This window comes from Cyanobium sp. Aljojuca 7A6 (assembly GCF_024346455.1).
In the GTDB taxonomy this organism is placed as follows: Bacteria; Cyanobacteriota; Cyanobacteriia; order PCC-6307; family Cyanobiaceae; genus Cyanobium.
The window spans coordinates 1-53641 of record NZ_JAGQCY010000013.1; the positions used below are offsets into that span (position 1 = coordinate 1).

Below are 53641 nucleotides of genomic sequence, written 5' to 3' on the forward strand. Positions count from 1 at the left end.
AGGAGAGGGAAAGGAGCTCGAAAAGCGGAGCCAATCAGGCTGTCCATGCCTCAACCAGTCGTGCAGGTTCAAGCCGAACAATTTGCCGCCCAAGGCGCTGTTCGTAGCCTTGTTGCCCAGAGTTTCCCTAAGGACACGGACGCTATTGAAATCTCTAGCGTGCAGTTTGGCCGGTCATCAAGCAAATTGGGGAAACGCCAGTTTCACTTGTTCAGCGGGTGCAACTGCAGCAGGCCTCGAGCTCATACTCCTCGCTTCGCACCCGAGCGGGTCTGCCCCATGCCCTTCCGCTTCCGCCGCAGCGCCCGCCTCGGCCCGCTGCGCTTCAACTTCGCCAGCAGCGGCCTCAGCTCCATCTCGGTGGGTGGCCGCGGGGCGTCCTTCAACATCCCGGTGGCCCGCGCCGGCGGCCCTCGCAGCACCGTGGGGCTGCCGGGATCCGGTCTGAGCTGGAGCGTCGAGCACGGCCCCGCCGCGGGCCTGCCCAACAGCCGCCGCCTGCGGCCCGGCCAGCTGGATGCCTTCCAGCAGGAGTGCCTGGGCCTGTTGCAAAAGAAGCTGTTCGCTGCCGGTTCCCAGGGCCAGCTGCTGTGGGACCTGAATCTGATCACCCGCCTGCTGGCCGATCCCGCCATCGGCGTTCGCACCCAGGGGCTGCTGGCCGTGATCGAAACCCCGGAAGCGCTGCAGGCCTACCTGCTCCGCGCCCGCAGCCAGGACGACGTGAAACGCCGGGCCCATCGCTGCGTGGAGGCGGTGCAGGAAGTGCTGCGGCTGGCGAAGGCCCGGGGCTGGCTCAGGGCGTAGGTCGCCAGGGTGCTCCTCCAGGCGTGTGATCCTGCTGTTGCGCCGCATGCGGCGGCATTTACAGAGACTTATGGCTCGGCCATAATTATTTCCCTTCCATAAACCTCCATAGCCTTGGCCGCCGTCTTCCGCCGTCCCCGGCTGGCCGCTGAGTTGGCCGGCCGTCTGCTCCATCCCGGCGTCCTTGACGAGGGCCTGCGGTCGGGGCTGTTCCTGTCGGGGCTGCGTCGTACGGGCAAAACCACCTTCCTCCTGACGGATCTTGTGCCCGAACTGGAGGCCCAGGGGGCGGTGGTGATCTACGTGGACCTATGGAGCGACATCAAGGTCAGCCCGGCGACGCTGGTCTATGCCGCCGTTCGCCGGATGCTGACGGATCTGGTCACGCCAGCTTCGACGCCCCTGGCCCGGTTGGGCCGGCTAAGGGGACTGGATCTCGGTGGGATGGGCTTTCGTTTCGGGTTCCAGTTGGAGCTGCTGGGGGAAACCGGTGGGGCAACCCTGGCTCAGGCCCTCACAGAGGTGGTCGATCAGGCCAGGGGCGATGTGGTGCTGATCGTGGATGAGGTCCAACAGGCCATCACCACCGAGGAGGGCCATCAACTGTTGCTGGCCCTCAAAGCCGCCCGGGACGCCATCAACCCCAGACCAGGCACGCCGGGGCACTTTCTGTTTCTCGGCACCGGCTCCCACAGGGCCCTGGTGGGTGAACTGACGGCCCGGCGCAATCAGGCCTTCACCGGGGCCACGTCGCTGCCCTACCCCTTGCTGGATCTGGAGTACGTGCGCCATGTGCTGCAGCGTCTCGCCCAGGAGGATGGGGCGTCGCTGCCGTCGGAGCCGGTGGCCTGGGACGCGTTTCAGACCCTGGGCCATCGACCTGAGGAGTTTCTGCGGGCCCTGGCTCAACTCAGGTTCAGCAGCCGCAGTGGCGCGGGGCTGGAGCCGGATCAGCTGTTGCCCGTGATTGCCGCCACCCTGCGCGGCACGGCCGCTGACCTGGAGCTCCAGAAGGTGGAACAACTGGGCGGGCTGGCCATGGCGATCTTCGAGCGGGTGGCCCGGGAGGAGGGCCCTGCCAAGGGCCTGTTCTCAGCGGAGGCCGCGTCGGCCTATGCCGCTGCGATCGGCCGGGAGGTACGGGTGGAGGAGATTCAGCCGGTGGTCAACGAACTTCTTGCCGACAACCTGCTGATGCGGCTGGGCCACGGCCTGTACGGCGTCGCCGATCCGCTGGTGCAGGAGATCTGGCGGGAACGGCGGCGCTGATGGCAGGACATCGATCTCAGGGTTCCGTCTGGATCGTGACGTCCAGATCGGCGTCTCGGTTTGAGAAATGTGAATGGATCTGTGGCCTTCCCTCCATCTCCGGTGCTGTGCTGGTGGTCGCGTCACTGATCCGATGACCAACAGCGAGCAAGGGGAGCTGAGCCTCCTCCTGCCAGATCCTGAAGCGATGCCGGTGGCGTCCGATCCAGCCCAAGCCGCGCTGGCCTGCAAGGGCATTCGCTCCACCAGCGATTTCCCCGCCGATCTCAGCGCCCTGAGCCGTGAGCAGATCGAGCACCACTACCAGGCGATGCGCAACAGCCACGCCTCGCTCACCCGTTCGAGGGCCCAGCTGCAACGCCGCTCCAGGGAGCTCACGGTGGCTCGCGAGCGTTTTCTGGAGACCCTGCGCAGCTACGAGGGCCGATTGATGGCCCTGGGCCAGGAGAAGGCGGAGGCCCTCCGCATCGCCCAGGACATGCACCGGGAGCTGGAGGCCTTCGAAGACAAACAACAGGCCCTCGATGGGCTGCTGCAAGAACTCGATGCCGCCAAGGAGGAGTCCGGCTACTGGAGCATCTTCAGCATCACACGGCTGATCGAGCGCATGCGCCGGCTGCTGCGCGGAGGGAGTGAGGGCTGATGGGGGAACTGAGCGATCGCTTCGGCGAGCTGATGGCGCGCATGGCCAAGGGCGACGCCGATCTGTTCCGCACCGTGGGCCAACAGAACGCCGCGATTCGCCAGCTGGTGGAGGAAATGGCACCGGCGGAGGCCATCGCTGCATTGAGTGAGTCCCCCCAGCCCTTGCTGCCGAAGGACCAATGCCATCCGGCAGCGCTCAAGGCCCGCTTCCGCACGGCCGCAGCGGCCCATGCCCATCTGGAGGCCGCCCTGGGCCCAGCGCCCACCAAGAAGAAAACCTGGGACCATCTGAGCTCCGTGTTCGCCAATGGCGCCTGGCCCGTCCCTGCACGCTCGCTGGCACGATCGGGAGGTGGCCACGTTGGCATCAGTGAGGAAGCTCTTGGCCAACTGGAAGCGCGGCTGATGCGGCGTATCGATCAGCTGGAAGAACGCGTGATTGGTTTGATCGAAACGCTGCTGTCAGATAAGCCCTGATGACAGCGCAGACAGAGCCCAGTTCTCAACCACCACGACCAAGGCGAGCGATCGGGCAGATCAGGATCTGCCGAACAAGCTGAGACGGGAGACCGTTCTTCCTGGCCGAAAGGCTCACCCCCCCAGCACCCCCCGCAGAAACCGATCACTCCAAGCCACCGCCGTCGCCCAGTTCTCCGCCTCGCTGAGCCCCGAACTCCGCGTGGGCTTGAAGCTGTGGTCCCCACTGGGGATCCAGCCCAGCTGCACCGCCGCCGAGAGGCTGTAGCCCTCCACCTCCTCCCGCCGCCCGAACGTGTCCCGCTCCCCCTGCAGGATCAGGGTGGGTGTGCGCAGGGCGGCCAGGTGCTCGGTGCGCAGCTGCAGCGGCTTGCCGGGCGGATGGAAGGGATAGCCCAGGCACAGGCAGCCGCGCACCCCATCGCTGGCGGCCAGCTCATCCACCAGCAGGCTGGCCACCCGCCCGCCCATCGACTTGCCGCCGATGAACAGCGGCCGCTGCGGGCTCTCGCTCGTCTCCTGCCGCACCTGCTGGCGGAACGCCTCCTGCAGCACCGGCATCCGCTCGGGCCCCTGGCGGCGGCCCGTTTCCCGCATCCGGGCCATGTAGCCGAACTCGAAGCGCACCACCCGCCAGCCCGCCGCGGCCAGTCCACAGGCGATCGCCGCCATGAACGGGCTGTCCATCGGCGCCCCGGCCCCATGGGCCAGCAGCACCGTGGCCGGGGCGTCGTCGGCGCCGTCGATCAGGCGGGGGGAGGAACTGGTGCCCATACAGTCAGACCATGACACGCCGGATCGGCATGGGCCGAGCCGAAGCCGTCGCCACCGGCTGGCTCTCCGATTCGGGCATCGGTTGTGAGCTCGGCGGGCCGCCGCTGCCTGTCGTCTACAGGCTCAAAGGGCCCAAGGCGCCGGCCGGCATCGTCGGCACGGCCCAGTTCGAACGGGGTACGTTGCGGGTCTTCGCCTTCTCGGCCGGGGTGCGGACGACGTTCGGCGTCGCCGGACTCACCGCCACCTCGGTCTACGACGAGACCATCGCCGGGCGGTTCGTCACGGTGAACCGGGGCGGCCAGCAGGTGCTCGGTGCCTTTGCCAATTCGAGCGCGATCGCCACGCTCGCGGTGCCCTACGTGCCCGTCTGCGAATAGGGGCGTACCAGGCGGTTCAGACGCAGCTCGCTCACCGAGGCGATGGCATCGAAATCGGCATCGAAGCTCACCAGCACGGCGTCATGGTGCAGCGCCACGGCGGCCACGAGCAGATCAAGGCTCAGCACCGTGCGGCCAATCTGGCGGCAGGCCTGGCCCAGGCCGATCGCCTGCTGCCAGAGAGCCACTGGCGTGGGCAGTGAGGGCAGGGTGGCGAACTGCGCCTCCAGCAGCCGGGCCTCTTCTGGTCGGGCTGAACGCAACACCTCAAAGCGCACCGGCTCGGCCAGGTGGGCCTGGGGGTCGAGGACAAAGGGGGCGATGAACTGCTTCAGGTGGCTCGGGCTGCGCGACCGGGTGAAGTCGATCCACAGGCTGGTGTCGAGCAGCAGCGTCATGGATCGATCGTCTGCGCCTGGCGGCGATCGCGCTCCTGGTCGGACTCGAAGCTCTCCAGCTCCACGCCCCATTCGCCGCTGAGGAAGCGCTGGGCCACGTCGGAGCGCCGCCGCTGCTGCAGGGCCTCCTCCATCAGCCGGCGGATGGCAGGACCTTTCTTGCGCTCACCGGTGAACGCAAGGATTTCGCCCATCTCTTTGTCTGAGAGCTCGACGGTGACTTTCATGCTTTGAGCGCCCCCGCGTCAGACTCTCGGCCAGCATGGCAGACCTGGCCGGCTGTGGCCCCAGCGGCTGGCTGGCGCACCAGAATCCAAGAGCCTGCCTTCCTGCCATGGGCGCGATCCTGCTCACCGTTCTGACCGTGCTGCTGGGCTATGGCCTGGGCAAGGGCGTGCCCCGCCTGGTGCAGGGCTCAGGCCGCCTGGCGCGCCGCTCCCGCTTCAGCCAGCTGGCCTTCGGCAGCCTGCTGCTGCTGCCCTGGCTGGTGGGTATCGCCCTGGTGGTGCAGATCCCCCTGAACCTCGGGTTGCTGCTGCCGGCGATCGGTTACGCGGCGGGCATGGCCTGGGGCCGCCGCAAGGTGGGGCTGTAGCCCGACCCACCACTCACCGCGGCAACTGCGATTCCAGCTCCCGCAGCCGCCCCTCGAGGGCCTCGATGCGCTCCAGGTAGGTGAGGGCCAGGGCCATCCCGGAGACGTTGAGGCCGAAGTCGTCGCGGAGGCGGGCGGCGCGGCAGGCCAGGCTCAGCGTATGGACGTGGAAGGTCCACACCGGCGCGTGCTGGGCGCAGCGGAAGACCCCGAACTGCACCAGTTCGATCACCTCCTCGTGGCCCAGCCCGGAGGCGGCCAGCAGTTCCTCGAGGGCCACGGTGCACCCTTCGTTGTCGTCGGGAATCAGCAGGTCGTCATCCATCGGTCGTGGGTCCTTCGAGGTGGTGGCGGGGGCTGAAGGAGGAAGCTTCGGCGAGTTCGCGGTAGAGCGCCTGCTCCCGCTCACCGATCCGCTCGGGCAGCATGATCTGAATCACACCGTAGAGATCGCCCGCCCCGTCGCGCCGGTGGGGCAGGCCCTTGCCGGCCAGCCGCAGCTTCTGGCCGCTGCGCATCCCTGGCTTGAGGCTCACCGCCACAGGCCCATCGAGGCTGGGCACGGTGATGTCGGCCCCCAGGGCCGCCTCCCAGGGGGCGATCGGCAGCTCCAGGTAGAGGTCGTGGCCCACGGCCTTGAAGCGGGGATGGGGCGCCAGCCGCACCTCCAGATAGAGATCGCCGGGGGCACCGCCGGCGATGCCGTCGCCCCCCTTGCCCGGCACCCGCAGCCGCTCCCCTTCCACCACGCCGCGGGGGACCCGGATGCGGCCGCTGCGGGTCTGCGTCTCGACCCGGCCATCGGCCCGCAGGGCGGGGACGCTGAGCGAGAACGACACCTCGGTGCCGCGGGCCGCCTGCTCCAGGCTGAGTTCGGTGGCCACCTCCACGTCCTGGCCGCGGATCGGGAAATCGGCCGCCTGGCGCCTGGATCCGCCGCCGGTGGCAAAACCCATCCGCTCGAACAGATCGGCCAGGTCGACCTCCTGCTGGCCGCCGCCGCGTGAGAAGCGGGTCTCCCATTCCGGGGAGGGGTGGAACTCCTCGCCCGGGCCGTGGCGGCCGAGGTCGTCATAGGCCTGGCGCTTTTCCTGATCAGAAAGGGTCTGATAGGCCTCGCTGATCTCCTTGAATCGCTCCTCGGCCCCCTCCTGTTTGGCGACGTCGGGGTGATACTGGCGCGCCAGTTTTCGGTAGGCCTTTTTGATCTCCTCGCCCGTGGCGTCGCGCTCAACTCCCAGGCTGGCGTAGTAGTCCTTGAACTTCATCCCAGCATCCCCGCCCGGCTCCCGAGATCCGCGGCCATCCTCCTATGCCCCTGCTGATCGCCCTGGCGGCGGTGGCCTTTCTCTATGCCTCGGTGGGCCACGCCGGTGCCTCCGGCTACATCGCCGTGCTGGCCCTGGCGGGTCTGCCGGCCCCGGAGATCCGCGCGATCGCCCTGGTGCTCAACGTGCTGGTGGCGAGCGTCGGCACGCTGCAGTTCGTCTCCGCCGGCCACTTCCGCCGGGATGTCTTTGTGCCGCTGGCCCTGGTGTCGGTGCCCGCGGCCCTGGTCGGCGGCACCATCACCCTGCCGGCCGTTCTGCTGCGCCAGCTGATCGGGGTGGTGTTGCTGTTCTCCGCCTGGCGGCTGGCCGCCCATAGGACGCCGAGCGATCCGGAGGCGATGCGCGTGCCGCGCCGCCGGGTCGTGGCCCTCACCGGCGCCACCCTGGGGCTGCTGGCCGGGCTCACCGGCACCGGGGGCGGTATCTTCCTGACCCCCTGGATGATCCTTCGCTCCTGGCTGCTGCCGAAACAGGCCGCCGCCGTCTCGGTGGCCTTCATCCTGGTCAACTCGATCGCCGGCCTGGCCGGCCTGGTGCTGCGCCAAGGCCTCACCGCCCTGCCGGATCCTGGGGCTCTCGCACCGCTGCTGGTGGTGGTGCTGATCGGCGGCACCTTGGGGGCCTACGGGGGCAGCCGGCGCTTCCCGTCGCCCTGGATCCGCCGGCTGCTGGCGGTGGTGCTGCTGATCGCCGCCTGGAAACTGCTCAGCGTCGGCGCCTGAAGCGGCTGCCCTGGTGCAGCCAGCTCGGCCTGCCAGGGGTGCCTCAGCCGGCCTCCGCCACGCGCTGCAGCCGCTGCACGGCATCGGCGACGGGCCGCAACGAGACGTTCTCCACCGACAGCGCCTGGGCGGCCCCGAAAGGGTTATCGAGATCAGTGATCAGCAGCAGCAGCTTGATCAGCAGGAAGCAGATCACGCCGATGAAAAAGAGGGATTCGGCGAAGGGCTCAATCCGGGAAAACACAAGCCCGATGGTGAGAACCCCAGTTCCGATGTAGGCCATCCCATAGACAGAGGGCACGAACGTGGTGCTGCGAATCACGTCGATGCGCTGCACCCCTCGGCGGATCTGGGCCAGCTCGAGCAGCAGGCGGGCCTGCAGCGGTGCCGGATACAGGCAGCCGAGCTGCTCAATCGCTAACTGCAGTTCGTTGAGCCGCTCCAGCAGCGCCAGGGTCGGCCCGGCCTCCTGCATCCAGGCCAGGAGGGCTCCGCTGAAACCCGCCAGCAGCGCCAGGCTCCCCTTCACCTCGGCATCCGGCTGCAGCAACGGCAGGCCTTTCACCTCCAGGGCGATGCACTCCAGGGCAGCGGCCAGCTCACCGGGGAGCTTCTCCCCTTCCTTGTAATCGGTCAGAACCCCATTGAGCAGGAAGCCCAGCAGAAACACCTCGGAGGCCACCAGGGCCGAGAAGAGGGGATTGGGGGTCAGCACCTCCCAGTGCTGCCGGTGCACCAGAACCCTGCAGGCTTCAATCCCCAGCAGAACCAGGCACACCCGGCCGAAGAACCAGACGCGCCTCAGCTGAGGCATGGCACTGGAGTACATCGACGCGGGGCGAACCGCTGGCAGTCTGGGCGTTCACGCTGGCGGCTGGATCAGCCCTTGATCTTGGCCACCTCTTCGCGGGCCCGCTTGAGCACGTTGCCGGTGAGGGGAACGAAGCCCAGTTCGGCGGCCTGCTGCTGGGGACCTTCCTCCAGTGCCCAGAGCAGGAAGGTGCGCATCGCTTCGGCCTTTTCCTCCCCCTGCCCGCCCTGGTAGGCCAGGATCCAGGTGAAGGCCACGATCGGGAAGCTTTCGGCTCCTGCGGGGTTGCAGTCTTCCCCACCCAGGCGCTCATCGAGGGTGATGTTGTTCAGCGCCGCCGCTCCCGTCTTGGAATCGGCCAGCACGAACTGCCCGTCTTTGTTCTGCACGGCCGCCGGCTTCACGGCGCCCCGCAGGAAGGCCTGGTTCACGTAGCCGAGCGAGCCGGGGGTGTTCTGGATCAGACCGGCCACGCCTTCGTTCCCCCTGGCGCCCAGCCCCACAGGCCACTGCACCGCCTTACCAACGCCCACCCTCTTCTTCCATTCCGGCGAGAAGCAGGCGAGGGAATTGGTGAAGTTGAAGGTGGTGCCGGAGCCATCGGAGCGGTGCGCCACCGTGATCTTCTTGGACGGACAGCCCAGGGCGCTCCAGTTGGTGATCTTGCCGAGGAAGATGTCGGCCAGCTGGGTCTGGGTCAGCTTGAGATCGGGGCAGTCGGGATTGTTGTAGGCCGGGCTGATCGTGCCGCCCAGCATCGGGATCTGCACGGCGCCTCTCTGGCCGGCCATGCCCTCTTTGAAATTCGCGTCGCTGAGCTGTTCGTCGGTGGCGCCGAAATCAACCGAGCCGGCCAGGAACGAGCGCACGCCCTGCCCGGAACCCACCGACTGGTAGTTCACCAGGTAGCCCTTGTCGGCCTTGTAGTCGGCCGCCCAGCGTTGGTAGGCCGGAGCGGGGAAGGAGGCTCCGGCGCCGTTGAGCGACGGCAGCCGGCGACCACCGCCGCAGGCGCTGATGCTGAGCGTCAGGGCGACCAGCCCAACCGGCAGGGACGCTCGACGCAGATGGGCAATGGTCAGCTGGGGGGGAAGGGACAAGGGATTCACAACCTCTATATGGGTTCATCTAACCCGACGTTGAGGGGGCTTTTGGTTAAGACATGGCGCAGAGGTGCCGAAAGCGACAGCGAGATGGCCTGAGGTGCCCCTGCTAAGGCGTCACGTCCTCGTCCTCCTCGTCCTGCTCACGCGGCAGGGGCGGCAGGGGCGGGGGCGGCAGCGGCAGCACCTCCAGCTCGGGGGGATTGGGTGGGGTGTCCGGTCCGATCAGGTCCACGGCGGTGCGTTGCACCACCAGCCGGAAGCGCAAGGGAGCCTGGCTTGTGTTGATGAACTCCTGCACGCTGGCCACCTGCCAGGCCGTGGGCAGGGCCGGATCGGTCACCCGCACCCGGGCCCGGATCAGCGGCGGGTTCTGCTGCCAGTTGATGGAAATGCCCACCAGATCGATGGCGGGATCGCCACCGAGGGTGATCGTGCTGCTGCGCAGCCGTTGCTCGATCACCGACTCCAGCTTCTGGGCCTGGGTTTCCCGCTGGGATCGGCTCACCAGGGCGAAGAAACTGCTGCCCAGGGGGATCACCAGCAAGGCGGTGAGGGCCACGCTGGTGAGGCCCAGCCGGCTGCGGAACAGCCGGCGGCGGTACACCTTCTCAAGAATCCCCAGGGCCGCCATCGCCCCCACCATGATCCCCAGCAGGTTGGTGGCGAACAGCAGCAGCGCTCCGTAGGCCTGCGCCCAGAACGAGGAGGCCAGCAGGATCCCCACCACGCACATCGGCGGCACCAGGGCCACGGCGATGGCCAGACCGGCCAGGGCCGAGATGGCCTCCTTGCGCAGCTTGGCGTACATCGCCACGGCTCCGGCCACCAGCGCCACCCCCAGATCCAGCAGGTTGGGACTGGTGCGGTTCATCACCTCGCTGCCGAAGCTGGAGAAGGCCACCAGATGGCCCACCGCCATCGCCAGCAGCACGCAGATCGCCACCCCCAGCATCAAGGTGCGCAGAGCCCGCAGGAACATCGGCAGCCGCCCCCGCAGGATCTCGAAGGCCATCGCCTGCAGCGGCATGATCCAGGGGGCCACCACCATGGCGCCGATCACCACCCCAGGGCTGTTGGCCAGCAGGCCCAGGGTGGCGATCAAGGTGGCCCCCACGGTGAGCACCACGAACACCTGGTTGAACGTGGCGTCGTGCTCGAACTCATGCCTCAGCGCGACAAGCCGTCCCTCTTCGGAGATGGTGGTGGGGGAGTTCATGGCCGGAGTGCTGGTAACAGGTCACTCAGCCTGCTGCTTCTCGGGGATACCTTCAAGACTCTGCCCAGCCCATCACCGTCTCCATGGCACGGCTGAATCCTGCGGTGGCGAGCTTGGTGCTGGCGGCCCTCGTACCCCTCGCCGCCCGGGCGGAGACCTGGTCGTACCAGCGGCTGGTGGACGCCTTCGAGCAGCGGGGCTTCCGTGTGCTGGGCAGCCACCCCCGGTGCGTCGAGCGCGGTCTGTACGGGCTCTACCTGCGTGAGAGCCGGCGGATCGTCGTCTGCCCCCGTGGCAACCTCAACGACACGCTGCTGCATGAGGGGTGGCACGCGGTGCAGTCGCGGTGTCTGCGGGGGACGCCGCTGCTGGGCGCGGACGAATTGCGCCGGGGCCTGAGCCGCCGCGACCAGCAAGACCTGGCCCGGCTCTACGGCGGTGAACGCTGGCAGCGGGAGGCCGAGGCCCGGGTCATGGCCCGCCGGGACCCGGTGTCCTACTTCCGCGTTGTGGACGAGCTTTGCGTTTCACCAACTGCCCCACCAATCCCCGCGCCGCCCGTGAGCGCGCCTCAGGGCCAGGGACTGAAACGCACCGGCTCATAGCGGGCGATCGACACACTCCAGCCCCGGATCGCCAGGGCGTCCAGCTCGGCATGGAAGTCGGCGGTCCTTCCTCCGCCGACCCAGCGGGCCTTGAGACGGGGCAACTGCTCCTGCAGCGCCTCCAGGGGCAGCTCCACCAGCAGCAGGCTGGGTTCCCCGGCGGCCCGTCGCAGGGCGCCGGCCTCGCTGCGCTGCCAGAGGCGTAGCAGCAGTTCCAGCACCAGGGTGCGGCCGTCGTCGCCTGGATCCGTCGCTTCAGCCGCCGCTGGGGGCACCGACTTGCCATTCAACGGCAGGGCTCGCGTCCCCTCCTGTTCCAGCAAGGCCAGCGCCAACAGATAGGGAGCATCCGCCATGACCATCGCCTGCAAAGAGTCCCCAGCCTGCAGGATCGGCAGGGGGCCTGCGCCGGTGCTTGAGGAGGCTTCGGGGTGACGTGACCCGACAACCTCCGGCGATCTGGTGCAAAAATGGCGCAACTTACCGATGGTTATGACTCAGGCCAACGTCACCGTGGTGGTCGTCCCACGCGAACGCTTCAGCTACGCCCTTGCATCGCTCGATTCCATTTTTCGGAACACCGATGAGCCTTTCGAGCTGATTTACATTGATGGGAACTCTCCGCCAGATATTGCCAGCGCGCTTCAGGAGCAATCCGTAGCAAAGAACTTTCAGCTGATTCGCTCCGACCACTATCTCTCGCCCAATGCCGCCCGCAACCTTGCACTTCCCTTCATCAAAACAGAATATCTGGTCTTCGTTGATAATGATGTGATCGCCAGCCGGGGCTGGCTTCAGGCTCTGGTCGCCTGCGCGCAACAACATGGCTGCACCGCCGTCTGCCCCCTCACGTTTGAAGACGAAGCCTTCAGCGTTGTTCATCATGCCGGCGGCGAGCTCCTCTGGAGGTCCATGGGCCAGGGCCGTCGCTGGCTGACCGAGCGGCGGCCTTGGAACCATCTGCCCCTGGTCAAGGTGAACAAGCCCCTGGTGGCTGGACCCACCGAATTAAACGAATTCCATTGTGTCCTGGTTCGGAAAGACTTCTTCGCCCATAACGGACCCCTCGACGAAAAGCTGCTGAGCATGGCAGAAGAGACAGATTTCTCAATTTCCGTCTCCAGTAACGGCGGCTCCATGTTTTTCGAACCTGCCAGCAAGGTGAGTTACATCCCCCCTTCCCCCGAGCAGCTGCTCCCCTCCGATATGCCGTTCTTCTCTCTGCGTTGGTCCACCGAGTGGGTGAGAAGAAGCGTTGAGTACATGGTGGATAAACACAACCTGGACCCCACGTCGCCCGTGGTCAAGCACTGGCCGCGATTTGTGTTCCAGCACCGCTATTCCTGTTCCACGGGATCAAAGAAAATGCCGGCGCTCAACCTTCTGTTCGGCGACTACAGCACAACCCTTGACATGCGGGAGAAATTTGATCATCTCCGCCGTCAGCTTTCCCCAGATCTGGTCCGCGATCGCTGAACTCTCCCTCGGCCTCCTGTCGACAACGGCCTGGCGAGTGGCGAGCATGGCGGTTCGTGGGCTCGCCCTACGCCACCCGAGCCGGATCCATGGACAGCTTCGACGGCAAGATCATTGTGGGCAGCGAGGAGTGGTGCAGCTTCCCGGACGCCGGGCTGCCGGCGATCAAGGCGCGGGTCGATTCCGGTGCGGCCACCTCCGCCCTCCATGCCACCAACATCGTTCCCTTCGACCGCGATGGGAAGCCCTGGGTGAGCTTCGAGGTGCACCCGCTCCAGGGCGATCGGGTCGTGGTGGTGCGCCATGAGGCCCCCGTGGTGGCCAAGCGGGAGGTGCGCAACACCAGCGGCGTCCCGGAGAGCCGCTACGTGATCCGGGAGCGCCTGGTGCTGGGGGAGCAGAGCTGGGACGTGGAGCTGACCCTCGCCAACCGGGATGCCATGGGCTACCGGATGCTGCTTGGCCGCCAGGCCATGGTGGGCCGGATCCTGGTGGACCCGGAGGGCAGCCACCACCTGCGCAGCCTCAGCGCCGAGGAGAGCCGGGCCCTCTATTCCCATGTCCGCAAGCGTGACGACGGCCTGCGGATCGTGCTGCTGGCCAGCAACCCTGATCTTTACAGCAACCGCCGCCTGATCGAGGCCGGCGAGGAACGGGGCCATCACATGCAGTTCCTCAACATCCGGCAGTGCTACATCCGCCTGGATCCCCGCAACCCCGAAGTTCACTACCGCGGCGGCGACGTGCTCGGCACGGTGGACGCCGTCATCCCGCGCATCCGCCCCAGCGTCACCTTCTACGGCTGCGCCGTCACGCGGCAGTTCGAATCGATGGGGGTGCCGTCCCTCAACAGCGCCCAGGCGATCACCGTCTCCCGCGACAAGCTCTTCGCCTCCCAGGAGTTCGTCCGCGCCGGGCTCAACACCCCCGTCACCGGATTCGCCGATTCCCCCCTCGACACCGTGGACCTGATCCGCATGGTGGGCGGCGCCCCCCTGATCGTGAAGCTGCTGGAGGGGGCCCAGGGCAAGGGCGTCGTGCTGGCTGAAACCCAGAAGGCGGCGGAAAGTGTCATCAATGCGCTCCAGAGTCTCGACGCCAACCTGCTGGTGCAGGAGTTCATCAAGGAGGCCGGGGGCACGGATCTGCGCTGCTTCGTGGTCGGCGGCAAGGTGGTGGCCGCCATCGAACGCCGGGCTGCCGAGGGGGAGTTCCGGGCCAACCTGCACCAGGGGGGAACGGCCCGGATGGTTCAGCTCGATGCCCCCGAAAAGCAGATGGCGATCAAGGCCTGCAAGGCCCTCGGGCTTGATGTGGCCGGCGTCGACATCCTCCGCTCCCACCGCGGGCCCCTGCTGCTGGAGGTGAACTCCAGCCCCGGGCTTGAGGGGATCGAAGCGGCCACCGGTCTGGATCTGGCCGGCAAGATGATCCAGAAGCTGGAGCGCAAGCTCGGCTGGGGCCGTCCGGCGGCCCAGGAGGCCGCCGTCGACGTGAGGTCGTGATCGAAGCTGCGGGTGCCATTCCCTACCTGGAGCTGCAGGCCGTTGAGGCCTGGCTCGGCCCCCGCCGCGTCTTCGAGGATCTCTCCCTGCGGCTGCACCGCGGCGAGCACACGGTGGTGCTCGGCCCCAACGGCTCGGGCAAGAGCTCGCTGGTGAAGCTGCTCAGCCGTGAGCTCTACCCCGTGGTGAAGCCCGGGTCCTCCCTGCGGATCTTCGGCAGCGAAACGGTGAATCTCTGGCAGCTTCGCGGCCGCATCGGCCTGGTGTCCCAGGACCTGAACGCCGCCTACGTCGGCCGTGTTCCCGCCGAGGACGTGGTGCTCTCGGGCTTCTTCGGTTCCGTGGGCATCGGCCGCAGCCAGGTGGCCAGCACGGCCCAGCGGGAGCGCGTGGTGGCGCTGATGGAGCAGCTGGGGCTGGCCGATCTGGCGGAGCGCCCCTACGGCCAGCTCTCCGAGGGCCAGCGGCGGCGCCTGCTCCTGGCCCGGGCCCTGGTGCATGGCCCCGAAGTGCTGGTGCTGGATGAACCCACCAACGGCCTCGACCTGAAGGCCAGACACCAGCTGCTGGCGATCCTGCGCGATCTGGCCCGCGCCGGCACCACCCTGCTGCTGGTGACCCACCAGATCGAGGCGATCCTGCCCGAGATCCGCCGTTGCGTGCTGCTGCGTGAGGGGAAAGTGGTGGGCGACGGCCCCAGCGACGCCTTGCTGCAGGACGCCCCCCTCAGCGCCCTGTTCGCCACCCCGCTGCGGGTGTGCGAGGCGAACGGCTATCGCCAGGTGCTGCCGGCGGCTTGAGCCGTCATCATTCGGACATGTGCCGTGGCTTCCGGGTGCCCCGTCCGATCCGTCTGCTGCTGGCCTTCCTGATCGCCTGTCTGCTGCCGCTGATGGGTCTCTCCACGGCGGCGCTCTGGGCTGCGCCGGCGGCCGCTCCCCCCGCCTCCGCCACGGGCCGGCCGTCCTATGTGCCCCTGGAGAGCCAGCCGTTCCACGGCCAGCTGCTGGAACTGCAGCAGCAATGGATCGATGCTCCCCTCAACCAGGTGGTGGGGGACAGTCCGCGGGCGACCCTGCTCAACTTCTATGTGGTGATGGCCCAGGTGAACCGCGACATCACGCGGATTGAAGCCAAGGCCATGGCGACACCCGGGCTGTTCTGGTCGAGCGCGGTGCAGAGCGAACTGGAGCTCATCACCAGCTATTTCGATGAGGCGGTGAAAGCCCTGGATGTGTCGGAGATCCCCCAGAGCATCCGGGCGGATTTCGCCGATGAGTATGCCCTCAAGCTCAAGGTGATTCTCGATTACGTCTTCACCCACAGCCGCAAGCCTTTCGAGATTCCTGATGCGGCCGGGATGAAGGCCTTGAACGAGGGGCGGGTGAATCCGAGTGCCAGCTGGACCATCCCTGGCACCTCCATCACCCTGACGGATGTGGGGACGGAAGGAGGGCGCGATCGCGGCTTTCTGTTCTCTGCCTACACAGTGGCCCAGATCCCCAGCCTCTATGAGGAGATCAAGGATCAGCTGAGGCCATCCGACAGCCGCTCCACGTTGCTGACGCCGGCGATCTACGACGCCTTCAGCCTCAGGCCCGGCTACCTCCTGCCGCCCAAGTGGTACCTGATGCTGCCCCGGGGCTTCCGGCAACAGGTGCTGGAAGCCCATCTCTGGGACCAGACCCTGTTCCAGATCGTGGTGGGGCTGGTGGTGATAGCGGCCTTCGCCTTGGTTCAGTTCCGGCTGGTGCTGGCCCTTCTGGCCACCTATCGGATGACCAAAAAGGCCGCCAGGCAGCAGCTCACACCCCTGGAGGTCTGGAAACTCGACAACATCGCCTGGCACCGGGTGCTGCTGGCGGTGGTGGCCCTGCCCATCACCCGGCTGGTGGAACTGCTGCTGGACCACTACGTCAACGTCACCGGCCTGCCCCTGCAGGTGCTGATGTACCTGCTCTACACGCTCTATTTCTGCTGGGCGGGATTATTCAGCTTCTTCCTGATGGAGGCCCTCGGCCGCAGCCTGGCGGAATGGGTCACGATCCTGCGGGGCCGCCGCAATGCCCTGCAATTGAGCCGTGTCAGCAATCTGGTGATGCCCGTGTGTCGGGTGCTGGGGGCCATCATCGGCATCTCCCTGATGTACCGGCTGCTGATCCTGCTGGGCCTGCCAGGCTCCACCGTGCTGGCCTTCTCCGCCGTGCCCGGCCTGGCCATCGGCCTCGGGGCTTCCAAGCTGCTGGGCAACCTGTTCGCCGGTCTGTCGATCCAGACCGACCGTCCGCTGCGGGTGGGGGAGTTCTGCCGCATCGGCAGCAATCTGGGCTATGTCACCAAGATCGGCCTGCGCTCCCTGGAGCTGCAGACCCATGAAAGTCGCGTCACGATCCCCAATTCGGTCGTCGATGAGGAGACGATCGTCAACTATTCCCTGCGCTCGGATCAGGCGCATGATGCGGTGCAGCATGTCTTCGAGCTGCACCTGCCCCTGCCGGCCGAGCTCACCCCCGACCAGCTGGACGACCTGGTGCATTACGGCCGCCTGCACCTCACCGAGCTGCCGGGTCTGTCCGCCGCCCAGGTGTTCCTCGACCAGGCCCCTGGGGATGGGGAGTTGCTGCTGCGCTGTTGCGGCCAGATTCATGCCCCCAGCTGGACCGATTACCTCACCCTGCGGGAAGCGATCCTGCTGCGGTTGCGGCAGCTCCTGGATCAGGTGATCCGCTCCCGCATGGTGATCGGCGTGGCCTACGACACCACCCAGGAGCAACTGCAACGCATCCCGGACCTGATCGCCTCCCTGTTCGAAGCCGAACCCCTGGCCACCTTCCGGGCCTGTCGCCTCCTGGCCATCAGCGACTTCAGCTACGACTTCACCTACGACTACCGCTCCTCCCAGCCCACCTACGCGGCGTTCAAGGATGAGGTGGCCCGCCTCAACCGGGCCCTGCTGGCCCTGTTCGCCGCGGAAGCTATCGAGATCCCCTACCCCACCCAGGCGGAGGTCCAGCGCGATGGCTGAACTGGCGCTCCAGACCCTGGCGGCCTGCGGTCTGGTGATCGGTGCCTATCCCCGCTTTCGCTACGACGCCCGTGGCGGCGGCGGTGTGGGGCGGCTCAGCGAGGGGGACAGCACCGGTTCGCAGCGGCTCCTCTTCGACCCCGATGCTTTGAACATCCCCCCGCTCCACTGGCGCACCACCCGGTTCCTGGGCCTGCCGTTGCCCCCGGGGCTGGTGATCACGATCCACCCCCAACGATTCGACGGCAGCCTCGATGGCGCCACCGGCGCGATGGCGCTGCGGTTCTGCGCCCGCTTCCGTTTCGCCATCGGCTCGCTCTATCGGGCACCGGATCTGATCGTCGACACCATGCTCAGCACTGGCCCTGTGCGGGGTCGCCGCCACCAGGCCATGGGCCAGCCCCTCGATGGCGATGGCCTGGCACAGCTGGTGGGGGTGGCCACCATCGCCCCCAGTGGTGATCCCTTTCTCGACCGGTTCCTGGGCCTGCCCGATGAGGCCCTGGCGCTGCTGCGCTGCCGGTTCGGGCCGCTGGCGCCGGACGCTCGGGACTTACCTTGACCCCCTTGATGCCCGATCCCGCCATGCATCCCCTGCCGTTGCATCTCGGAGCGGGCAGTGATCTGCGAGCCAGCCTCGAGCAGCTGGGGACCCAGGCCGGCGCCTCCGGGTTCGTGCTCGGGGTGGTGGGCGACCTCTCCCAGGCAGCCTTCCAGTGCCCCGGCCAGGCCGAGCCCACCTTGCTTCAGGGGCACCTGGAGATCATCACCCTGCAGGGCACGGTGGCGCCCCAGGGGGTGCACCTGCACCTGAGCCTGTCCGATGGCGAGTGCCAGGTCTGGGGCGGCCACCTCGAGCACGGCAGCCTGGTGCTCAGGGGCGCCGACCTGCTGGTGGGCTTCCTGCCCACGGCCGCAGCCCAGGAGCCAGCTGCCGCGGCGGCCAGCCCCGCCCAACCACGGGTGGAGATCGCCGTGCTCAGCGGCTGCCCCTTTTCGGCCCGGGCCCTGCGCATGCTGCGCACCCTCGGCATCCCCCATCGGGTGCAGCTGGCCGACGACGCGCACGTCCGTCAGCAGGTCGCCGAACGCAGCGGCAGCGGTTCGATGCCCCAGGTGTTCATCGATGGCCAGCCCATCGGCGGCTACGACGCCCTGGCCGATCTGCACGGCCGGGGCGCCCTCGACCATCTGCGCTGAGGGCCCGCCGCCTAGCGGGCCAGCTCCGGAAACTGCGCCTTTAGCTGGGCCACCTTGGGTTGGTCATGGATCACGACGTAGGGGTGGGTCGGGTTGCGGGCGACGAAGTTCTGGTGGTAGGCCTCGGCGGGGGTGAAGCCACGCCACTCCTCCACCGTCGTGGCGATCGGCCGGGGCAGGGCGCCGGAGCGGTTCAGCTGGCTGATGTAGGCCGCAGCCACCCGGCGCTGCTCCGGGTCGGTGGGGAAGATCGCCGAGCGGTACTGGGAGCCCACGTCCGGACCCTGGCGGTTCAGCTCGGTGGGGTCGTGGGCGACGGAGAAGAAGACCTTCAGCAGCTGGCCGTAGCTCACCCGGGCCGGGTCGTAGGTGATGCGGATGCCCTCGGCGTGGCCGGTGTCGCCGCCACTCACCCGCTCGTAGGCGGCGGTGGCCGGATTGCCGCCGGTGTAGCCGTTCACCACCTCGGTGACGCCTTTGACGTGCTCGAACACCGCCTCCATGCCCCAGAAGCAACCCCCGGCCAGCACCGCCGTGGCGCGTGGGCCGGCCGCCAGGGTGAGCCCGGTGTCCGGATCGGGCAGGCTGGCGGCTGCGGCGCTGGAGCCTCCATGGCGGGGCAGAAGGCCCGCCGCGATCAGCGGCAACGCCAGCAGGCCGGCAGCCAACGCCGAGAGGGCGGCGGCTGTGGTGAGGCGTGGCGACAGTCGCATCGGAGGGGAAGCGGGTGCTGCAGGAACTACCGGCCAGGGCCCCCGGCGGATTCCCCCGTAAGGTCAATCCAAGAGATGGAACCTCCATGGCAGCCCGCCTCGCCATCGGCCCGGTGGACGTGAGTCCCGAAGTGCGCGAGTGGGTGGATGGCGAAACCCTGCAGCGTCTGGTGGCCCGCCACCGCCGCGGCGACTGGGGGGTGGTCGATGCCCGCGATGCCCGCGACAACACCATCGCCGCCTATCGCCAGCAGGGCTCCCTGCGCAGCGTCTTCGATCTCGGCCAGGGCCTGCAGGTCTGGATCCTCACCCATGACCTTGGCACCGACCGGCTGCACACGCTGGTGTTGCTGCCGAGTGACGAATAGAGGCTTGAGGCTTGGTTGGGTGCTTTTGCTCCTGCATGATCGGGACCATTCGTCAGTTCTAATCACATTGAGCGGGCCTGACTTGTCAGGTTGCTGATAACAGTCAGGACTCACTACCGTCTGCATTCACAGCTTGATTATCGCCTGCACTGGAGCCTCAACCACACCCATCCCCGGCGTCAGGTCTGGGGAGTCTTGGCTGTTCCCCAGAGCCCCTTATGTCCACGATGGCACCGTCTTCATGATTTCTTCCGTCAGCATGTGTTGCCTCGCCCCTGGACGCGGCGGCGGGATGGCTTAAAAGTGGTCACCAGATTGTTGGGAGCTGAAAAATTGATTGAGCTTCCCCAGCCCAGGCGTCAGTCCCCGTCCAGGCTTCAGGGCCTCCAGCCCCAACGGTCTCAGGTGCGTCCTGCTGAAGCAGGCTCGGCTGGGCTGGGCTGGTCTCCGGCCGACGAGTTGGCTGCCCTTGAGACCGTCTGGGAAAGCCTCTGTCAGGACGCCACCGGTCCAGGCCCTTCTCCACAGCTGCCGAACCTTCCCAGCCCCAGTCTGGTCCGTGGAGCTGTCCAGCGCCCCCTTCGCCAGCGGAATCGCCTCGCCGGCACCAACGGAAGGCTGGCCTCCTGAGCGTTTTCTTCTCTTTTCTCAATTCTTCGTGGTGAAGGAATGTATGGATCCTTCACCAGGCGCTTAGCGCTGTAACGATCTTGGTTTCTTCGCTCCGAATCGGGTAAGACTCGCGGCTTGACATCGTCGATGGGCGGGCCTTCCGGAGAAAACTTTTCTGTCGTGCGCCTGCACCGGTTGCCGTTGGAAGCCGCCACCTCCCCTGCCCATGGCGATGTTCTTCTCTCTGCCCTTTGCGTTGTTTTCACCATGGCCCTGGTCCAAGCCCCTTCCCTTGGCATCGAGCGTTTCGCGGATGATCGCAACAAGGAGAACTGGTCGAAGGCGTCGCCGCAGGATCGTGATGGCATCATCCGGCTGGTGTATCAGCAGGTGCTCGGCCAGCAGTATGTGATGCAGAATGAACGCCTTGTCGGTGCCGAATCTCTCTTCCGAAACGGCTACCTCACCGTGCAGGAATTCGTCCGCACCCTGGCCAGAAGCGGGCTCTATCGCGCTCGTTTCTTTGAATCCTGCAATCCTTACCGCTTCATCGAGCTCAACCACAAACATCTCCTCGGCCGGGCACCCCACAACAAGGCCGAGATGCTGCACCACTTCACGATCCTGCAGGAGCAGGGCTACGACGCCGAAATCGATTCCTACATCGACAGTCACGAATATCAGGAGCGCTTCGGCTCCGATGTGGTGCCCTATCTCCACGGCTGGGACTATTCAGCTGGTCACCAGGGTCAGCAGTTTTCCTGGCTGATGCAGCTGGCCGGTGGAGCGGCCGCCTCGGTCAAGGGAGACAGCGCCGGCACCCGCTTCAAGCTCGGCCGGGCCCTGCACCAGGATCGGGCCGTAACGGTGTCGGTCAAGAGTCCCCGATTCAGCGGTGAATCCTTCTTCCAGGCCAACCTGGTCCAGGGGGGCACCAGTGTCGATGGTCCGGTTTCCCGGAGCGGCCAGCTCACCGATACCTCCCGTGGCCACCGTGCAGAGGCCCTGGTGGTGTCGGCGGGGGTGCGCAGCACCAGCACATCCAGTGGTCGGGTGGCCACCATCACGGCCACCGGGCTGGTGAACAACGCGGTGGTGCGCAGCGGTGCCTATGTGATGCGGGTGCCCTACAGCCGCATGAACGAGGCCCTGCAGCGGGCGCAGCGTCTCGGTGGCCGGGTGGTGCGGGTCAGCGTCAACTGATTCAGAGCCCGGGGGGTCAGGGCCGCAGGTCCACCCCCCTCAGGGCCAGCAACTGGCGGCAGACCATCAGGGCCGAGAGGCTCACCCCGGCGGTGCCCTCGCCGGGGTGGATGGCATCCCCGCACAGCCACAGGCCCGCCAGGGGAGTGCGGCTGGCCAGGCCGAAAGGCCCGAAACGGCTGGGGTGCTGGCCCAGGCCGCCCACATACCCCCAGGGCCGGCCGGTCCAGCCGGAAAAGCCCCGGGGGGTGGCCAGTTCTCCATGCAGCCAGTCGGCAGGCCCCACCCCCAGCAGTTGCTGCAGGCCCTCCTGGATCGCGGCCATCGCCTGCTGCTTGCGGGCCTGATAGTCGGCCTCCTCCCCACCGAACCAGGGCCGGGCCGGGGTGAACACACTGGCGATCACCGTGGCCCGCCCGGCGGGGGCCCGGCCATCGCCGTCCTGGCTCACCGAGACGAACAGGGAGCCCGGTTCAGGGGCCGCCAGCTGCAGATGGCTGGGGCAGCCCGTCGGCAGCTTGTCCCGCTCGACGGCCCCGTAGAACACCAAGGCCCCACTGGGTTCGTGCAGGGTCTCGAGCCGCCGGCGGTAGCCGGCTGGCAGGCCGTCCCCGAGCAGGGCCGGCAGGGTCTGGGGGGGCAGGGTCACCACCACCTCAGCGGCCGTCAGATTGAAGTCCGCTTCTGTCGCCCCGGGATCGCCAGGGCGAACCGATGGGCGCCGGCCCGTGATCTGCCAGAGCGCGTCCGCCTGGGCGGGAGGCCGCAGCTGTTCGACGCGGTGTCGCAGCCGCAGCCGACCGCTGTGCAGGGCCACGGCCTGCTCAAGGCTGTCGCTGAGGGCCTGCATCGAGCCCTCCAGGTGCCAGAGACCCAGCGGCTCCTGCACCATCGCCAGCACTGTGGCCCCGTACAGCGCGGCCGTGCGATTGGCGGGCTCCTGGGAGTAGAGCTTCAGCTGCAGATCCAGGAAGCGCCGCAGCCTGGCGTCGGCGGCGCAGCCGCAGATCCGCAACAGGTCGGCCACCGTGGCGGTGGTCAGCAGACCGCTGGCCAGCGTCCCTGGTCCCACCGCTCCCAGCAGTTGGCCCAGATCCCACCAGCTGCGCGGCGGCAGCACCGGATCTTGCGAAGCGAAGGCCCAGTTGGCCCGGTGCACCGCGTCGCAGAGGGCCCAGAAGCGTTCACTGCCGGGGAACTGTCTCAGCCGTTCCTGGCGCCAGCGCTCCGGGTCGCGCCAGATCGACACCGGCTCGCGTCCATCACCCAGGTCCACCACGCAGCCGGGATCCAGCGGCACGGCCGCCGGCGGCGCCACCCCCAGATGGCGGAACAACCGGGCGTGGATGCCGACGGGGGTGCCGTCTCCCTGCTCCAGGCCCGCCACCTGGGTAGCCCCCACGTCGAACACGTAGGGCCCGCGCCGGAATGTGCCGGCGCAGCCGCCGCTCTGGCGATGGGCCTCCAACAGCTCCACATTGAGCCCCTGCTTCGCCAGCAGTGCGGCCGCCGTGAGGCCAGCGATGCCGGCGCCCACCACCACCACATCTGGTTTGGGCCTGTTGCTGGAGGTCAACGCAGCACCGAGATTGGTGCGTTGATGCTGGCAGGCTTGATTCCAGTGCCGCGGTTCCAGGCCTTGTCGACAGGACGGAGGACCTGGTGCTCAGGCTGGACGACGCATCGCAAGAGACCTTGAGGTAGTTCTGAGGCAGATGTGCAGCCGATGAATCTGAGCGGGAAATGACATATCAGAGTGGTCAGGTTCCACGCATTGGGGAGAAGTCAGTAACCGACTAAAGGCTGCTTTCTCTGTATCCCAAATGTGACTTTGTGAGAAGTTTCGTTTGGCTGAGAGTGTCATGCTGCTGCAAACCTGCTGGACTCAATCAGCCTCACGCATCACAGTGATGCCTTGGTCGCACAGCGTGTGAATGGTCTTGCAGCCCTTGTGCAGGAAGGCAATGGTCAAGCGAAATGTCTGAAAAATATGAAGAGAACTGCAGCACTTCATTGGCGTCAAGAAATCCCAGTAAAATCCATGAAAATGTCACTTTCTTCCTCCGCACTCGGCCTTCTGGATAAGGCCTCCTCTTGTCAATTCCTTTCCAAGTCGTTGTTCGGAGCAGCCGTTGCAACGGTCTTCGCTTCTGCGTTGTCGGCCGGCTCTGCCAGCGCAGCCACCACTACGACCTGTGGCATCGCCGCAGATCTGACGTTGGGGGACAAGATCATCTCCAACATCCTCTGCAGTGGCGTTGGTGCAGAGACTGAGATCCGATTCGGTGCAGCCGGACCCATCTACGATTTTGGAACCACGATCGATCCACCAGCTCAATCGGGATCCATCGCATACACGATTGCTATCACAGATCCTCGGGCTTTTGAATTTCAGGCCGTTGGTCTTGGGGCTGGTTGTGCGTTTGCCGAATTGGGCGGTTGCACCGTGACCAAGACGGTCCGTTGGGCTGGTGGTTTCACTTCTCTGGTGGCCGTCAACGGTATCCCCCCGTCCAGTTACCTGTTCGCCCCTGGAGTTTCGACGCTCGAGATTGAGGATGTGTTCTTTGCCCATGGGCAAACGGTCATTTCCGTTGTCAACAACTCCTTCATCCAGAGGGCAGCGCAAGTTCCGCCGGACTCCGTCCCCGGACCTCTCCCCGTCCTTGGCGCGGCTGCTGCCTTCGGGTTCAGCCGCAAGCTCAGGGCCCGGATCAGGAAGCCCGCCCCAGCGCTCTGAAGCCTGTCCCGCCATCGCCTCTGCGTCCTTGCCGTCAGGCAGGGATTTTTTACAGGCTCCTCTCAAAGGGCCGAGCGGGGCCGCCGGGTCAGGCTGGAGCCATGCCTCGCACCACCCATGCCTCCCCCTGATCCCCTGGCCCCCTGGCTGAAGGAGCGGCTCGGTGTGGAGCTACGCGGCCGGAGGCCCGTCGGTGGCGGCTGCATCCATAGCGCCTGGTGTCTGGAACTTGTCGACGGCAGCCGGCTGTTCGTCAAAACCAATGGGGCCTCCGCCCTGCCGCTTTTGGAGGCGGAAGCCGAGGGCCTGCAGGCTCTGGCAGTGGCGGCGTGCGAGGCAGGGCCGCTCGTGCCCGTGCCCCTGGCCTGGGGCACGGCGGGACCATTGGCCGTGCTGGTGCTCTCCTGGCTGGCGCTGGAGGGCGGCCGTTCTGCTGCAGCAGCGCCGCAGTGGCACCGTCTGGGGGCCGCCCTGGCGGGGCTGCACCGGCGCAGCCTCACGCGGTGCTGCGTGGCAGAGGATCGGCCTGGGTCAGCCTTCGGCTGGCCCCGGGACAACGTCATCGGGGCCTTCCCCCAGCGCAACGGCTGGGACGAGGACTGGGGCCGCTTCTTCGTGGAACGGCGTCTGGCGCCCCAGCTGGAGCACCTGGCCCTCCGGGGCACCCCCCTCGCTCAGGCCCGATCGCTGTTGGAGGGCGCCGGCCAGTGGCTGGACAACCACCACCCCGACCCCTGCCTGGTGCACGGTGATCTCTGGAGCGGCAACGCCGCCATCTGTGCCGGCGGCCAGGGGGCGATCTTCGATCCGGCGGTCTACCGGGCCGATCGGGAAGTGGACCTCGCCATGGCAAGGCTGTTCGGGGGCTTCCCCGCCCCATTCTTCGCTGGTTACGAAGCGGAATGGCCCCTGCCCTCAGGCCACCGATTCCGTAGCGATCTCTACAACCTGTATCACCTGCTCAACCACGCCAACCTTTTCGGTGGCTCCTACCTGGGCCAGTGCCAGGAGCGCATCGAAGAACTCCTGAACCAGGGGACGCCCCAGTAGGGAAGTTGATGGTGCTGGCGCTCAGCTCAGGTATTCCTTGCGCAGGGTCTGAAGCTTGGCCATCACGGCCGAGCGCTTTTCACCCGTGGTGAGGTTGTTCCAGCTCCAGTTGCCCACCACCACCAGCCCGAGCAGTTCGAGCAGGCCCGGCACGATCGGCAGCAGGTTGATGGTGTCGAGCACGCCCTTGATCAGGATCTGGGCCACGATCACGGCCAGCAGAACGCCGGAAGCCTTGCCGATGCGGCCCACCTGGCTCCAGTCCACCTTGTCGAGGGTTTCGTTGACCTTGCCGATCACCTTGCTGTAGCGCTCCGTGAAATCCACCTCTGCGGCGCTGGTGCTGGTGTCGTCCTGCATGGTCTCCTTCTCCTCGGTCGTGCTGTCGATCATGGAAGGAGAGGTCTCCTAACGGAATGATGCATAACGTACCGGTGTGAACCCACAGACGCCAGCGGAATTGCGTCTCGGTCGGCAGGCGCTGACGGTGCTCGAAGCCGTCCTGGTGGCGGTCGCCCCGGAAGAGGGCTGTGCCTTGCTGCTCGGCGGCCGTGATCCCTGGTGTGTCCGGCGCATCTGGCCCTGCCTCAACGTCTGGGTGCCACCGGCCGAGCGTTGCCGCCGCTTCGCCCTTGATCCGCGCGAACAGCTGCTGGCCCAGAAGTGGGCCCGATCCCGGGGGCTGACCGTGCTGGGATCGGCCCACAGCCATCCGTTCTCGGAGCCCGTGCCCTCGGCCCTCGACCTCTCCCTGGCCTTCACCCCCACCCTGATGCTGATCCTGGGGCAGGGGCCTGCAGAGGGGGAGCCCCGTTCCCTGGCCTGCTGGTGGTTGCCGGAACAGGGCAGCCCCCGGCGGTTGGCGTGGAGAATGGTGGATTAGTGCGTCGTGGGTCTCCACCGCCATGCTTCCTCCCGACACCAGCACCGTCCAACTCAGCCCCGATGAGGTGGTGCGCTTCTCCCGCCACCTGATTCTGCCGGAGATCGGCATGGAGGGGCAGAAGCGGCTCAAGGCGGCCTCGGTGCTGTGCGTCGGAACCGGCGGCCTCGGTTCGCCCCTGTTGCTCTATCTGGCCGCCGCCGGCGTGGGCAGGCTCGGCATCGTCGATTTCGACGTGGTGGACCACAGCAACCTGCAGCGCCAGGTGATCCATGGCACCAGCTGGGTGGGCAAGCCCAAGATCGAGTCGGCCAAAGCCCGGATCCACGAGATCAACCCCCACTGCCAGGTGGATCTCTACGAAACAGCCCTCACCAGCGAGAACGCCCTCGAGATCATCGCCGGCTACGACATCGTCTGCGACGGCACTGACAACTTCCCCACCCGCTACCTGGTCAACGACGCCTGCGTGCTGCTGGGCAAGCCGAACGTCTACGGGTCGATTTTCCGCTTCGAGGGCCAGGCCACGGTCTTCAACTTCGAGGGCGGCCCCAACTACAGGGATCTCTTTCCCGAACCGCCACCGCCGGGGATGGTGCCCTCCTGCGCCGAAGGCGGTGTGGTGGGGGTGCTCCCCGGGATCATCGGCGTGATCCAGGCCACTGAAACGGTCAAGCTGATCACCGGCATCGGCACCAGCCTCAGCGGCCGGCTGCTGCTTTTCGATGCCCTCAAGATGAGCTTCCGGGAGCTGAAGCTGCGCCCCAATCCGGAGCGCCCCGTGATCGACAAGCTGATCGACTACCAGGAGTTCTGCGGCGTGGGCGGCTCGGCCCCCGGCCAGGAGGAGGCGGGCAGTGTGCCTGCCATCACCGTGACCGAACTCAAGACCCTGCTCGACGGCCCGCAGGACGATCTGCTTCTGCTCGATGTGCGCAATCCACCGGAAGTCGAGATTGCCGTGATCTCCGGTGCGGTGCTGGTGCCCCTCGATCGCATCGAGAGTGGCGAGGCGATCGAGGAGGTGCGCCGCCTGGCCAACGGCAAGCGGCTCTATGTCCACTGCAAGCTGGGGGGGCGTTCCGCCAAGGCCCTGATCGCCCTCGGCCGCCACGGCATCGAGGGAGTGAACGTGCAGGGCGGCATCGACGCCTGGAGCCAGGAGGTGGATCCTGACGTCCCGCGCTACTGAGCCCCTCACCCCGGCCAGGCGGCGCTGGCTGGAGCGGCGGCGGCAGGAAGCCCGCCGCCTGATCGCCCTCGAGACGCGCTTCCTGCCGCTGTTGCTCTCGGCCCTGCTGCCGGTCCTGGTGATGCCGTTGACGGCCACGCGGGGGTGGCAGGGCCAGGTCCTTCTGGCCCTGGTCTTCAATCTGCTGATCCTGCAGTCGATCCTCACCCTGCCGGTGATCGGCGGGGTGAGCTACGCCAGGCTACGCCAGGCTGCGCCAGGAGATCTTCCGGGGGATCGGGGTGGTGGGGGGCGCCGGACTCTGGTTGCCGGTGCTCACCGGGACCTGGCACGGCGGTCTGTTCCGGGCCGTGGAAATGGTGCTGCTGAGTCTCTTTTTCCTGCTCACCTCGATGCGGCTGGTGCGCCTGCTGGCCCGGGTGCCCCGGGTCAATGTGCAGGTGATGGCTGGGGCCGCCGCCGGTTACCTGCACCTGGGCCTCACCGGCGGGGTGCTCGCCACCGCCACCCAGGTGCTGGTGCCCGGCAGCTTCAGTCTCGGTGAGGGCGCCAGCCACCAGCTGCTGCTCGATCGCCTCACCTACTTCAGCTTTGTCACCATCGCCGGCGTCGGCTATGGCGACGTGCTGCCGGCAAATGCGGTGGGGGAGCGCTTCGTGATCCTGCTCAGCGTGGCCAGCACCCTTTATGTCGCCCTGCTGGTGGGCCTGCTGCTGGGGCGCTTCATCGCCTCGGAGGAGGTGGAGATGCTCGAGGATGACCAGCTCGACCTCGACTGAACGCCAAGGGCCAGCGGGCTCAGTAGTCGACGCCGCGTTTGAGATCCACGCCCCGCTCGGCGTAGTGCTTGTGGCACACCATCTCGGAGTGGACGCTGGCCAGATCGAAGTAGGCCGGCCGGCTCTTGCAGCGGCCCGTGATGATCACCTCAGTTTCGGTGGGCTTGCGCAGCAGGGTCTGGACGATGGGCTCCACCGGGAGCAGTTCCAGATCCACGGTGGGGTTGAGTTCGTCGAGGATCACGGTCTTGTAGAGGCCGCTGGCGATCGCGGCCCGGGCGATCTCCCAGGCCCGTTCCGCCTCCACGTAGTCGATCGGCTGCTGCTGCCCGCGCCAGACGATGGCGTCGCGCCCTGAGCGCAGGTGATCCACCAGATGGGGGTAGCTCTCCCGCAGGGCGGCGATCGCCGCGTCCTCGGTATAACCCGCGCCGCCCTTGAGCCACTGCAGGATCAGCACCCGGTGGCTCTTGTCCTGGCTGATGCCCCGGCCGATGGCCTGCAGGCCCTTGCCCAGGGCGCTGGTGGATTTCCCCTTGCCCTCTCCGGTGTAGATCTCCAGCCCTTCCAGCCCCTGCTGGGGCCCGCTGTGGGCCCGCATCTCCGAGTGCAGATCGGCCAGCTGCACCAGCTGCCGCGGCGCGCCCCGGCCGGTGCAGATCATTTCCATTCCCGCCGGCTTGGTGGCCAGGGTGCGCACCACCTCCTCGGTGTCGAGCAGGCCCAGGTCGAGCACAGGGTTGAGTTCGTCGAGCACCACCACCGAATAGAGGTTGCTGGCGATCGCCCCCTTGGCGATGTCCCAGCCCCGCTGGGCCTCCTGGTGGTCGAAGCGGGTGGCCTCCGCGGCGCTGAAGTAGTCGCCCCGGCCCGTGCGCACCTGGTCGATCAGGTGGGGGAAACCCTGCTGCAGGGCCTCGATGGCGCTGTCCTCGTCGTAGGCGCGGCCGGGACCCTTGAGGAACCGCAGCAGCAGCACCCGTGTGCGCTTCTGCTCGCAGATGCCCAGCCCGATGGTGCGCAGCACCACCCCCAGGGCCGCCTGGCTCTTGCCCTTGCCTTCCCCGTCGTAGACGTGCAGCTGGCCGTGGGCGCGTTCGTCGCTGCCGGCGGCCGTGCGGATGCCGATGCCCCGCCCGGTGCCGCGCTGCGGGGTCTGGGTGCTGCGGGCGGCGGGGGGCATGGGCGGGGGGATCTGACCCGGATGCTACCCAGCCTTGCCAGGATCGACGCCATGCCCACACCCGGTCGCCTCCACCTGCTCGAAGCCCTGCCCGGCCCCCTGGAGCGGGGTCTGGAGTCCCTCTGCCGGCAGCTTGATGGCTTCGCCCAGGTGGTGGTGGCCTACTCCGGCGGTGTCGACAGCGCCCTGGTGGCCGCCTTGGCCGGCGATCGGCTGGGGGAGAGGGCCCTGGCGATCACCGGCGTCTCGCCGGCCCTGGCGCCCCATCTGCGCCGGGAGGCCAGTGCCCAGGCCCGCTGGCTGGGCCTGCGCCATCGCGAGTTGCCCACCGCCGAGCTGGCGGATCCCACCTATGCCAGCAACCCCGAAGACCGCTGCTACGCCTGCAAGCGGGAGCTGCATCGCCTGCTGGCCCCGATCGCCGCCGCCGCCGAGGGGGCCCAGGTGCTGGACGGGGTCAACCGCGACGACCTGGGCGACCACCGGCCCGGTATCCGTGCCGCCCGCGAATTCGGTGTGCGCTCGCCCCTGGCCGAGGTCGGCATCGACAAGGCGGGGGTGCGCCAGCTCTCCCGGGCCCTGGGCCTGCCCTGGTGGGACAAGCCGGCCCAGCCCTGCCTGGCCTCCCGTTTCCCCTACGGCGAGCCGATCGACGCCCCCCGGCTGGTCCGGGTGGCCGCCGCCGAGGACTGGTTGCGCCAGCGCGGCTTCCCCGAACTGCGGGTCCGCAGCCAGGGGGAGACGGCGCGCATTGAAATCCCCGCCGCCGGCTTACCGGCGGCGCTGGAGTGTCTGGCCCATGGGGAGCTTCGCCCCCAGCTGGTGGGCGCCTTCAGGGACCTTGGCTTCACGGCCGTGGCCCTGGACCTTGAAGGGCTGGTGAGCGGCAAGCTGAACCGCTCCCTGGAGGGGCATCGGGGCCGACCGACACCCTGATTGGTCCTGCCCCTGCGCTCAGGCGCTGGCCAGGAGAGGTTCCCTCTGGCTGTCGATCAGGGCCTCGGGCGTCTCCCGGCGGAAGCTGGTGAGCTTGTGTCGGCCAGACCCCAGCTCCTCCCACAGGACCTGACAGGCCCTCTCGGGCATGGTGTGGTCACCGCAGGTGAACACATCCACCGCCGCATAGCCCGATTCGGGCCAGGTGTGGATGGAGATGTGGGATTCCGCGAGCAAGGCCAGGCCGGTGACGCCCTGGGGTTCGAAGCGGTGGGTGATCAGGTTGAGCAGGGTGGCACCAGCGCGTTTGGCTGCTGTCGTGATGGTGTCCCTGAGGAAAGCTTCGTCGTCGAGCCTTGCGCAATCGCAGTCGTAGAGCTCGAGGATGCAGTGTTTCCCTACCGCGTCGGTGGTGTCGCCTGGAGAGGAGACGGGTCGTGCAATGGCGTGGATGGGGGAGGCGGCGGGCTTCCATCCCGGGTTGGGATGCAGGCTGGAAAGGGTTTGGTTCATCGAATCCGGGTAAACACAACTCACCATACGCGCTGGGAGCGCTGGTCAGTTGTGCGCTAGGTCGCCTGCGGCGACAGGGGGATCGGGCCTCAGGCCACCAGGGCGCCGCTATGGAGCTCCACCACCTGGCTGTGGGCCCGCCAACCGCTGCTGAAGGCTTCCACGTGGGTGGCGCTGACCAGGCACTGGTGACCGTCCCCCACCGCCTCCAGCAGCAGCTGCTGGCGACCCGGGTCAAGCTCGGCCAGCACATCGTCGAGCAGCAGCAGCGGCGGCTGACCCACCACCTGGCCCACCAGGTCGAGTTCCCCCAACTTCAGGGCCAGCACCAGGGTGCGCTGCTGGCCGGCGGAGCCGTAGCGTCGCGCGGCCTGGCCGCCGATCAGCAGCGCCACCTCGTCCCGGTGGGGACCCACCTGGCACTGCCCGAGCCGTTCCTCCTCGGGACGCTGCTGACGCAGTTGTTCCGCCAGGGCCTGGCGCCAGGGCCCCTCCTCGTCGCTGGCCTCCGCCAGCACGGTGCCGCTGATGTAGTCGAGCTGGAGGAGTTCGGCGGCTCCGCCGATGCGCTGCTGCCAGGCCACCGCCAGCGGCTCCAGGCGCCGCAGGGCCCGCTGGCGCCGCCGATGCAGGCGGGCGCCAACCAGGGCCATCTGTTGATCAAAGGCGTCCAGCAGCTCCTGCCGCTGGCCGGCCGCCAGGCCCCGGCGCAGCAGCTGGCTGCGCTGCCGCAGCAGCCGTCCGTAGCGGCTCAGCAGGGCGCCATAGACGGGTTCGAGCTGCAGCACCACCCGGTCCAGCCACTGGCGCCGCAGGGCGGGCTCCCCCCGCACCAGGTCCAGGTCGAGGGCGCTGAAGCCGACACAGCGGAGGGGGCCGATCAGGTCAAGCTGTCGCTCCAGCCGTTTGCCGTTGCGGAACGCCTGGCGACCGCCGCTGCGGCGCAGTTCCAGTTGCAGGCTGTCGGCCTCGTCGGTGAGGGCGCCCAGCCGGCACCACGGGTGGCCATGGCCGATCAGATCCCGGTCAACGCTGCAGCGGTGCGAGCGAAGGCTGGTGAGCAGTTCCACCCCTTCCAGCAGGTTCGACTTGCCCTGGCCATTGCTGCCGGTCACGAGCAGGCGGGGCGCCTCCAGCGTCAGCTGCAGGCCGTCGATGTTGCGGAAATGCCGGAGGTCCAGGCGGTGCAGCCGGATGGTTCTGGGGCGGTCAGCCGCTAAGGTACCGCCATCGGAGGGAAAGGTCCTGTGGGACCCCAACCGCCGTGGCAGGGCATGTAGCTCAGTTGGATAGAGCGTCAGATTCCGGTTCTGAATGTCGGGGGTTCGAGTCCCTCCATGCTCGTCAGCCCCGTCCCCCTTTCTCGGTCAGTTGTCTGTCTGGGGCCGCAGGTCCAGGCCCATGGCCCGGATGCCACCGGGATCCACCACGAACCCCGCCCGGGCGAGGGCGTTGAGGGCCTCGGGTGGGGCTGACAGGGAGATGCTGCAGCCGCTCAGTTCCCGTCGCAGGCGGGCCAGGGCGGCCTGCACCAGGGTCCCGATCACCTCATCCCGGCAAGGATCGGCCGGATCGGCCACCAGGTCCCAGAGATTGGCGTTGAGGGCCTGATCGCTGGTGGCCCGCACGAAGCCCACCAGCCGGCCGCCCGGGTCGAGGACCACCAGGTGCCAGGCGCTGCGCGCCAGCACCCGCTCCCAGCGGTCGCTGCTGCGGGGGGCGTCGCCGCAGGCCTCCAACAGGCGGTTGAGGCCGGCCGGTTCGGGGTCGTGCTGATGCAGCAGGGCGTAACCCTCCCGCAGGCGTGGGGTCGGAGGCTGGCTGCGGAAGGGGATCAACAGAGAGTTCATGGAATCAGCCCGTGTTGCGCATGCCTGCGGCGATGCCGTTGATGGTAAGCAGGGCGCCGCGCAGCAGTTCGCTGCGGCTGTAGGTGCGGCCGTCGCCGGCGCCGCCCGGCCCGTCGCTCGGCCCCTCGCTCATCGGGGGTTGGCGTTTCTGCTCCCGCAGCCGCCGCAGCAGCGCCACCTGCAGATAGCCCAGGGGAATGATCGTTCGGTTGCGCAGGTCGACCGACAGCTGCAGGGCCGGGTCGCCGTCGAGGAGCCGGCTGTGGTTGCTGATGCGCAGCACCAGGGAATGGGTGAGGGCGAACTCGCTGGCGATCGACGCGAAGATCTGCTCAAAGACCTCCTTGTTCTGGGGTCGGCCCAGGGAGGTGACGTAGTGGCCGGCCAGCTCCAGGTCAACCTTGGACAGGGTCATCTCCACCTTGGAGATCAGCATGCGGAAGAACGGCCAGCGCTGGTAGAGCAGCTGCAGCAGCTCCATCTGCTCCCCGTCGGCATCGAGTTCGGCCTGCAGGGCCGTGCCCACCCCGTACCAGCTGGGCAGCAGGAAGCGGCTCTGGGTCCAGCCGAACACCCACGGGATGGCCCGCAGGCTGGAGAGATCCTTGGCACCGCTCTTGCGCCGTGCCGGCCGGCTGGAGATCTGCAGCTTGCTGATCTCCTCGATCGGTGTCACCTGCTGGAAGAAGGCCACCAGGTCGGGGTTGTCGTGCACCAGGGCTCGGTAGTGGTCGCGGGAGCGGGCCGCGAGCCGCTCCATCAGCACGTTCCAGGTGGGGGTGTCGTCCACCGGGGTGCTCACCATGCTGTTCTGAAGCACGGCGGTGGTGACCGTCTCGAGGTTGTAGAGGGCCAGCTCGGGCAGGGAGTACTTGGAGGCCAGCACCTCCCCCTGCTCGGTGATCTTGATGCGTCCCTTGAGGGTGCCGCTGGGCTGGGCCAGGATCGCCTGGTAGGCGGGACCGCCACCCCGGCCCACCGAGCCGCCGCGGCCATGGAAGATGCGCAGGGCGACGTCGTGGGCATCGGCGAGCGACTGGAGGGCGATCTGGGCCCGGTGGATCTCCCAGTTGCTGGAGAGGAAGCCGGAATCCTTGTTGCTGTCGGAGTAGCCCAGCATCACCTCCTGCAGGGGCTGCTCGCCATCGCTCGTACTGATCAGCAGCTGGCGGTAGAAGGGATCGGCGAACAGGCGACCCATCACCGCCGGGGCTCCCTGCAGGTCTTCCACCGTTTCGAACAGGGGGATCACCAGCAGGGCCGATTTCTGGGCCATCGGATCCACCAGCCCCGCCTCCTTGGCCAGCAGCACCACCTCCAGCAGGTCGGACACCGTGTGACTCATGGAGATCACGTAGGTGCGGCAGATGCGGCGGCCGAATTCCTGCTGCAGTCGCTGCAGCATCCGGAACACGGCAAAGGTTTCGGCCGTGGAGGCGCTCCAGCGGGCGGCAGGCGGCAACAGGGGGCGGCGGGTCTTGAGCTCGTTCAGCAGCCACTCCACCCGCTGCTCCTCGTCCATCTCCCCGTAGGGCACCGGCAGCAGCAGGTAGCGGCTGAGTTCGTCGATGGCGTCGCTGTGGCGGGTGCTCTCCTGGCGGATGTCGAGGCTGGCCAGGGAGAAGGCGAAGATGTGCACCTGGCTCAGCAGGTCCTGCAGGGCTTCGCAACTCAGACCCGTGGCATCGAGGCTCTCCTTGATCAGCTCCAAGTCGGTGCGGAATTCCTCCACCGAGGCGTAATGGAGCTCCTGGGGTGGGGCCGGCTCCATCAGGCTGGTGAGCCCGGCTTCATGGCCAGAGGAGCCGTCGCAGGGGGATTCCCAGCCCGCGTCCGCCTGCTGTTGGTTGCGCTGCTGGGTGAGCCGCAGCCGCTCAAGGGTGTAGCTCAGCTTCAGCCGGTAGGGCTCGAGCCGGTAGCGGGCGGCCCGTTCCTCATAGATCTCGGGGAAGCGCAGCCGGTCCATCTCCAGGGATTCCAGCAGGGCGGCGCTCACCTGGCTCCATTGCATCGAGATGCTGAGCTGGTCGCGCAGGATCGACACCGCCTGGATGTAGCGGGCCAGCATCAGCTGCCGCTGGAAGCAGGCCGTGCGCCAGGTCACATCCGGCGTCACCGAGGGGTTGCCGTCCCGGTCGGAGCCCACCCAGGAGCCGAAGGTGCAGAAGGCGTCCCGGGGGGGCTGCACGTCGGGGTAGCTGGCCGCCAGGGCGGCGCGGATGCGCTGACGCAGCTGGGGCAGAGCATCGAAGAGCACCTGCTGGAAGTAGTGCAGGGCGTAGTCGACCTCGTCGATCACCGACGGCTTGAACTGGTGCAGCTCATCGGTGCGCCACCACAGCCGGATCTCCTCCTCCAGCTGCTGGCGCAGCCGGTCGTTGTCGTCCGGATTGCCCTGGCCGTTCACCTGCAGCTTCTGGATCAGGGCCGCCACCCGCCGCTGCTTGTGCCGCACGGTGTGGCGCACGATCTCGGTGGGGTGGGCGGTGAACACCAGTCGGATGTCGAGCTCCCGCAGCAGGTTCTCGAGCTGGCCCGGCGGCACGTTCAGGGCCCGCAGGCGCTCGAACAACTGGCGGAAGGTGGCTGGATCGCTCTGGCTGGCCAGGGCGGGCAGGAAGGGGTCATTGCTGGCCGGGGCGGGGGCCCGTTTGATGCTTTCGAGGTAGCTGTCTTCCTCGATGTGCTGCTCGAGGATGTTGACGAGCTGGAAATAGAGGGAAAAGGCCCGGGCCGCGGCGATGCCCTCGGCCAGATCCATCGCCTTGATCAGCGCCACGATGCCGTCGGTGTCGACGGCGGAGGAGGCCTCCGGATCCAGACCCGGTGCCACCGGACCGCTCAGTTCCTTCAGCCGCAGCAGGCGCTCCACCTGTTCGGGCGGGCATTCGCTGCGCAGCACCGTCTGCCAGAGATCCTCCACCAGTTCGAGCCGCTCGGTGAGCAGCCGGATCACCCCGGGGGAGGCCTCGGCCGGAACGACCGAAGGCTCGGTCAGGTGGAGCCGCATGGGGGCGGTGGGAGCGGGGGTGCTGTTCATGATCCTCCAGGGACCTGGGCGGCTTCTGTCACCAGCCATGCGTCCAGGGCCTTCTCCCGTGTCTCGAGAGCCACGGCGTCGCTGCCGATGATGGCACCGATGCTTTCGCCGCGCCGTTCACGGGCGAGCCAGCGCATCGCCTGGTTGCCCGTGGCGAGCAGCTCGTGCAGCGGGGCCAACCAGCGCTCCAGCCCCAGCTCAGCCGCCAGCGCAGCCATGGTTTCCAGTTCGGCGGCGATCCAGGCGCGGGCTCCAACCGTCTCTCCGCTGCGCCAGTGCACCAGCTGGGCCTCGAGGCTGGAGCGGGCCGCCGCCCGGTCGTTGGCATCGGCGATGGCTTCGAGTTCGCCTGCGGCGAGCTGGCTGGCGGTCAGGGGATCCTGGCCACCGGGATCCCGCAGCAGCTGCTGCAGGCGCAGTTCGGTGAAGGCGGTGACCGCCAGCAGCAGCAGAGGATCGTCGATCAGGTCGCAGATGCGGATCTCCAGGCGGTTGAGGCCATGGGGCCGGTCGTCTCCGTTGGGGCGCACCGAGGTCCACAGGTGGCGCACGTTGCGCATTGCCCCGGCGGCCAGCTGCTCCTCCATCCAATGGATGTAATGGGCGTGGTCACGGAACAGGGGCACCTGGGGCGGGGTGATCGGAAATTGCAGCCAACGCTGGGAGTGGGCCCCGGTGGCGACGCCATCGAGGAAGGGGGAGCAGGCACTGAGGGCCAGCAGCAGGGCCGCCTCGCAGCGCAGCAGGCGCAGACCGGCGAACAGGGCGTCCATGTCCGTCAGGCCCAGGTTGATGTGGACACTGGCGGTCACGACCCGGGTGCCGTAGGTGGCCTCGATGTAGGCGTGGTAGGGGTTGCTGGGGTCGGAGCGCTCGAAGCGGTGGCTGTCCCCCAGGCTCAGGGTGCTGCCCGGCAGCAGGGTGAGCTGGCGGGGCTGGAGCCAGCGGCGCAGGCGACGGCGCGGTTCGAGCAGCAGCTCCAGCTGGGCGGCGTAGGAGGCCTCAGGCGGGGTGACGTACTCCAGGTTGCGCTGGTCCGGTTCGGTCATGAAGCCCGCCAGCTCGGCGGCCGCTTCGGCGGAGCAACCCACCACCGTGCCATCGGCCCGGCCGGTGTACATCTCCACTTCGAAGCCCTTGAGCAGCAGGGGGGCGCTCATGGTGTGGGGTCCGCCGCATCGGCCACGGCTGGCTCCAGGCAGGCGAGGGCCTTGAGCATTCCGCGCGCCTTGTTGCGGGTTTCCTGGTACTCCGCCTCCGGACGGGAATCGGCCACGATCCCGGCACCGGCCTGCACCTGCACCCGCCAGCCGCCGTCGGGGTGGGGCAGCACCACCATGGTGCGGATTGTGATCGCCGTGTTCAGCGCCCCGCAGAGATCCACGGCCCCGTAGACCCCCGAGTACGGCCCACGGGCATCCGGTTCGAGGCCATGGATCAGCTGCATGGCGCGGATCTTGGGGGCTCCGCTCACGGTGCCGGCTGGGAAGGAGGCCATCAGCAGGTCCCAGATGTCGTGATCCTCGCTCAGCAGCCCCTCCACCTCGCTGACGATGTGCATCACGTGGGAGTACTTCTCGATCACCATCAGCTCGGTGACCTGCACCGTGCCGGGTCGGCAGACCCGGCCCAGGTCGTTCCGGCCCAGGTCGACCAGCATCACGTGCTCGGCTCGCTCCTTCGGATCGGCCAGCAGCTCCTCGGCCAGGGCCGCATCACGGCGGGCATCCTCTCCGCGAGGGCGGGTGCCGGCGATGGGCCGCAGGGAGGCCCTCACCCCTTCGGCGCAGGGTTCCGCCTTCACCATCACCTCAGGACTGGAGCCGATCAGATGCCAGTCGCCGAAGTTGAAGAACGCCATGTAGGGCGAAGGATTCACCATCCGCAGGCTGCGGTAGAGATCGAAGGGATCGTGGCTCACCCGGGTTTCCAGCCGCTGGCTCAGCACCAGCTGGAACACGTCGCCGGCGGCGATGTGCTCGGCGGCGGTCGCCACCGCGGCTTCGAAGTCGACCTGGCTGCGGTTGCTGCGGGTGGCCAGTTCGGCGCCGCTCGCCTCGTGCCAGGCCAGGGGTTTGACAGTGCCGGGCAGGGGGGCGTGCATGCGGGCTTCAAGGGCCTCGATGCGCGCCGCCGCCCGGTCGTAGGCCTCGCCGGGATCGGCTCCTGTCGAGAGATCCACGTAGGCCACCGCCGTGATCTGGCGCTTCACCTGGTCGAACACCAGCAGGCTGTCGGCCAGCATCCAGCAGCCGTCGGGTGGGGCCCCTTCGGCGGCACCGTGCACCGGCACGCTGGGCTCGATCCACTGGATCAGCTCATAGCCCCAGAAGCCGAACAGCTGGGCCACTTTCGGCAGGCCCTCCACCGGGCCGGGGCGCAGCGGCGTCAGGGCGTCGCGCAGCAGGGTGAAGGGATTGCCCTGGAGCTGCTCGCTGCGGCCATCCCGCCAGCACCTTTCGCCCCGATCACCGCGGCAGGTGAGGGTCCAGAGGGGGTCGCTGACGACGAAACTCCAGCGGCCCAACTGCTCGCCACCCTCCACCGATTCCAGCAGCACACCATGGCTACGGCCCGCCCCCACCTTCAGCCAGGTGGTCAGGGGGGTTTCCAGGTCAGCGGGCCAGCGCTTCCAGACGGGCAGAAGATTGACGGCCAAGTCAGCACCTGCGTCCCCACCGGCGATCCGGTCGAGGAAGGCGCTGCGATCAGAACCGGACATCACGGCGACAGGCAGGCAAAAAAAACGGGGCTCTCGGCCCCGCCGTTATAGGTGCTGGCCGTTGAGGCTCAGGCTTCGTGGGTTTCCTTGCCGCTGAACTTGAGGCTGGCGGGGTTGGGGTTGGCGCCGATGCTGCGGGGGGTGTGGCCCACCATGGCCCGGCCTTCGTTGACCTTCTCGGGGAAGACGCCGTCTTTGGGGTGGAGGTATTCGGTGTCGCCGCCGGGGTAGATCCGGTAGATCTTGTAGTCCTCGATCCGGGGCTTGAACTTGGTGCGCAGCTGGGTGCCCAGGGCCAGGCACTGCTCCTTGCGGGCGAAGTACATGAGGTTGTCGCCTTCGTGCATCTCCGCGGCGCCGCCGGTGGGGAGTTCGAACGCCTGGGCCTTGGTGCTGCTCCAGGTGATGGCGTACTTCTCCTCGGTTTCGGCCGAGTTCAGCAAGCCACCGGTGCTGCCGATGGACTTCGGAAGTTGACCGTGGAGGGCCGTATCAGGCATGACTTGCAGACCGTTTCAGGCGGAAACTAGCACCGTGTTTTTCGCCTTCCCGGCGCCCCCGGCGGACTCTTCACACCCGTCAACAAACCCGGCCTCGCGCCTCAGCCGCTGTGCTCGGCGGCCGGGAAGAAGACGGTCAGGTTGCTGCCGCCCCGCTCGGTGAGCCGGCCCCCGAGGCGGTGGAAGAGCCGCTGGGTGGCCTGGCGGCTGAGTTGCAGGCTGCCGGTCTCCGGATTCCAGCTCAGCACCGGCCCCACCGGCATCGGCACGGCGGCCGCCAGCCCATCGGCCTCGCGGCTCTCGGGGTCGTCGCTGCTGAGCTGCAGTTTCAGCCGCGACCCCGCCGGCAGCAGCCGCAGCCGCACCTCGCTGCCGCTGGGCAGGCTGCGGCTGAACCGGTCCATCAGTCCGCCGAGCATGGTCTCCAGCCGGCTGGGGTCGCTCATCACCGGCGGCAGGTCGGCGGCGATCTCGAGCACCAGCTTGAGCTCCCGCCGACCCAGCTGGCGTTGCCAGAACGCCTCCAGCTGATACAGGAGCCGGCTCAGGTCCGTGCGGGCCAGTTCGCTGTCGCTCAGAGGCTGGCCACTGCCGGGCTGACGCTGCAGTTCCGCTGCCAGAAAGATGAGGCCGAAGCGGTCGATCTGTTCGCTGCACTCTCCGTCGATCTGCTCCAGCCGCTGGCGCACCACCGCCGGCAGGTCGGTGCGGCGCAGCAGGGAGCGGATCAGGGTGCGGATCGTGGCCAGCGGGGTGCGCACTTCATGGGTGAGGGCCTCGAGCAAGGCCAGTTCGCTGCTCACCGCATCGCTGCCCTCGCTGCGTTTCTCACCGTGCACCAGCGGCTGCAGCGTGACGCTGGGCGCCATGGCCGCCAGCCGCTGGGCCAGCAGGGGCCAGAAGCGGGTAGCCAGATCGGGCGCGTTGCGGAGCGGGCCCAGCAGCTGCAGCCGGCGGCGCAGCCCCAGGCCCTCAGCCGGATCGTCCTGGGCCAGGCGGCGATCGAGCAGCTCCAGGGCGGCCGACAGGATCGAGGCCTCGAAGCGCACCACCAGTCGGCGCTGGTGCGGGGGACCATCGAGGGCCAGGGCCACCTGCAGCACCGGCGTGATCAGCACCAGCAGCGGATCGGTGCCGTCGTCCTCGCGCAGGCTGAGGCGCCGGAAGCCCCCCGGCCGTCCGGCCGTTCCCCGGGGGGCGCGTCCCTGGGGGGGCGTGCCTGGTTCCCCCGGCAGGGGGGGCAGGCCGGGCAGCAACGGCAGCCCCGATGGCATCAGGTTGCCCACCTCCGCGGGTGTCCAGACCCAACCGTCCAGCCACTCCAGCAGGGAGGGTTCATAAAGGGCCGGCAGGGGGGCCGCCAGCCAGACGCCCGGCTGGGGTGGGGCCGCCCCAAGCAGATCGGCCTGGACGGTGGCCAGGGCCGCCCACCACTGGCGACGCACGCTGTCTTCGTCCCCTCGCCCCGCCGGCACGCCGTCCGCCAGAAGTGCACGCAGTTCCCCGAGGCTCACCACCATCGCCGCAGGCTGCGGCTGCGCCTCGCCACGGAGGCGCAGAGCCCGAGGCTGATGCAGTTGACGAGCATGGCCGAACGGCCGTAGCTCAGGAAGGGGAGGGGAATGCCGGTGATGGGTCCAAGTCCGATGGTCATGTTGACGTTCACCACCACCTGGAACATCAGCATGGCGCCGATCCCCACCACCACGAGTGATTCGTAATCGCTGCCCGCTCGACCGGCGATCTGAAGCAGGCGCCAGATCAGCACCACGAAGCCCACCACCACCAGCATCGAACCGATGAACCCGGTTTCCTCCCCCAGGGCACTGAAGATGAAATCGGTGTGCTGTTCGGGGATGAAGCGCAGCTTGGTGAGCGAGCCGTTCATCAGGCCGGTGCCCCAGAGCTGGCCGGAGCCGATCCCCACGGTGCTCTGCAGCAGGTGGTAGCCGCCACCGAGGGGATCCTGGGCCGGATCGAGGAACAGGGTGAGCCGGTCCCTCTGGTGGGGCCGCAGCCCGTGCTCCCACAGCCAGGGCGTCCCCACGGCGAACACTCCCTGGACGGCCAGCGCCAGCGCCAGTCCGATCGCCTTCCAGGGCAGGGAGCGCCAGGCCACCCACCCCATCAGGGGGATCCAGCCCACCAGCAGCCAGGGCACGGTCCCGGCCATGATCGCGGTGAACAGTGGTGAGAGCAGCAGCAGCAGCCAGGTGGCGGGCATGCCCGACCAGAACAGCATCACCAGCAGCACGGCACCGAAGACCAGTGACGTGCCCAGATCGGGCTGTACGAACACCAGCAACCAGGGCAGGCTGATGATCCCCACCGGCCGCAGCAGGTCGATCGGCCGCTCCACCGGGTACTTCGAGAGAACACCCGCCAGCAACAGGATGGCGGCCACCTTGGCGAATTCCGACGGCTGCACATAGAAGCCGCCGATGTTGATCCAGCTCTGGGCCCCGAGGGCGCTGACCCCGACGATCCGCACCGCGATCAGGCTCGCCACCATCAGGACATAGATCGGCCACTGGAACCGGGCGATGCGCTCCAGGGGCACCCTGGACAGCAGCACGGCCACCACCAGGCCCACCGCCGCGGTGATCCAGTGCTGGTACCAGTCGGTGGTGGCCTGCTGGCGCTGGGTGCTGGCGATCAGGATCCCCGCCAGCAGGGTGAGGGCGATGGGAATGCCCCACAGAATCGGATCGAAGCCGAGGCCACGCCGCTTCGCCCCCTTGACGGCGAACCCACCGCGCCGGGGGCTGAGAACCGCCATCGCTTCAGGCGAGGGCCGGGCTGAGGGCGCAGCTGGCGCTCAGCCGCTCGGCGAGCTCGGTGAACGCACGGCCGCTGGCGGAGGTGGGTGCCGAGAGCACCACCGGCCGGCCCCGCTCCCCGCCCTCGAGCACGGGCATCTCCATCGGCAGCTGGGCCAGCAGGGGCACACCCGCCTCATCGGCCAGCAGCCGGCCGCCGCCGCTGCCGAAGAGCGCATAGCGGCGATCGGGCAGATCGGGGGGGATGAAGGCGGTCATGTTCTCCACCACTCCCAGCACCGACACCCCCATCTGCAGGAACATCGCCAGGCCGCGGCGGGCATCCTGCAGCGACACCTGCTGAGGCGTGGTGACGATCACCACGCCGGCCATGGGTACGGCCTGGGCGAGGGTGAGCTGGGCGTCGCCGGTGCCGGGCGGCAGGTCCACCACCAGCACGTCGCGCTCGCCCCAGTTCACCTGGTAGAGGAACTGGCGGATGATTCCGTTCAACATCGGTCCGCGCCAGACCACCGGCTGGTTCTCCTGGATCAGCAGGCCCATCGACACCATGACGAGGCCGCAGCTCTCGATCGGCTCCAGCACCTGCTCATTGCCGCTGCCCGTCACCTGGGGGCTGCGGTCGGCCACGCCGAGCATGGTGGGGGCATTGGGGCCGTAGATGTCGGCATCGAGCAGTCCCACCCGCAGGCCGGAAGCGGCCAGGGCACAGGCCAGGTTCACGGCCACGGTGCTCTTGCCCACGCCGCCTTTGCCGCTGCTGACGGCGATCACCTGGCGCACGCCGGGGATGCCCTGCCGTTCAGGCAGCTGGCCCCCACCGGGGCCGTGGCCGGCGGCGCCGATCGGCCCCGACGAGGGGGCGGCGGCGGGCTGGGCCAGTTCGATCTGCACGTCGTTGATGCCCTCCACGGCCAGCAGGGCATCGCGGGCCTCAGCGGCGATGCGCTCCCGCTGGCTGTTGGCGAACCCGGGCAGGGCCAGCCGGAACACCGCACGGCTGCCCTGATGACGCAGGTCGGTGATCCAGCCCAGCTCCACCAGGCTCCGGCCGCTGCCGGCATCGCAGAGCGACTGCAGGGCCTTCAAGAGGGTGTCGGCGCTGGCCATTCGTCGACGTTACGGGCGTTCTGAACCGGGATCCTAGGGGCCGTGCCCCGGGGAGGTCGGGGCGGCTCCGGTACCCCCATGGCGGCCGCCCGGAACTTCTGCAGCCCGTGACAGAGGCTCTCGAACCCTTGTGAGACCCCCCGGCGGGCTGAAAAGGTGTGCGGATGTTCCGCGTCCGACGCGCTGCCGTTCCATGGAGATGCCACCTGCCGATTCCCGCAGCCGCGCCAAGGCCCTGCTGATGGGCCTGCAGGATTCCATCTGTGCCGGCCTGGCCAGCCTCGATGGTGAAGCCGGCTTCGAGGAACAGAGCTGGGAGCGGCCGGAGGGCGGCGGCGGCCGCTCCCGGGTGATGAAGGACGGCCGGGTGTTCGAGCAGGGCGGGGTCAACTTCTCCGAGGTGGAGGGCGAGCGCTTGCCTCCCTCGATCCTTTCCCAGCGCCCCGAAGCGGAGGGCCACCGCTGGTTTGCCACCGGTACCTCCATGGTGCTGCACCCGCGCAGTCCCTTCCTGCCCACGGTGCACCTCAACTACCGCTACTTCGAGGCCGGGCCGGTGTGGTGGTTCGGAGGCGGCGCCGACCTCACTCCCTACTACCCCTTCCTGGAGGATGCCCGCCACTTCCATCGCACCCTCAAGGGGGCCTGCGATGGGGTGGATCCGGCCTACTACAAGGTGTTCAAGCCCTGGTGTGATGACTACTTCTTCCTGAAGCACCGGGGTGAGACCAGGGGTGTGGGCGGGATCTTTTACGACTACCAGGACCCCGGCGGGGTCCTCTACAAGGGCGGCGATTCCGAGGGTCCGGCGGCGGCGGCCAGCGCGGCCGTCGGGCCCCTGCACCAGGACTGGGAGCAGCTGTTCGCCCTGGCCTCGGCCTGCGGCAACGCCTTCCTGCCGAGCTATGTGCCGATCGTGGAGCGCCGCCAGGGGCTGCCCTGGGGCGAGGTCGAGCGCCAGTTCCAGCTCTACCGCCGGGGCCGGTACGTGGAGTTCAACCTGGTGTTCGACCGCGGCACGATCTTCGGCCTGCAGACCAATGGCCGCACCGAGTCGATCCTGATGTCGCTGCCGCCCCTGGTGCGCTGGGAGTACGGCTACACGCCAGACGCCGGCAGCCGGGAGGCCCTGCTCACCGACCTGTTCACTCGTCCCCAGAACTGGCTTGAAGACCCTTCCCTGGAGGAGCGCTGCCGACCCCACCAGGCGGTGGGCTGAGCGGCAGGGTGGTGGTGGGGCTGCGGCCCAGGCCGTTCTCCAGGGCTGTCACGATCCGGTTGGCGATGGCCATCACCGTGTCGGCACGGGTGGCTGGGTTGCGCAAGGAGCGCTCCAGGCTGCCTTCCAGCTTGCCCACCTCCAGCAGGGCAATGCCGCGCCTGGGTCCCCCCAGGCCGCCACGGAAGGCCATGGGAAAGGCACCGAAGGCCTCAGCCAGGCTCTCGTCGAGACGGCCGAAGGGCCGGTGCAGCGGTGGGATCAGCCCCGATCCGACGCCGGTGGGCCCCCAGGCATCGAAGTGGATCTCCATGGCGTAGCCGCCGCTGGCGGCGTGCTGCCGGCCCACACTCCAGTTGGTGCGGGGATCGTCGCCGTCGCTGATGCTGCGGAAGGGGGGGCGGTAGTAGCTGATGCGCAAGCCCCGCTGCTGGCCCACGGCCACCACCGTCTCGGCGACGACCATGTTCCAGTACAGCTCATCGCTGATGCCCGGGTACATCGGCGCCGCCCCGGCGGCCACGGCGGCGCCAGGGGTTCCTGAACCAGCCATGCCCTGGGAATCGGCATGGCCGGCCAGCACCAGGATCGGGGTGTCCGGATCGATGGGGCGGAGGCCGATCCAGTCCCGCGGCAGGGGGCTGCGGGGCCCGGTGATCGGATCGACGCTGGGCCGCGCGGGCGCGAGGGTCCGGCTCTGGCTGCCCAGCACGATGGCTTCGGCGCTGCGGGCGGGTGCTGCCAGGGGACCAAGGCTGCCGATCAGGAGGGCTGGTCCCACCAGCCAGGCCGCAGAACGGGAACGCATCGGCTCAGATCGGGGAGGAGAGCAGGGCGCCGTCGCTGGCCAGTTGCAGCCCGGGCCCCAGCTCCCGTTCGATGGCGATCAGTTCGTCGCGGTGAGCCCGCAGGCGCAGGGTGCTGCCGCTGCCGGCGCCCTCGTCCATCAGGCGCAGCTCCAGGCTCTCGGGCCTGGCCGCTCGCCGGCTGTACAGCACACCCGCCATCGGACCGGCCAGGGCCAGCAGCAGGGGCCACCAGCCGAGGGAGGGAAGCACCTGGCGCAGCACCAGGCCCAGGCAGGCGGCCCCTACGCTGCCCAGCAGCGACAGCAGCAGGGCGAGGGGCAGGCTGGAGCGCACCTGGCCGCGGAAGCGCAGCAGCTGGCGCTCGGGATCGCCGGTTTCGGTCTGCCAGCCCCGGGCCGTGAGCCAGTTGGAGAGGCCCTCGAGCACCTGCACCGGCGGCTGGGGGGAGTGGACGTCCACCACCGTGGTGCGGTCCTTGCTGGCGGCCCTCAGGAAGAAGACCAGGCCGATGGCCATCAGCAGGGTGAGCAGAAGGGTGGAACCCAGGGTGGGCATGGCGGCGGAACCTTGGCAGGTCGCATTCTGGCCCGGGCGGGCCGGCCGGTGTCCGCGCTGGGCCACGATGGCCCCCAACTCCTTGTCCCACGATGGCCCAGACCCCTTCCAGCGTCAGTGCCAGCCCCGGCCCACCGGCCCGTTTCGCCGTCTTCGACCATGACCTCGACGCGGCCTGGCAGGAGCTCTACGGCAAGGCCCGGGCCCTGGCCATCGACACCGAGGCCATGGGACTGATCCATGGTCGCGACCGCCTCTGCCTGGTGCAGATCTGCGATGACGCCGACAACGTCTGCTGCATCCGACTGGCACGGGGGCAGACGCAGGCGCCGCGGCTGAAGGCCCTCTGCGAGGACCCGGCGATCGAGAAGGTGTTCCACTTCGCCCGCTTCGATGTGGCCGCGCTGGCGGAGAACCTCGGCATCGCCGTGGACCCGATCTTCTGCACCAAGGTCGCCAGCCGCCTGGCCCGCACCTATGCCCCGCGTCACGGCCTCAAGGACGTGGTCAACGAGCTGGTGGGTGTGGAGCTCGACAAGCAGGCCCAGAGTTCCGACTGGGGCCGGGTGGAGGAGCTGAGTGACACCCAGCTGGCCTACGCCGCCGGTGACGTGCGCTGGCTGCTGGCCGCCCGGGACCGGCTGGAGGTGATGCTGCGCCGGGAGGAGCGTTGGGCGCTGGCCCGCCGCTGTTTCGCCTGCGTGCCGGTGTTCGCCGCCCTCGACCGGCAGCGGTTCAACCAGGTCTTCGAACACTGAGTCCGGGCGCGCTGATGCCGCCTGCCGTGGTGCTCAGTCCTCGATCATGAACAGGTCGTCTTCCCCCACCGACCGCAGCTGGCCATCGAACAGCTGGCCCCGGTCGAGGCCACTGGCCCTGGTTTCCTCCAGCAGCCGCTCCGCCAGGGCCAGCTTGGCGGCGGTGTCCCGCAGGCCCTCCTTGGCCGCCTGGATCTCCACCCGCCGGCGGGCCGACGCCAGGCTGATGCCCAGTTTCGTGGCCAGATGACCGCAGGCGGCGTTGAAGCTGCGGTCGGGGATGCCGGGCATCGGTGCGTGGGACAAGGGGGCGAGCGAGCCCATCATCCCCCTACCCCGGCAGCAACCGCTCCCGGATCAGGGCCGCCAACCTGGCGCTGCCACCGGACGGTCCCATGCGTCGCCGGCCGATGCGGCCCAGCCGGGCCCGCTCGTTGTCGTCGTCGAGCAGGGCGATCAGCCGCCGTTGCAGCTCCCTGCTGCCATGGCAGGGCTGCACAGCGCCCCCCAGGAGCCGACTCTGGCGGCGGGCGAAGCCGGCCTTGAACTGCGGTCCTGGCCCCGGCAGTGACAGGGCCGGCACCCCCAGACCCACCAGCTGTTCGGTGGCCGTGCCGGCGGTGGCCAGTCCCAGCTCCGCCAACGGCGCCCAGGCCGCGAACCGGCCTGGGCCCACCAGCAGCTCCAGCGGGCCGCGCCGCCAGAGGGCCGAGGCAGCCGAGCCCTCCGGCGGCGCTCCTGGGATGAAGCCCGCCGCGCCGAGGGGGGCGGCCAGCTCGGCGTCACTGGGGCGGGAGCCGGTGGCCAGCAGCAGGCTGATCGGCTGGGTCGCGCTGGCGGCAGGCAGGGCGTCGAGCAGGCCGCGCAGATTGCCCAGGGCCTCGGGCAGGCGGCTGCCGGGCAGCAGCAGCAGGCGGCGCCGTCCCTGCAGCCAGCCGGGAAGAGCCCCAGGGGCGGGAGCGAATCCATCCATCATTGGATTGCCCGGAGCGACGGCCCGAACCCCGTGGCGCCGCAGCCCCCTGGCGGTGAGGCGATCGCGCACCGCCACCAGATGGCAGCGGTGGTGGCCCATCAGGGCCCACTCCCAGGGATCCCATTCGCTGCCCTTGGCCCGGTGGTAGCCATCGGCCAGGGGGGAGCGGCCCCAGCCGGCTGGAGGCGGCGACGCCCAGGTGTGATCACTCTTCGGGGTGCCCAGGAAGCCGTACGGCCCCCCGCCCGCCCAGGCCAGCAGCAGGGGCAGAAGGTCGCCCACCGCCAGGATCGGCAGACCCTGCCGGCCCCAGCGGCGCACGATCCGCCATTGGCGCCAGCTCAGCAGCGGCAGCCCTGCCGCCAGATCGTTGAGCAGTCCGCGCAGGCTCTGGTTGCTGAAGCCGCCGCTGGGCAGCGGCAGCCGCGGGCCGACCCGTCGCAGCTCTCCGGCTGCTTCTGCACAGGCGTAGGCCTGGCCCAGCCCCACCAGGGGCAGCACCTGCACCTGAAGACCAGGGACCTGATGCCGGAGGGCCTCGATCAGCCGCAGGGCGATCAGGTCCTCCCCATGGCCGTTGCTCAGAACCAGCAGACGGGGGGTGGACATGCCATGGCTGATACGATCCGCTGCGGGGAGTTTGCTCCCCGGCAGGCGGCATGGCCAAGTGGTAAGGCAGAGGATTGCAAATCCTTTATCCCCAGTTCGAATCTGGGTGCCGCCTCTGCAACAACCGACGTTCTCCTGCTCGCCCCGCTGCGCAGGAGTCACGGCCCAACGGCAGGCCATCGGTGGCAGACTGCGATGGACTTGCCAATGAGGACTGAGGTGGGAGTCAATTCCACGGAAGAGCCGGATCCGTTCGTGGCGCTGCTCAGCGAAGACTGCCTGGCGATGATTGAAAAGATCCAGGCCTATCGCGAAAGAATGCAGCTGCCTTCCACCCCCACGGCGATTCTTGAAGATGCCATTATCGAGTACTACACCGCTCTAAAAAGAGTCGGCAACTGGTGATAATTGCGCGGCAGATCTCTCAGCGGATCTCGCAGCACGATGACAGCCTGGTCCGGTTTCATTCCTGCTGAGCTCCAGGCCTGCGCTGCGGCTGGCGTGCTCCTGCTCCAAGGATCAATTCCGCCCGTTTCCTGTGCAGGCTCATCGAGGCTTCGGTGAGCACCACCCATTGCGCCAGGGTGGAGCAATGCTCCTCAAAGGGGGGCAGGTCCAGCCGCAGCGGCCGCCAGGCTCCTGCGTCGATGTTCCGGTTGAGCTCCGCGTGGGGCAGATCGTCGTTGGTGATGATCAGCCAGCGGTAGTGGGCCTTGAAATGGTCGAGATATTCCCGCACCAATTGGTTGGGAAGGTGTTGCAGCACATCCTTCACCAGAATCAGATCGGCGGGCGGCAGGCTGGCCAGGTCCTCGAAGAGCTCGAAGCGAATCGAGTCGCTGGCGTGGAGGTCACGGTTGGCTGCCACCACGGAGTCGACGATGTCAATCCCTGTGTAGGTGATGTCGCCCCAGTGGATCAGCCGGGAGAACTGCCAGTCGCCACAGCCGAAATCGACGACGCTGCGGATGTCATTGAGCCGCAGAAAGCGCTGCAGGGTGGCGATGTACTCGCCATTGAACTCAGGTCTGGAGCCCTGGCCCGAGCCTCCCCCCCATGTGTCGCGTTGATAGATGCGTGTGAAGGCGTCCTTGGTCGACATGCCGGATGGTGGGTGGCGGCACCCTAGCGGCGGCGTCCCTTGGGCCACTCGCGACGGCTCAGGGAAGGACGCCCAGGAGCAGGGAGATCAGGGCGAACCCGACGACGCCCACCAGGGCCAGCAGCGATGTGGACTGGGGCATGACCATCACCCGAACGAACGAATCATAAAGAGAACCTGAAGAAGGTCAGGGTTGTCTGTGGCGTTCGTTGCCGATCGTCATTTCCCCCGCCCACCCGGCTCGCAGGTCCGCTCAGGGAGAGGCTTCCGCCTGCCACCGCTCCCCTTCCGAGCCGACGGCCTCGCAGCGGAAGGCGCGGCCGTCCAGCTGGCAGTGGCCGCTGGCGAGCTGGGCCCTGGTCAGCCCCAGGGCCGCCGTTGCCTCGCCGAAGCCCGTCTGGCCCACGGCACTCACGCGCAGCCGCAGGGGCCAGCGCGGCTCGCAGCGGCTTGCCTGGCATTGCATGCCCCTGGTGCCTTCCGCCAGCACCCCGGCGAAGACCAGCTGGCGATCCAGGAAGGCGCCGCTGCCGGCCGGTTGCACAAACCGGACCGTGAGCAGTCCCTCCATCTGCTGATCCAGGCGCAGAACCCTGCAACTGCTCGTCTGCTGCTGCGAGGCCTGGCGGGACGTGCTGACGATGCGGCAGCGCCGCAGGCCCCCTTCCCAGCGGCCGAAATCCTCGCCCCGCAGCTCCTGGCCCTCCAGGGGCGCCCAGGGGCCGGTGAGGGCCAGCAGCAGCAGGCCTGAGGTCCATCCCCGGCCAAGCCACCGCTTCAATAGCCCGAGTCGGCAACGCAGATCCCCTGGCAGCTGATTCCGTTGCTGGCTGTGCGGCCGCAATGGGAGCAGAGCACCGGCTCGGGGGCGGGCGCGGTCGGCGCGTTGCCGGCGGCCAACGGGATGGGGGCGTTCGCTCCGGCGGTGGGCAGGGGCGGCCGGCCGCCGGGATGGGTGGTCATCACAGGCCCCCTGAGGACGGTTCGGTTCGATCATGGCAACAGCGTGAGAGTGTCGCGATCGACTGGGCCGACCCTGCCACCCCCGTGTCCTCGCCCGTGCCGCCAGGTGCCCCCGGCATCGGGGTGGGCACCTGGGCCTGGGGCAACCAGTTTCTCTGGGGCTACGACCCGGCCCAGGACGCGGAGCTGGCCGCCTGTTTTCGCCGGGCGGTGGACCTGGGGCTGACCCTGTTCGACACGGCCGATTCCTACGGCACCGGTCGCTTCGGAGGCCGCAGCGAGTCGCTGCTGGGCGGCTTCGTCGCCGATCTGCCGCCGGCCCGGCGCCAGCGGCTCACCGTGGCCACCAAGCTGGCCCCCTTCCCCTGGCGCCTGGGCCGCCGTGGATTCGAGGGGGCCTTCGAAGCCTCCCTGCGACGGTTGGGGGGCCATCTTGATCGGGTTCAGCTGCACTGGAGCACGGCCCGCTACGCCCCCTGGCAGGAGGGGCCCCTCCTGGAGGGGCTGGCGGATCTGCTCGAACAGGGCCGGGTGGGCAGCCTGGGGGTGTCCAACCTGGGCCCTCGCCGGTTGCGGCTGGTGCACGAACGGCTGGCCCGGCGGGGGCTGCGGTTGTCCAGCCTGCAGGTGCAGCTGTCCCTGCTGGCGCCCGATGCGCTCGCGGCTGACGGCGTGGCGTCGGTCTGCCGGGAGCTGGGCATTGACCTGCTGGCCTACAGCCCCCTGGCCCTCGGTCTGCTGGGCCGGCCCCCGGGGGAGGACCAGGGACGGCCTGCCGGACCCCGGGGCCTGCTGTTCCGCCGGCTGCAGCCCCGCATCCAGCCCTTGCTGCAGACCATGCAGCGGATCGCCCAGGCCCACGACGCCCCCATGGCCGCCGTGGCGATCAACTGGTGCCGGTCCCACGGGGCCATTCCCCTGGTGGGGTTGCGCCGCGTTGACCAGGCCGAAGCGGCGGCCGCGGCCGCCAGTTGGTGCCTGGACGACGGGGAACGACGGGATCTGGACCGGGTGGCGCAGCGGTGCGAGGGGCGCATGCCCGCCAATCCGTTTCAGAGCGCCTGAGGCCGTCAGGCGCTGAGGGCGTCGCTTGGATCCGGGCTCAGCACCACCGGCAGGGCGGCGGGGCGAGGCTGGGGGGCCTCGGCCCGCTGCAGCAGCCTCACCACCTGGGGGTCGGCCGTTTCGCCGGCGAGGGCGCCGTCTTCGCCGGGGCCGCAGGCACTGAGGGCCTCCTGCAGCAGGGAATCGAAGGTGGAGCCTGGCAGCCGGTGGCGGGCCAGTTCCAGGAAGGCGCGGGAGAGGGATTCGCCCGCAGCCGCCCGCAGGGCCGGGTTGGAGCGGCGCAGTTCCTGCTCCTGGGCGATCGAGTTGAGGAACCGCTGGGTGATGTCCCGTTTGGTGGTGGCCCGGATGCGGGTGTCCTGGTCGGCCTCGCTGAGAAAGGTCTGGGCCTCCAGTTCCTGCAGGCGACGGTTGAGGCTGTCGAGAACGTCCTGGGCTTCCTTATTGATATGGGTGAGCTGGCCGTCGGACAGGCGGGGCAGGTCGGCCACATAGACCTTGCCGTGGTCCCGCAGGGTCAGGAAGGTCGGCCGCTGGCCACCGGTGCCCTCGCGCTGCTGGAGCATGGGGGCGGCGCCGTCGCGCAGGCGGGGGCGCGGCTGCTGGGGGCGCTGGGGCGGCATCGGGCCTGCGGAACTGCGGCGGCGGGTGATGCGTCTGGACGTATCGAACATCGGGCAACGAAATCTTGGGAGCGTCTTGGGAGCGAGAGGGGCCTGGTCATGACGGAAATAACGCCGACGACCCTAGGGACATGGGCGGGTTCAGGACCAGCGTCGCTTCAGTGCGGCAATCCGGCCAGGGGGGGCTCCCCAGGCTCACCTGCCGCGATCCTGCCGAGTTCCCAGGCCTGATGACCCGAGGACCGGCAGATGTCGATGATGCCAGGCAAGGCCGCCTGCGGCACCACCAGGCAGAAACCGACCCCCAGATTGAAGGTGTTCCACAGATCGGCCTCCGGCACCTGGCCCCGCTCCTGCAGCCATCGAAACAGGGACGGACGCTCCCAGCTGTCCGGGTCGACCACGGCATGGACTCCCGGAGGCAGGCAGCGGGGCAGGTTCTCCGGCAAGCCGCCGCCGGTGATGTGGGCCATGGCGTGGAGGGGCAACCCGGAGCGGCGCAGGTCCTTCACCAGCGAGGCATAAAGAAGTGTCGGGGTCAGCAGGGCGTCGATCAGTCCTTGCCCGGTTGCCGGCAACAGGGTGGTGGCGTCGACCGTTTCGGCCTCCAGGATGCGCCGCACCAGGCTGAAGCCATTGCTGTGGATGCCGCTGCTGGCCACGGCGACGATCCGGTCGCCCGCGCTCACCCGTGCGCCGTTGATCCGCTCGTCCTCTTCCACCACCGCCACGCAGAACCCGGCCAGGTCGTAGCGGCCGGCACCGTAGAAGCCGGGCATCTCGGCGGTTTCGCCGCCCAGCAGGGCGCAGCCGCTCTGGCGGCAGCCGTCGGCGATGCCTTCCACCACCTCGGCCATGGCCTCGGGGCCGAGCTTGCCGGTGGCGATGTAATCGAGGAAGAAGAGCGGGTCCGCGCCGCTGGTGATCACGTCGTTGACGCACATGGCCACCAGGTCAATGCCCACGCCGTGGTGGCCGCCATGGGCCTGGGCGAGCTCGAGCTTGGTGCCCACACCGTCGGTGCCGGCCACGAGCAGGGGGCGTTTCATCCCGGCCGGCAGGCGGCAGAGCCCGCCGAAGCCCCCCAGTCCGCCGATCACCTCCGGCCGCCGGGTCGTCTCGACACTGGTTCGGATGCGTTCCACGAAGGCGCGGCCGGCGGCGACGTCCACGCCGGCAGAGCGGTAGTCCATGGGGCAAGGGTCAGCGCTGCACCGATCCTGCACCGGCATGGGGCCGCGGGGGGCGCCTGGAGAGCCCTGGGTATGGACGATTGCCCGATTGGCCCACATTCCCATCGCCTGGACTTATGTCATGGATCAAATCCACTGATGTTTCGCTAGCGCCGGTGGGCCAGTCAGGCCAGTGGACGCCTGGAGGGGTGGCAAAGATGAAGAAAACTGATCGGTCCTGAGGCCTGTCTGCAGCGCATTTGAGCCCTGTGCAGTTCGGATAGTTTTCCGGGGTCGTCATTTTCTCTTAGGAATTCGCCAGGCCATTTCGGCCGCGTTCGACTCAGTCACCGCCGTTTCTGGTCTGGTTGTCGTCAACGCCCGAATGCAGTCATCGGGAACGTCGTTCCTCGATCTCTTGCTCAGCCAGTGTCTTCCGCTTGTCATGCGAGTCACTCAACTCCTGGGCGCCGCCGCCCTCCTCTTCACCAGCACCATCTCTCCGGCCCAGGCCGGCTCCCTTACTGCCCTGCAGGCCCCAGGGAGTTCCGTTGCCATCCGCCCCGCCGGCTTTCCCTCCACTTGGGACCGCTTCGTCGAGGACATCCGCACCGTGCCCACGGCGAGCAATCTGATCGCCTCCGCGGGCAGGGTCACCACCGGTCAAGCCAGCTGGTACGGCCCTGGCTTCTTCGGCAACCGCACCGCCAGCGGTGAAGTCTTCCGCCCCGGCACACTCACCGCTGCCCATCGCACCCTTCCCTTCGGCACCAAGGTGCGCGTCACCAACCTCTGGAACGGACGTTCCACCGTGGTGCGCATCAATGACCGTGGTCCTTTCCACGGCAACCGGGTGATCGACCTGGCCCACGGAGCCGCCCAGGAACTGGGCCTCACCGCCAGCGGCGTTGCCCAGGTGAAGCTCGAAGTGCTGCCCTGAGCCTTCCTGTTGGCTGCGTGCGGCCTGATTCCGTTCAGCCCATCCGCCAATCTGGCGGGTGGGCTTTCTTTCTGTGCCGGTGCAACTGCTTCAGACCCTGGCCGAGCTGAACGACTGGCGCCGCGAGCAGGTCGGCCGGCCGCTCCATTTCGTTCCCACCATGGGCAGCCTGCATCAGGGCCACCGGCAGCTGCTGCAGCGGGCCTGCGCAGCCGTGCCGGCTGGCCGGCCAGCGGTCCTGCTCAGTGTCTTCGTCAATCCGCTCCAGTTCGGACCGGCTGAAGATTTCGACCGTTACCCCAGGGATCTGGCCGCCGATGCCGCCCTGGGGGAG

At 68.3% G+C, this 53641-nt stretch carries 60 protein-coding genes, 2 tRNA genes and 1 pseudogene (1 of these 63 cut by a window edge); 31 read left to right on the plus strand and 32 right to left on the minus strand.

Features of this window, described 5'->3' with window-relative positions; translation table 11 throughout:
- Window positions 1-279: 279 nt before the first annotated feature.
- The 4 genes from KBY95_RS11695 (at window position 280) to KBY95_RS11710 (ending at window position 3198) form a co-directional block, all read left to right on the plus strand.
- Entirely contained in the window at window positions 280-807 is a 528-nt protein-coding gene (locus tag KBY95_RS11695) for a DUF4236 domain-containing protein (protein WP_254965181.1), read from the plus strand.
- A 114-nt stretch (window positions 808-921) separates the two neighbouring features.
- Window positions 922-2076: an ATP-binding protein gene (locus KBY95_RS11700; protein WP_254965182.1), complete on the plus strand. Its 1155-nt coding sequence runs from the start codon at window positions 922-924 to the stop codon at window positions 2074-2076.
- A gap of 133 nt (window positions 2077-2209) precedes the next feature.
- Complete coding sequence (locus KBY95_RS11705) at window positions 2210-2719, plus strand: hypothetical protein (protein ID WP_254965183.1); 510 nt, start codon at window positions 2210-2212, stop codon at window positions 2717-2719.
- Window positions 2719-3198, plus strand: coding sequence for a hypothetical protein (locus KBY95_RS11710; RefSeq protein ID WP_254965184.1), 480 nt, complete (start codon window positions 2719-2721; stop codon window positions 3196-3198). The genes KBY95_RS11705 and KBY95_RS11710 overlap by 1 nt, the downstream gene beginning before the upstream one ends.
- Window positions 3199-3312: 114 nt before the next feature.
- Here the strand turns inward: KBY95_RS11710 and KBY95_RS11715 are convergent, their stop codons facing one another.
- A complete protein-coding gene (locus KBY95_RS11715; protein ID WP_254965185.1) occupies window positions 3313-3972 on the minus strand; it encodes an alpha/beta family hydrolase in 660 nt (219 codons plus the stop codon).
- 11 nt (window positions 3973-3983) lie between these two features.
- Between KBY95_RS11715 and KBY95_RS11720 the strand changes: the two genes are divergently transcribed.
- A complete protein-coding gene (locus KBY95_RS11720; RefSeq protein ID WP_254965186.1) occupies window positions 3984-4352 on the plus strand; it encodes a hypothetical protein in 369 nt (122 codons plus the stop codon).
- Here KBY95_RS11720 and KBY95_RS11725 read toward each other — a convergent pair.
- Complete coding sequence (locus KBY95_RS11725) at window positions 4331-4750, minus strand: PIN domain nuclease (RefSeq protein WP_254965187.1); 420 nt, start codon at window positions 4748-4750, stop codon at window positions 4331-4333. The two genes, KBY95_RS11720 and KBY95_RS11725, sit on opposite strands and share 22 nt — an antisense overlap.
- Window positions 4747-4977: a hypothetical protein gene (locus KBY95_RS11730; RefSeq protein ID WP_254965188.1), complete on the minus strand. Its 231-nt coding sequence runs from the start codon at window positions 4975-4977 to the stop codon at window positions 4747-4749. The genes KBY95_RS11725 and KBY95_RS11730 overlap by 4 nt, the downstream gene beginning before the upstream one ends.
- A 107-nt stretch (window positions 4978-5084) precedes the next feature.
- Between KBY95_RS11730 and KBY95_RS11735 the strand changes: the two genes are divergently transcribed.
- Window positions 5085-5345: a hypothetical protein gene (locus KBY95_RS11735; protein ID WP_254965190.1), complete on the plus strand. Its 261-nt coding sequence runs from the start codon at window positions 5085-5087 to the stop codon at window positions 5343-5345.
- Window positions 5346-5358: 13 nt separating this feature from the next.
- Here the strand turns inward: KBY95_RS11735 and KBY95_RS11740 are convergent, their stop codons facing one another.
- Together KBY95_RS11740 and KBY95_RS11745 are read right to left on the minus strand one after the other, a co-directional pair.
- The gene (locus tag KBY95_RS11740; RefSeq protein WP_254965191.1) at window positions 5359-5670 is read right to left on the minus strand and encodes a chaperone modulator CbpM; all 312 of its coding nucleotides are present in this window, start codon (window positions 5668-5670) and stop codon (window positions 5359-5361) included.
- Window positions 5663-6613: a DnaJ C-terminal domain-containing protein gene (locus KBY95_RS11745; RefSeq protein WP_254965194.1), complete on the minus strand. Its 951-nt coding sequence runs from the start codon at window positions 6611-6613 to the stop codon at window positions 5663-5665. Before KBY95_RS11745 ends, KBY95_RS11740 begins: the two co-directional genes overlap by 8 nt.
- A 44-nt stretch (window positions 6614-6657) precedes the next feature.
- Here KBY95_RS11745 and KBY95_RS11750 point away from each other — a divergent pair, with 44 nt between their 5' ends.
- Window positions 6658-7398: a sulfite exporter TauE/SafE family protein gene (locus KBY95_RS11750; RefSeq protein ID WP_254965195.1), complete on the plus strand. Its 741-nt coding sequence runs from the start codon at window positions 6658-6660 to the stop codon at window positions 7396-7398.
- Between the two features lie 43 nt (window positions 7399-7441).
- Here KBY95_RS11750 and KBY95_RS11755 read toward each other — a convergent pair whose 3' ends face one another.
- The 3 genes from KBY95_RS11755 to KBY95_RS11765 all read right to left on the minus strand — a co-directional run bounded on the left by KBY95_RS11755 (window position 7442) and on the right by KBY95_RS11765 (window position 10531).
- Window positions 7442-8212: a hypothetical protein gene (locus KBY95_RS11755; RefSeq protein ID WP_254965196.1), complete on the minus strand. Its 771-nt coding sequence runs from the start codon at window positions 8210-8212 to the stop codon at window positions 7442-7444.
- A gap of 65 nt (window positions 8213-8277) precedes the next feature.
- A complete protein-coding gene (gene pstS, locus KBY95_RS11760; protein ID WP_254965197.1) occupies window positions 8278-9309 on the minus strand; it encodes a phosphate ABC transporter substrate-binding protein PstS in 1032 nt (343 codons plus the stop codon).
- 112 nt (window positions 9310-9421) lie between these two features.
- Window positions 9422-10531 carry a DUF389 domain-containing protein gene (locus KBY95_RS11765; protein WP_254965198.1) on the minus strand — a complete coding sequence of 370 codons (1110 nt, stop codon included), beginning with the start codon at window positions 10529-10531 and terminating at the stop codon, window positions 9422-9424.
- An 83-nt stretch (window positions 10532-10614) separates the two neighbouring features.
- On the opposite strand from KBY95_RS11765, the gene KBY95_RS11770 reads away from it, so the two are divergent.
- Entirely contained in the window at window positions 10615-11136 is a 522-nt protein-coding gene (locus tag KBY95_RS11770; protein WP_254965199.1) for a hypothetical protein, read from the plus strand.
- Here the strand turns inward: KBY95_RS11770 and KBY95_RS11775 are convergent.
- Complete coding sequence (locus tag KBY95_RS11775; RefSeq protein ID WP_254965200.1) at window positions 11103-11492, minus strand: hypothetical protein; 390 nt, start codon at window positions 11490-11492, stop codon at window positions 11103-11105. The genes KBY95_RS11770 and KBY95_RS11775 overlap by 34 nt on opposite strands.
- Before the next feature lie 106 nt (window positions 11493-11598).
- Between KBY95_RS11775 and KBY95_RS11780 the strand changes: the two genes are divergently transcribed.
- The 7 genes and pseudogenes from KBY95_RS11780 to KBY95_RS11805 all read left to right on the plus strand — a co-directional run bounded on the left by KBY95_RS11780 (window position 11599) and on the right by KBY95_RS11805 (window position 18342).
- Window positions 11599-12612, plus strand: coding sequence for a glycosyltransferase family 2 protein (locus KBY95_RS11780; RefSeq protein ID WP_254965201.1), 1014 nt, complete (start codon window positions 11599-11601; stop codon window positions 12610-12612).
- 89 nt (window positions 12613-12701) lie between these two features.
- Window positions 12702-13103 (plus strand): annotated as a pseudogene (locus tag KBY95_RS16505) (ATP-dependent zinc protease); the annotation flags it as partial.
- A 90-nt stretch (window positions 13104-13193) separates the two neighbouring features.
- Complete coding sequence (gene rimK, locus KBY95_RS11785) at window positions 13194-14117, plus strand: 30S ribosomal protein S6--L-glutamate ligase (protein ID WP_396095018.1); 924 nt, start codon at window positions 13194-13196, stop codon at window positions 14115-14117.
- Window positions 14114-14917, plus strand: a complete 804-nt coding sequence (locus KBY95_RS11790) for an ABC transporter ATP-binding protein (protein ID WP_254965203.1) — start codon at window positions 14114-14116, stop codon at window positions 14915-14917. Before rimK ends, KBY95_RS11790 begins: the two co-directional genes overlap by 4 nt.
- Before the next feature lie 35 nt (window positions 14918-14952).
- Window positions 14953-17142 (plus strand): mechanosensitive ion channel family protein, encoded by a 2190-nt coding sequence (locus KBY95_RS16415; protein WP_254965204.1) that lies wholly within the window; start codon window positions 14953-14955, stop codon window positions 17140-17142.
- Entirely contained in the window at window positions 17135-17704 is a 570-nt protein-coding gene (locus KBY95_RS11800) for a hypothetical protein (protein ID WP_254965205.1), read from the plus strand. The genes KBY95_RS16415 and KBY95_RS11800 overlap by 8 nt, the downstream gene beginning before the upstream one ends.
- A gap of 23 nt (window positions 17705-17727) precedes the next feature.
- Window positions 17728-18342, plus strand: coding sequence for a PCC domain-containing protein (locus KBY95_RS11805; RefSeq protein WP_254965318.1), 615 nt, complete (start codon window positions 17728-17730; stop codon window positions 18340-18342).
- Between the two features lie 11 nt (window positions 18343-18353).
- Here KBY95_RS11805 and msrA read toward each other — a convergent pair whose 3' ends face one another.
- Entirely contained in the window at window positions 18354-19055 is a 702-nt protein-coding gene (gene msrA, locus KBY95_RS11810; RefSeq protein WP_254965206.1) for a peptide-methionine (S)-S-oxide reductase MsrA, read from the minus strand.
- A gap of 86 nt (window positions 19056-19141) precedes the next feature.
- Between msrA and KBY95_RS11815 the strand changes: the two genes are divergently transcribed.
- Window positions 19142-19423 (plus strand): hypothetical protein, encoded by a 282-nt coding sequence (locus tag KBY95_RS11815; protein ID WP_254965207.1) that lies wholly within the window; start codon window positions 19142-19144, stop codon window positions 19421-19423.
- An 879-nt stretch (window positions 19424-20302) separates the two neighbouring features.
- On the plus strand, window positions 20303-21238 hold the full coding sequence (locus KBY95_RS11820; RefSeq protein ID WP_254965208.1) for a phycobilisome rod-core linker polypeptide: 936 nt from the start codon (window positions 20303-20305) through the stop codon (window positions 21236-21238).
- A gap of 16 nt (window positions 21239-21254) precedes the next feature.
- Here the strand turns inward: KBY95_RS11820 and crtD are convergent, their stop codons facing one another.
- Entirely contained in the window at window positions 21255-22814 is a 1560-nt protein-coding gene (crtD, locus tag KBY95_RS11825; RefSeq protein WP_254965209.1) for a C-3',4' desaturase CrtD, read from the minus strand.
- A 339-nt stretch (window positions 22815-23153) separates the two neighbouring features.
- On the opposite strand from crtD, the gene KBY95_RS11830 reads away from it, so the two are divergent.
- Together KBY95_RS11830 and KBY95_RS11835 are read left to right on the plus strand one after the other, a co-directional pair.
- Window positions 23154-23978, plus strand: coding sequence for a hypothetical protein (locus KBY95_RS11830; protein ID WP_254965210.1), 825 nt, complete (start codon window positions 23154-23156; stop codon window positions 23976-23978).
- A 117-nt stretch (window positions 23979-24095) separates the two neighbouring features.
- Window positions 24096-25028, plus strand: a complete 933-nt coding sequence (locus tag KBY95_RS11835) for a fructosamine kinase family protein (protein ID WP_254965211.1) — start codon at window positions 24096-24098, stop codon at window positions 25026-25028.
- A gap of 21 nt (window positions 25029-25049) precedes the next feature.
- Here KBY95_RS11835 and KBY95_RS11840 read toward each other — a convergent pair whose 3' ends face one another.
- Window positions 25050-25421, minus strand: coding sequence for a CAAD domain-containing protein (locus KBY95_RS11840; protein WP_254965212.1), 372 nt, complete (start codon window positions 25419-25421; stop codon window positions 25050-25052).
- 67 nt (window positions 25422-25488) lie between these two features.
- On the opposite strand from KBY95_RS11840, the gene KBY95_RS11845 reads away from it, so the two are divergent.
- The 3 genes from KBY95_RS11845 to KBY95_RS11855 all read left to right on the plus strand — a co-directional run bounded on the left by KBY95_RS11845 (window position 25489) and on the right by KBY95_RS11855 (window position 27882).
- Window positions 25489-25911: a M67 family metallopeptidase gene (locus KBY95_RS11845; RefSeq protein ID WP_254965213.1), complete on the plus strand. Its 423-nt coding sequence runs from the start codon at window positions 25489-25491 to the stop codon at window positions 25909-25911.
- A gap of 22 nt (window positions 25912-25933) precedes the next feature.
- Window positions 25934-27103, plus strand: a complete 1170-nt coding sequence (gene moeB, locus KBY95_RS11850) for a molybdopterin-synthase adenylyltransferase MoeB (protein WP_254965214.1) — start codon at window positions 25934-25936, stop codon at window positions 27101-27103.
- Window positions 27104-27387: 284 nt separating this feature from the next.
- Entirely contained in the window at window positions 27388-27882 is a 495-nt protein-coding gene (locus KBY95_RS11855; RefSeq protein WP_254965215.1) for an ion channel, read from the plus strand.
- 19 nt (window positions 27883-27901) lie between these two features.
- Here the strand turns inward: KBY95_RS11855 and KBY95_RS11860 are convergent, their stop codons facing one another.
- Complete coding sequence (locus KBY95_RS11860; protein WP_254965216.1) at window positions 27902-29065, minus strand: cob(I)yrinic acid a,c-diamide adenosyltransferase; 1164 nt, start codon at window positions 29063-29065, stop codon at window positions 27902-27904.
- 51 nt (window positions 29066-29116) lie between these two features.
- Here KBY95_RS11860 and larE point away from each other — a divergent pair, with 51 nt between their 5' ends.
- The gene (gene larE, locus KBY95_RS11865; protein ID WP_254965218.1) at window positions 29117-30001 is read left to right on the plus strand and encodes an ATP-dependent sacrificial sulfur transferase LarE; all 885 of its coding nucleotides are present in this window, start codon (window positions 29117-29119) and stop codon (window positions 29999-30001) included.
- Window positions 30002-30019: 18 nt separating this feature from the next.
- Here the strand turns inward: larE and speD are convergent, their stop codons facing one another.
- Together speD and recF are read right to left on the minus strand one after the other, a co-directional pair.
- Window positions 30020-30514, minus strand: a complete 495-nt coding sequence (speD, locus tag KBY95_RS11870; RefSeq protein ID WP_254965220.1) for an adenosylmethionine decarboxylase — start codon at window positions 30512-30514, stop codon at window positions 30020-30022.
- 89 nt (window positions 30515-30603) lie between these two features.
- Window positions 30604-31695: a DNA replication/repair protein RecF gene (gene recF, locus KBY95_RS11875; protein WP_254965321.1), complete on the minus strand. Its 1092-nt coding sequence runs from the start codon at window positions 31693-31695 to the stop codon at window positions 30604-30606.
- A gap of 89 nt (window positions 31696-31784) precedes the next feature.
- On the opposite strand from recF, the gene KBY95_RS11880 reads away from it, so the two are divergent.
- A tRNA-Arg gene (locus KBY95_RS11880) sits at window positions 31785-31858 on the plus strand.
- Window positions 31859-31881: 23 nt separating this feature from the next.
- Here the strand turns inward: KBY95_RS11880 and KBY95_RS11885 are convergent.
- From KBY95_RS11885 to KBY95_RS11920, 8 genes are all read right to left on the minus strand, one after another.
- Window positions 31882-32364 (minus strand): N-acetyltransferase, encoded by a 483-nt coding sequence (locus KBY95_RS11885; protein ID WP_254965221.1) that lies wholly within the window; start codon window positions 32362-32364, stop codon window positions 31882-31884.
- A gap of 4 nt (window positions 32365-32368) precedes the next feature.
- Window positions 32369-35374, minus strand: a complete 3006-nt coding sequence (gene ppc, locus KBY95_RS11890; RefSeq protein WP_254965323.1) for a phosphoenolpyruvate carboxylase — start codon at window positions 35372-35374, stop codon at window positions 32369-32371.
- 26 nt (window positions 35375-35400) lie between these two features.
- Window positions 35401-36564, minus strand: a complete 1164-nt coding sequence (gshA, locus tag KBY95_RS11895) for a glutamate--cysteine ligase (RefSeq protein WP_254965222.1) — start codon at window positions 36562-36564, stop codon at window positions 35401-35403.
- A complete protein-coding gene (locus KBY95_RS11900; protein WP_254965223.1) occupies window positions 36561-38126 on the minus strand; it encodes an anthranilate synthase component I family protein in 1566 nt (521 codons plus the stop codon). The genes gshA and KBY95_RS11900 overlap by 4 nt, the downstream gene beginning before the upstream one ends.
- Window positions 38127-38194: 68 nt before the next feature.
- A complete protein-coding gene (locus KBY95_RS11905; protein WP_254965224.1) occupies window positions 38195-38626 on the minus strand; it encodes a photosystem I reaction center subunit II PsaD in 432 nt (143 codons plus the stop codon).
- A gap of 101 nt (window positions 38627-38727) precedes the next feature.
- A complete protein-coding gene (locus KBY95_RS11910; protein ID WP_254965225.1) occupies window positions 38728-40146 on the minus strand; it encodes a sensor histidine kinase KdpD in 1419 nt (472 codons plus the stop codon).
- Window positions 40137-41405: a rod shape-determining protein RodA gene (gene rodA / locus KBY95_RS11915; protein WP_254965226.1), complete on the minus strand. Its 1269-nt coding sequence runs from the start codon at window positions 41403-41405 to the stop codon at window positions 40137-40139. Before rodA ends, KBY95_RS11910 begins: the two co-directional genes overlap by 10 nt.
- A 4-nt stretch (window positions 41406-41409) precedes the next feature.
- A complete protein-coding gene (locus KBY95_RS11920; protein WP_254965227.1) occupies window positions 41410-42516 on the minus strand; it encodes an Mrp/NBP35 family ATP-binding protein in 1107 nt (368 codons plus the stop codon).
- Between the two features lie 193 nt (window positions 42517-42709).
- On the opposite strand from KBY95_RS11920, the gene hemF reads away from it, so the two are divergent.
- On the plus strand, window positions 42710-43735 hold the full coding sequence (gene hemF, locus KBY95_RS11925) for an oxygen-dependent coproporphyrinogen oxidase (RefSeq protein ID WP_254965228.1): 1026 nt from the start codon (window positions 42710-42712) through the stop codon (window positions 43733-43735).
- Here the strand turns inward: hemF and KBY95_RS11930 are convergent.
- Window positions 43662-44543 carry a dehydrogenase gene (locus KBY95_RS11930; protein ID WP_254965229.1) on the minus strand — a complete coding sequence of 294 codons (882 nt, stop codon included), beginning with the start codon at window positions 44541-44543 and terminating at the stop codon, window positions 43662-43664. The genes hemF and KBY95_RS11930 overlap by 74 nt on opposite strands.
- Before the next feature lie 4 nt (window positions 44544-44547).
- The gene (locus tag KBY95_RS11935) at window positions 44548-45099 is read right to left on the minus strand and encodes a cofactor assembly of complex C subunit B (RefSeq protein ID WP_254965230.1); all 552 of its coding nucleotides are present in this window, start codon (window positions 45097-45099) and stop codon (window positions 44548-44550) included.
- A 92-nt stretch (window positions 45100-45191) separates the two neighbouring features.
- Between KBY95_RS11935 and KBY95_RS11940 the strand changes: the two genes are divergently transcribed.
- Window positions 45192-45857 carry a ribonuclease D gene (locus KBY95_RS11940; protein WP_254965231.1) on the plus strand — a complete coding sequence of 222 codons (666 nt, stop codon included), beginning with the start codon at window positions 45192-45194 and terminating at the stop codon, window positions 45855-45857.
- A gap of 33 nt (window positions 45858-45890) precedes the next feature.
- Here the strand turns inward: KBY95_RS11940 and KBY95_RS11945 are convergent, their stop codons facing one another.
- Both KBY95_RS11945 and KBY95_RS11950 read right to left on the minus strand, forming a co-directional pair.
- Entirely contained in the window at window positions 45891-46163 is a 273-nt protein-coding gene (locus KBY95_RS11945; protein WP_254965232.1) for a hypothetical protein, read from the minus strand.
- A gap of 25 nt (window positions 46164-46188) precedes the next feature.
- Entirely contained in the window at window positions 46189-47442 is a 1254-nt protein-coding gene (locus KBY95_RS11950) for a lipid-A-disaccharide synthase-related protein (protein ID WP_254965234.1), read from the minus strand.
- 44 nt (window positions 47443-47486) lie between these two features.
- Here KBY95_RS11950 and KBY95_RS11955 point away from each other — a divergent pair.
- Together KBY95_RS11955 and KBY95_RS11960 are read left to right on the plus strand one after the other, a co-directional pair.
- Window positions 47487-47557 (plus strand) — tRNA-Cys (locus KBY95_RS11955).
- Window positions 47558-47661: 104 nt separating this feature from the next.
- A complete protein-coding gene (locus tag KBY95_RS11960) occupies window positions 47662-47847 on the plus strand; it encodes a hypothetical protein (RefSeq protein WP_254965235.1) in 186 nt (61 codons plus the stop codon).
- 58 nt (window positions 47848-47905) lie between these two features.
- Here KBY95_RS11960 and KBY95_RS11965 read toward each other — a convergent pair whose 3' ends face one another.
- From KBY95_RS11965 to KBY95_RS11975, 3 genes are all read right to left on the minus strand, one after another.
- Entirely contained in the window at window positions 47906-48544 is a 639-nt protein-coding gene (locus tag KBY95_RS11965) for a trans-aconitate 2-methyltransferase (protein ID WP_254965236.1), read from the minus strand.
- 253 nt (window positions 48545-48797) lie between these two features.
- The gene (locus KBY95_RS11970) at window positions 48798-49325 is read right to left on the minus strand and encodes a hypothetical protein (protein ID WP_254965237.1); all 528 of its coding nucleotides are present in this window, start codon (window positions 49323-49325) and stop codon (window positions 48798-48800) included.
- A complete protein-coding gene (locus KBY95_RS11975; RefSeq protein ID WP_254965238.1) occupies window positions 49322-49507 on the minus strand; it encodes a hypothetical protein in 186 nt (61 codons plus the stop codon). Before KBY95_RS11975 ends, KBY95_RS11970 begins: the two co-directional genes overlap by 4 nt.
- A gap of 84 nt (window positions 49508-49591) precedes the next feature.
- On the opposite strand from KBY95_RS11975, the gene KBY95_RS11980 reads away from it, so the two are divergent.
- Window positions 49592-50572, plus strand: coding sequence for an aldo/keto reductase (locus KBY95_RS11980; RefSeq protein WP_254965239.1), 981 nt, complete (start codon window positions 49592-49594; stop codon window positions 50570-50572).
- A gap of 5 nt (window positions 50573-50577) precedes the next feature.
- Here KBY95_RS11980 and KBY95_RS11985 read toward each other — a convergent pair whose 3' ends face one another.
- Both KBY95_RS11985 and purM read right to left on the minus strand, forming a co-directional pair.
- Window positions 50578-51246, minus strand: coding sequence for a hypothetical protein (locus KBY95_RS11985; RefSeq protein WP_254965240.1), 669 nt, complete (start codon window positions 51244-51246; stop codon window positions 50578-50580).
- Between the two features lie 107 nt (window positions 51247-51353).
- On the minus strand, window positions 51354-52388 hold the full coding sequence (gene purM, locus KBY95_RS11990) for a phosphoribosylformylglycinamidine cyclo-ligase (RefSeq protein ID WP_254965241.1): 1035 nt from the start codon (window positions 52386-52388) through the stop codon (window positions 51354-51356).
- Window positions 52389-52812: 424 nt separating this feature from the next.
- Between purM and KBY95_RS11995 the strand changes: the two genes are divergently transcribed.
- The gene (locus tag KBY95_RS11995; protein ID WP_254965242.1) at window positions 52813-53307 is read left to right on the plus strand and encodes a septal ring lytic transglycosylase RlpA family protein; all 495 of its coding nucleotides are present in this window, start codon (window positions 52813-52815) and stop codon (window positions 53305-53307) included.
- Between the two features lie 58 nt (window positions 53308-53365).
- Window positions 53366-53641 carry the beginning of a bifunctional pantoate--beta-alanine ligase/(d)CMP kinase gene (locus tag KBY95_RS12000; protein WP_396095015.1) on the plus strand. Its footprint extends 1308 nt past the window's final position, so only the first 276 of its 1584 coding nucleotides appear in the window; the start codon lies at window positions 53366-53368; its stop codon lies beyond the right edge, outside the window.

Coding starts and splice junctions, on each gene's coding strand:
- KBY95_RS11905 (WP_254965224.1), bottom strand. CDS start 38,626: ATGCCTGATACGGCCCTCCACGGTCAACTTCCGAAGTCCATCGGCAGC.
- KBY95_RS11800 (WP_254965205.1), top strand. CDS start 17,135: ATGGCTGAACTGGCGCTCCAGACCCTGGCGGCCTGCGGTCTGGTGATC.
- rodA (WP_254965226.1), bottom strand. CDS start 41,405: ATGGCGGTTCTCAGCCCCCGGCGCGGTGGGTTCGCCGTCAAGGGGGCG.
- KBY95_RS11695 (WP_254965181.1), top strand. CDS start 280: ATGCCCTTCCGCTTCCGCCGCAGCGCCCGCCTCGGCCCGCTGCGCTTC.
- hemF (WP_254965228.1), top strand. CDS start 42,710: ATGGAGATGCCACCTGCCGATTCCCGCAGCCGCGCCAAGGCCCTGCTG.
- gshA (WP_254965222.1), bottom strand. CDS start 36,564: ATGAGCGCCCCCCTGCTGCTCAAGGGCTTCGAAGTGGAGATGTACACC.
- larE (WP_254965218.1), top strand. CDS start 29,117: ATGCCCACACCCGGTCGCCTCCACCTGCTCGAAGCCCTGCCCGGCCCC.
- speD (WP_254965220.1), bottom strand. CDS start 30,514: ATGAACCAAACCCTTTCCAGCCTGCATCCCAACCCGGGATGGAAGCCC.
- KBY95_RS11935 (WP_254965230.1), bottom strand. CDS start 45,099: ATGCCCACCCTGGGTTCCACCCTTCTGCTCACCCTGCTGATGGCCATC.
- KBY95_RS11745 (WP_254965194.1), bottom strand. CDS start 6,613: ATGAAGTTCAAGGACTACTACGCCAGCCTGGGAGTTGAGCGCGACGCC.
- KBY95_RS11720 (WP_254965186.1), top strand. CDS start 3,984: ATGACACGCCGGATCGGCATGGGCCGAGCCGAAGCCGTCGCCACCGGC.
- KBY95_RS11985 (WP_254965240.1), bottom strand. CDS start 51,246: ATGTTCGATACGTCCAGACGCATCACCCGCCGCCGCAGTTCCGCAGGC.
- KBY95_RS11820 (WP_254965208.1), top strand. CDS start 20,303: ATGGCCCTGGTCCAAGCCCCTTCCCTTGGCATCGAGCGTTTCGCGGAT.
- KBY95_RS11995 (WP_254965242.1), top strand. CDS start 52,813: ATGCGAGTCACTCAACTCCTGGGCGCCGCCGCCCTCCTCTTCACCAGC.
- KBY95_RS11715 (WP_254965185.1), bottom strand. CDS start 3,972: ATGGGCACCAGTTCCTCCCCCCGCCTGATCGACGGCGCCGACGACGCC.
- KBY95_RS11740 (WP_254965191.1), bottom strand. CDS start 5,670: ATGGATGACGACCTGCTGATTCCCGACGACAACGAAGGGTGCACCGTG.
- KBY95_RS11910 (WP_254965225.1), bottom strand. CDS start 40,146: ATGGTGGTGAGCCTCGGGGAACTGCGTGCACTTCTGGCGGACGGCGTG.
- KBY95_RS11940 (WP_254965231.1), top strand. CDS start 45,192: ATGGCCCAGACCCCTTCCAGCGTCAGTGCCAGCCCCGGCCCACCGGCC.
- KBY95_RS11815 (WP_254965207.1), top strand. CDS start 19,142: ATGGCAGCCCGCCTCGCCATCGGCCCGGTGGACGTGAGTCCCGAAGTG.
- KBY95_RS11835 (WP_254965211.1), top strand. CDS start 24,096: ATGCCTCCCCCTGATCCCCTGGCCCCCTGGCTGAAGGAGCGGCTCGGT.
- msrA (WP_254965206.1), bottom strand. CDS start 19,055: ATGCGACTGTCGCCACGCCTCACCACAGCCGCCGCCCTCTCGGCGTTG.
- KBY95_RS11735 (WP_254965190.1), top strand. CDS start 5,085: ATGGGCGCGATCCTGCTCACCGTTCTGACCGTGCTGCTGGGCTATGGC.
- KBY95_RS11975 (WP_254965238.1), bottom strand. CDS start 49,507: ATGACCACCCATCCCGGCGGCCGGCCGCCCCTGCCCACCGCCGGAGCG.
- KBY95_RS11805 (WP_254965318.1), top strand. CDS start 17,728: ATGCATCCCCTGCCGTTGCATCTCGGAGCGGGCAGTGATCTGCGAGCC.
- moeB (WP_254965214.1), top strand. CDS start 25,934: ATGCTTCCTCCCGACACCAGCACCGTCCAACTCAGCCCCGATGAGGTG.
- KBY95_RS11710 (WP_254965184.1), top strand. CDS start 2,719: ATGGGGGAACTGAGCGATCGCTTCGGCGAGCTGATGGCGCGCATGGCC.
- KBY95_RS11775 (WP_254965200.1), bottom strand. CDS start 11,492: ATGGCGGATGCTCCCTATCTGTTGGCGCTGGCCTTGCTGGAACAGGAG.
- KBY95_RS11840 (WP_254965212.1), bottom strand. CDS start 25,421: ATGATCGACAGCACGACCGAGGAGAAGGAGACCATGCAGGACGACACC.
- purM (WP_254965241.1), bottom strand. CDS start 52,388: ATGGACTACCGCTCTGCCGGCGTGGACGTCGCCGCCGGCCGCGCCTTC.
- ppc (WP_254965323.1), bottom strand. CDS start 35,374: ATGCGGCTCCACCTGACCGAGCCTTCGGTCGTTCCGGCCGAGGCCTCC.
- KBY95_RS11730 (WP_254965188.1), bottom strand. CDS start 4,977: ATGAAAGTCACCGTCGAGCTCTCAGACAAAGAGATGGGCGAAATCCTT.
- KBY95_RS11930 (WP_254965229.1), bottom strand. CDS start 44,543: ATGCGTTCCCGTTCTGCGGCCTGGCTGGTGGGACCAGCCCTCCTGATC.
- KBY95_RS11770 (WP_254965199.1), top strand. CDS start 10,615: ATGGCACGGCTGAATCCTGCGGTGGCGAGCTTGGTGCTGGCGGCCCTC.
- KBY95_RS11860 (WP_254965216.1), bottom strand. CDS start 29,065: ATGCCCCCCGCCGCCCGCAGCACCCAGACCCCGCAGCGCGGCACCGGG.
- KBY95_RS11705 (WP_254965183.1), top strand. CDS start 2,210: ATGACCAACAGCGAGCAAGGGGAGCTGAGCCTCCTCCTGCCAGATCCT.
- KBY95_RS11750 (WP_254965195.1), top strand. CDS start 6,658: ATGCCCCTGCTGATCGCCCTGGCGGCGGTGGCCTTTCTCTATGCCTCG.
- KBY95_RS11725 (WP_254965187.1), bottom strand. CDS start 4,750: ATGACGCTGCTGCTCGACACCAGCCTGTGGATCGACTTCACCCGGTCG.
- KBY95_RS11950 (WP_254965234.1), bottom strand. CDS start 47,442: ATGTCCACCCCCCGTCTGCTGGTTCTGAGCAACGGCCATGGGGAGGAC.
- KBY95_RS11900 (WP_254965223.1), bottom strand. CDS start 38,126: ATGTCCGGTTCTGATCGCAGCGCCTTCCTCGACCGGATCGCCGGTGGG.
- KBY95_RS11965 (WP_254965236.1), bottom strand. CDS start 48,544: ATGTCGACCAAGGACGCCTTCACACGCATCTATCAACGCGACACATGG.
- KBY95_RS11885 (WP_254965221.1), bottom strand. CDS start 32,364: ATGAACTCTCTGTTGATCCCCTTCCGCAGCCAGCCTCCGACCCCACGC.
- KBY95_RS11755 (WP_254965196.1), bottom strand. CDS start 8,212: ATGCCTCAGCTGAGGCGCGTCTGGTTCTTCGGCCGGGTGTGCCTGGTT.
- KBY95_RS11765 (WP_254965198.1), bottom strand. CDS start 10,531: ATGAACTCCCCCACCACCATCTCCGAAGAGGGACGGCTTGTCGCGCTG.
- KBY95_RS11920 (WP_254965227.1), bottom strand. CDS start 42,516: ATGGCCAGCGCCGACACCCTCTTGAAGGCCCTGCAGTCGCTCTGCGAT.